Source organism: Mesorhizobium sp. WSM4816 (assembly GCF_055811535.1).
Genome location: NZ_JBVVQR010000001.1, coordinates 171,825 through 229,495, shown reverse-complemented (window position 1 = coordinate 229,495; position 57,671 = coordinate 171,825). Strand labels below are relative to the sequence as shown.

The window sequence follows — 57,671 nt, the reverse complement described above, 5'->3', positions numbered from 1 at the left end:
GGAATCGCCGCCCGACAAAATGACGCCAACCGCATATTCGCCCTGATCCTCGGCCAACGCGCTAAAAAAGATATCGATCGGCTTGCGCTCGCGGCTGAGCACGTTGGACGGCCGCAGGTGCAGCACTCCCCGCTCGATCGTGAGAACGACGTTTTGCGGCATCACATAGACGTGGTCGGACAGGACAGTGGTGCTGTCCTCGACGACGACAACCGGGAGTTGCGTGTAACGTCCGACGACCTCATGAAGCAGGCTTTCGCGCTCGGGGCTGAGATGGGTGACGATGACGAACGCCATGCCGGGCTGGCCGGTGATGCCTTTGAACAGGCCCTCCATTGCAGGAATGCCGCCGGCCGACGCGCCGACGCCCACAATTGGAAATCTCTTCACCTGAGATGTCACCGCAAGCCCTCGGTTGAACAGCCTAGACGACAAGGCCGCCAAATCGACCCAAAGCCCACGTCCGGGCTGAACGCAACGCCCAGCATATAACGTGCGCGAGGGCCGGAACAAGTCCGTGCAGACGGCGTTAAAGTCGGGATTATTGTGGAACTCCAATGTCAAAGCGCACACCTGAAATGAAGCTGACAAGACGAGCGTCGTTGCGCTTCGAGGATCTGCTGAGTTTGCCGGGAAACGAATCCATTCCGCCGCGCATGCTTGTTTTGGCGAAGCGATTGCAGGCAGCCTTGCAGGAACATTCCGAACAGGCCCGTGCGGACACTTGCAAATCCCGCTCGAAGAAAGGGCGATGAGGTGCGCGATCTCCGAGGAGTGCGCATCCTGATTGTCGAAGACGATTGGGTATTGGCCGGCGATCTTGCACGATATTTCGGCAAAATGGGCGCGGTCGTGCTTGGCCCTGCGGCGACGGTCGAACACGCCTCCATGCATACCGAGGTGGCTGAGGCCGCGATCCTCGACGTCAATCTCAACGGCCGGCGGGTGTTTCCGATCGCCGACGAACTGATGCGCCGCGGCGTTCCCTTCGTCTTTTTCAGCGGTGACGAGGACATCGTCATTCCCGAACGTCTCCGCCACGCCAGCAATCTTCGAAAATCGTCGGATAGCTACGCCGTCTTCGATGCCTTGTTCCCTCCGGAAAAATCCGCCCTTGCCGGTCGCCCTGCCGTGAACTTGTCGGACAACGTGTTTTCACTTCTGCCGAAGCTCAGGCTCGCGGCGCGGCTGCTTCTGGGCGACGTTGGTGCTTCCGATCGGCTGGTCGAGCGAACACTGGAGCGCGCCATCGGCGAGATCGACAGGCGGCGGCCCGGTGTATCGACCGAAGACTGGCTGAACGGCATCATGCGACACATTGCCGGATCGGGCGGAACCAGCCTGCTGCACTGAGCTTGGTTTCCCAACAGTCTGAAAAGTAGGCGAAAACAGCGATCTATAGTTAAGTCCTCTATCAGAACGCGAGGCGCGCCCTAAGGGGCTACCCGACAACGCTGAGTTAGCAGCTTCCTCAGCCGTTCTTGCGGTCGATGAATTTGTTGAACCGGCTGTTTTTTCCGGAGCCGGATTCGTCCTGGTAAAGAAAAGTCAGATCGTTCTCGTCGAAAATCCGGAAGAACTCATCCCATTCGATGGGTTCGAGCTTCTCCTCGGGCTCGCCAAAATCGATCCGCAAGATGCCGCCCTCGCCCCTGGTTCGTACAACCGCCGGTCGGCCACCACGATCTTCGGCCCATTGGCGGATCTCGTCATGATTGGTGGTTGTCTTCGATTCAGACATTGGAACCTCCTTTGATCCAGACCTTGCAGGCGTGTGGCTTCCTGGCTTGCGCCCACGGGCCGCCCACGGACCGGATGAGCGCCCCTAACACCAAAGAAGCTGCAATGTTCCAGCGCATCGCCCAAGGCTCGTTCGCCATGCGTTCACCGCAGGTTGCAGCCTCGCCAAAACCATCTTTGTTGAAGCAGAGGGAACAAACCTTTTGCCAAACAGTTCGGGGCGCCAAGGCCAACTGCGTAAGGAGTTGTCGTGAAACGCATACTGGTTACAGGAGGGTGCGGTTTCATCGGCCGCCACGTCGTCCAGGAACTCGTTGAACATGGTTATGCCGTCTGCATTCTCGATGCGCTGCTGGAACAGGTGCACGGCAGCGAGGCGATCAGCCTGCCGGCAGGAGCCGACCTGATCAAAGGCGACGTTCGCGATCGCGCCGCCGTCGCCGAGGCGCTGCAGGGCGTCGACGCCACCGTTCATCTCGCCGCCGAGGTCGGCGTCGGCCAGTCCATGTACGAGATCGCCCGCTATGTCGGCGCCAACGACCTCGGCACCGCCACCCTGCTCGAGGCACTGATCAAGCATCCGGTCGAGAGGATCGTCGTCGCCTCGTCGATGAGCGTCTACGGCGAGGGTCTCTATGCCACGCCAGGCGGTCGGCGCGTCGACAATGCACGGCGGCAGGCCAGCGACGTCAAGAGCGGCCAATGGAATCCGCTGTCGGCGGCGGATGAAAGCCTGTCGCCGCTGCCGACAGACGAGGAAAAGCCGGTCGACCTCGCCTCGATCTATGCGCTGACGAAATATGCCCAGGAGCGCGCCGTGCTGATCTTCGGCGATGCCTATGGGGTCGATGCGGTGGCGCTGCGCCTGTTCAACGTGTTCGGCGCCGGACAGGCGCTGTCAAATCCTTACACCGGCGTTCTGGCGAATTTCGCTTCCCGCCTCGCCAACGGCCAGCGGCCGATGATTTTCGAAGATGGCGAGCAGAAACGCGATTTCGTGCATGTGCGCGACGTCGCCCGCGCTTTCCGCCTGGCGCTGGAACAACGCCAGGCGCGCGGCCACGTCATCAACATCGGCAGCGGACGCGCCTATGCGATCAGCGAGGTCGCCCGGCTGCTCGCCGACGCCATGGGTGTGCCGGACCATCGGCCTGAAATTCTCGGCAAGGCGCGCGCCGGCGATATCCGCAATTGCTTCGCCGACATCTCGAAGGCGCGCGAACTGCTCGGTTTCGAGCCGCAGCACCGGCTGGAGGATTCACTCGACGAGTTCGTCGCATGGGTGCGCAACACGGTCGCCATCGACCGCGGCGCCGACATGAAACGGGAACTCGAAGAGCGGGGACTGGTATCATGAGGCCGGACGGTTTTCGTGAAGCGCCGGTTGCCATTGTCGGCGGGAGCGGCTTCATCGGCTCGAACCTCGCCGACAGCCTGTTGTCGGATGGGGTGCCGGTGCTGGTCATCGACAATCTCAGCCGCCCGGGCGTCGACCAGAACCTGGCTTGGCTGGCGCAGAAGCACGGCAATCAACTTGCCGTGGAAACCGCTGATGTCCGGGACGAAGACGTGCTGGCGCCGCTTTTGGCGCATGCCAGGGCGATATTCCATCTCGCCGCGCAAACCGCCGTCACCACGAGCCTGGCCCAGCCAAGCGAAGATTTCGACATCAATCTGCGCGGGACCTTCAACGTTTTGGAAGCGGCTCGCCGCAGCGGCAGACGCATTCCCGTGATCTTCGCCAGCACCAACAAGGTCTATGGCGGCCTGCCCGACGTCACAGTGCGCGAAGAGGACGATCGGTGCGTGCCCTGCGATGCCGGCATCCGCGCCAACGGCATAGACGAGGCCTGCGGCCTGGATTTCTGCACCCCCTATGGCTGCTCCAAAGGCGCGGCCGACCAATATGTGCTCGATTATGCCAAGTCGTACAATCTGCCGAGCGCGGTCCTGCGCATGAGCTGCATCTACGGGCCGCGCCAGTTCGGCACGGAGGACCAGGGCTGGGTCGCCCATTTTCTGCTCAGCGCCCTTTCCGGCCGGCCGATCACGATCTACGGCAACGGCAAGCAGGTGCGCGATATCCTTCATGTCAGCGACGCCGTTGCGGCCTATCGCGGGGTACTTGCCCGGATCGACGACATCAAGGGCCAGGCATTCAATCTCGGTGGCGGACCGGACAACGCCGTCAGCCTGCGCATGCTGATCGAGGAGATCGGCGAGCTGACCGGGCGGAACCTCGCGATCCGCTACGACCGGGAACGCACCGGCGACCAACCTTTCTTTGTCGCCGATACCCGCAAGTTAGAAGCGACGCTCGACTGGAAAGCGCATGTCTCCTGGCGCGACGGCGTCCGCGATCTCGCCGACTGGCTCCGGCGTCATCGCCTCCAGCCTGAACCAGCGAGGTACGTGGCATGAAAGTCGCCCTGGTCAATCCGTTCTGGACCTACGAGGACAGCATCTATTTCGGCTGCCGCCAGCCACATCTGCCGCTGGAATTGGGCTACTCGAAAGCTTCGCTGGAGGCCGACGGCCATCAGGTGCTGATGCTGGACGGGCAAATCCAGAAGCTCGACAACGCGGCACTTGCCGATCGCGTCGCCGCTTTCGTACCGGCCATGACCGTCGTCAGCACGGCGCCGACCTATTTGTTTTGGCGCTGCGCGCCGCCCGAGCTGCGTGTGCCAGCCGACTTCCTCAACCGCCTCGCCGGGCGCGGCGGCCGCACAGTGGCTGTCGGGCCGCACGGCTCGGCGACGCCGGCGCCGACGCTGCGCAAGCTGGGCGTCGATGTCGTCGTGCGCGGCGAATGCGAAGAGGTCGTCGCAGAACTCGCCCGCGGTGACGATTGGAGCGCCGTGCCCCACACCGCCTACCTCGACGAGGGAAAACTTGTCGGCAATGGCGGCGTCCACACCAGTTCGTTTGTCGATCATCCGCCGCTCAGCTGGCCGTCCGATTGGATAGCCGCGCATTCGCACCATCACCACCGATTCGATGACAATCAGCTGGGTTTCGGCGCGGAGGTCGAGGCATCTCGCGGCTGCCCCTACAATTGCAGCTTCTGCGCCAAGATGGATTTCCGCGACGCCTACCGCCGCAGGAGCCACGATGCGATCATCGCTGAAATCGATCGGCTGATCTGGCAAGGCGTCGGCTACATCTATTTTATCGACGAGATCTTCCTGCCGCAGAAGGCGCTGCTGGAGGCACTGGTCGATCGCGACGTCAAGTTCGGCGTGCAGACCCGCATCGATCTTTGGAAGCCGGAGCTCCTGGAATTGCTTGGTGCGGCCGGCTGCGTTTCGATCGAAGCCGGCCTTGAAAGCCTGACGGTGGAAGGCCGGGCCATGCTGGCAAAGCGTTGCCGGCTGGACACCGAGGAACTGGCCGCTTTGCTGGTCGATGCACGACGTCACGTTCCGTTCGTCCAAGCCAATCTGATCGGCGTCGTCGAGGACGATCCGGCTCTGGTCGACCACTGGCGCAAGCACCTCATCGACCGCGGCGTGTGGGCCAACGAGCCGGTGCCGCTCTATCCCTATCCCAGTTCGCCCAGCTATCGCGAGCTTTGGGGCGAGCCCGACGATCTCGCCTGGGAGCGCGCCCACGAGCATTATCTGGCCTCGTTCCGGACGTTCAGCGATATCCAGGAGAAGCGCCCCCGCGCGCTGGCCGAGTTGGAGGCGACATGTTGCAGTCACTGATCCGCCGCCCGCGGCGAATCCTGATGACCGTCGATGCCGTCGGCGGCGTCTGGCGCTACGCGCTTGATCTGGCGCGGGAGTTGGCTCATGGCGGCGACAGCATCGTGCTCGCCGGGCTGGGCCCGGAACCGTCGGAGGAGCAGGCGAAGGAGGCACAGGCTTTCGCCGGCCTGGCGTGGCTCAAGACACCGCCGGACTGGATGACCCGCAAGGAGGACGATCTGGAAATGTTGCCGCAGGAACTGCGCGCGCTCGTTGGCGATTACGCGATCGACCTCGTCCATCTCAACGCGCCGACGCAGGCCGTGGGACTTGATCTGCCCTGCCCGGTCGTGGCGGTCTCGCACTCATGCGTCGTGACCTGGCTCCACGCCGTCAGGGGACGGGCTGCGGACGGCGAATGGGCCTGGCAGAAGGACCGCAACAGACGCGGTTTCGATTGGGCCAATGCGGTAGTCGCACCCAGCCGCAGCCATGCCGACATGATCGAGGCCTGCTACGGGCCGATCGCCCGCCTGAGCGTTGTCAGCAACGGCACACGGCCGGGTCCAGAGGAAGAGCGACGCGAACCGGTGGTTCTCGCCGCCGCGCGCTGGTGGGACGAAGGAAAGAACGCAGCCACGCTGGACCAGGCAGCAGCGCTGACGAAATGGCCAGTCTTCGCTGCCGGGCCGATCGAGGGCGGCGATGGCCAACGCGTCAATTTCAGCAATGTCGTTGCTCTGGGCTCGGTCTGCCACGACGAGGTGCGTCGCTTGATGGCGCGGGCCGGCATCTTCGTATCGCCCTCCATTTATGAACCATTTGGCCTTGCCGCAATGGAGGCAGCCACATCAGCAACACCCCTGGTGCTTGCCGACATCCCGACCTATCGCGAATTGTGGAATGGCGCGGCCATGTTCTACGACGTCGGTGATCCACGCGATCTCGCCAGGTGTGTCGATTGTCTCTCTGACGACGCCCAACACAGGCACCGGCTCGGCGAAGCCGCCGCACGCCGAGCCCGCAGGTTTTCACCAGCAAGGCAAGCGGCGGCCATGCACGACATCTACGATCGGGCCGCCCTGGCCGTTGCGGAACGCTGACAATGCGGTTCCTGTTCTATACTCATTCGGCCGTTTCCGACTGGAACCACGGCAACGCACATTTCCTGCGCGGCATCATGCGGGAGCTTGTTGCACGCGGGCACCAGGCGGTCGCGCTGGAGCCAGCAGACGGCTGGAGCCGTTCGAACCTGCTGGCAGAGAAAGGGCCCTACGCGGTCGAGCGCTTCAGAAAAGATTTTCCGGAGCTGATGCCGGTGACCTACGACGCGTCCTTCGACCATGAAAGCTGGATTGCCGACGCCGATGTGGTGATCGTCCACGAATGGACCGACCCGGAACTTGTCGAGCGCATCGGCGGGGCCAAGGCGAATGGAGGCGGTTTCACGCTTCTGTTCCATGACACCCACCATCGCGCCGTGTCGGCGACGCAGGCGATCTCGGCCCTGCGGCTGGAGCATTATGACGGCGTGCTCGCCTTCGGCGAGGCGTTGCGGGAAAGCTATCTTCGCGCCGGCTGGGGCAAACGTGCCTTCACCTGGCACGAGGCGGCGGATGAGCGCCTGTTCAAGCCTCACCCGGAGATCGACCCGACTGCCGATCTGATCTGGATCGGCAACTGGGGCGATGACGAGCGCAGTGCCGAAATCAAGGAATTCCTGATCGATCCGGTGGAAGAACTTGGCCTGCGTGGCACTGTTCATGGCGTGCGCTATCCACGCGAAGCGCTCGCCGATCTTGCTGCCGCCGGCCTGGAATACGAAGGCTGGCTTGCCAATGCCGACGTGCCCAAGGCATTCGCGGCCCACCGCGTTACCGTCCACATCCCGCGGCGCCCGTATCGGGAGAGCCTGCCCGGCATCCCGACGATCCGCATGTTCGAGGCGCTCGCCTGTGGCATCCCGCTCGTGTCGGCGCCTTGGGCCGATGTCGAACAACTCTTCAGGCCAGGTATCGACTTTCTTTTCGCGCGCGACGGGTCCGAGATGTGCCGTCATCTTCGCGACGTGCTGGACGATGCTGACCTGGCCGCCTTCCTGGTGAGATCCGGCCTCGAAACCATCGGGAGGCGACACACTTGCCGGCACCGGGCGGACGAGCTGTTCGACGTGCTCGCCGAATGCGGGAACCGCCAAGCCATCGATCGCACCGCCAAAGAGGAGACAGTCGCATGAAGATTGCATTTTATGGATCGAGCCTGCTGTCGTCCTATTGGAACGGCGCGGCGACTTATTACCGTGGATTGCTGAAGGCTCTTTCTCAACTTGGCTACGAGATCACGTTCTATGAACCGGACGTCTACGACCGGCAGAAGAACCGCGATATCGAGGCACCGGACTGGTGCAACGTCGTCATCTACGAGGCGACCCCGCATGCGCTGATGCAGGTGGCAGCAAGCGCAGGCGAAGCTGATATCGTCGTCAAGGCCAGCGGAGTCGGCTTCGAGGACGAGGCGCTGCTGCGCGCCGTACTCGACCACGCCCGGACGGATGCGCTGACAGTGTTCTGGGATGTCGACGCACCGGCCACTCTGGGCCAATTGCGCGACGAGCCGGATCACCCCCTGCACCGCGCGTTGCGGGAGATCGACCTTGTCCTCACCTATGGCGGCGGCGATCCGGTCGTCTGGGCCTATCGTGCGCTGGGGGCTGCCGAATGCGTGCCGATCTATAACGCGCTCGATCCCGAAACGCACCATCCGGTCGCGAAGGACAAGCGTTTCGCCTGCGACCTCGCCTTTCTCGGCAACCGACTGCCGGACCGTGAAGCACGCGTCGAAGCCTTCTTCCTCGATCCGGCCAACCGTTCGGGCGATCAGCGTTTCCTGCTCGGCGGATCTGGTTGGGGTGACAAGCAGCTGCCGGCAAATGTCGCATGGCTCGGCCACGTCGGGACGCGGGACCACAATGCGTTCAACGTCACCCCCAAGGCGGTGCTGAACATCAGCCGCGACAGCATGGCCGCCAACGGCTTTTCGCCTGCCACGCGCGTCTTCGAGGCTGCCGGTGCCGGCGCATGCCTCATCACCGATGCCTGGCTCGGCGTCGAATTGTTCCTGGCCCCCGGGGAAGAGATCCTGGTGGCGCGCGATGGCAATGATGTCACTGAGATCTTGCGCACCCTCACCCCCCAGCGGGCAAGGGCGATCGGCGCATCTGCGCTTCGGCGTGTTCTCGCCGAGCATACCTATGCGTTAAGGGCCGCTGTCGCCGACGCTGTCTTCAGGCGTCATTTCGAGCGCCCCACCGTGGAGGCAGCGGAATGACCCAGCGGCTCGACATCGTCTTTCTTGGCCTGTCGTTGTCCTCTTCATGGGGAAACGGCCATGCCACGACCTTTAGGGGGTTGCTGAAGGGCCTGCACGAGCTCGGCCATCGCGTCACCTTCCTGGAGCGCGACGTGCCGTGGTATGCGAACCATCGTGATCTGCGCGACCCGGATTTCTGCACGTTGCGCTACTACGAAACGACGAACGATCTTCGTCGGACCTATGCCGGCTGTCTGCAACAGGCCGATGTCGTAGTGGTCGGGTCGTTCGTTCCGGAGGGGCGAGCCGTCATCGACATCGTCGCGTCCCTGTGCACGGGCCAGTTCTGCTTCTACGACATCGACACGCCGGTCACGCTGGCCAAGTTCGCCGCGGATGATTGCGACTATCTATGCCGGCGGCAGGTCCCGTATTTCGACGTCTATTTCTCGTTCACCGGCGGGCCAACACTCGCCCGATTGGCGGCGGACTTCGGTGCACGGTGCGCCGAGCCGCTCTACTGCTCCGTCGATCCGGAGCGGCATCGCCGAACGGCCGATCCGATCTGCTGGGACCTTGGCTATCTCGGCACTTACAGCTCGGACCGGCAGGCGGCGCTGGATGCTCTCCTGCTCGAACCGGCAAGACGCATGCCGGACCGTCGCTTCGTCGTGGCCGGCTCGCAATTCCCGTCCGAGACCGTCTGGCCAAGCAACGTCGATCGCATCGAGCACCTGCCGCCGGCGGACCACGCCTCGTTCTACAGCCGCCAGCGCTATACGTTGAACGTCACGCGCAGCTCCATGATAGCGGCTGGGTGGTCTCCCAGCGTACGCCTCTTCGAGGCGGCTGCCTGTGGCACAGCGATCATCAGCGATCGCTGGACCGGTCTGGACAGCTTCTTTCCGACAGCCACGATCAACACGGCGGGCCAAGCCGAAGACGTGATCGATATCCTGTCCAGCCAATCCGACCGCGTCAGGCTTGCTTTGGCCAAGCGAGCGCGTGCAACGATCCTGGCGGCACATACAAGCGCCGCGAGAGCCCGCGAATTCGTTTCGCTGCTGGCGCGGCCAAGATCGGCACGTCCAGCGCTCGATCTGAACATCGAAAGTGCAGCATGACTGGCAGACAGGAGAAAATAGAGATGCGGCAATCAAGAAGGACACAACGGACCAGAACGGCGCTTGTCGCCGGCGGCGCGGGTTTCCTCGGTTCGCATCTTTGCGAGACACTGCTTCAGGCCGGGTGCCGTGTGATCTGTGTCGACAATTTTCTTACCGGTCGGATGGAAAACATCGTCTCGATGCTGGACAGTCCTCGTTTCCGGCTGATCGAGCAGGATATTTGCCGACCATTGGACCTTGCTGAGCCGGTCGACCGCATTTTCAACCTGGCGTGCGCCGCATCGCCGCCGCGCTACCAGGCTGACCCGATTCACACCACGCGGACCTGCGTGATCGGAACCCTCAATCTGCTTGAGCTTGCCGCCCGAAACAATGCGCGCCTCCTGCAGGCATCGACAAGCGAAGTGTATGGCGATCCGGAACAGCACCCGCAAACGGAAGACTATGTGGGTCACGTGAACTGCACCGGTCCTCGTGCCTGCTATGACGAGGGCAAGCGAACCGCCGAAACCTTGTGCTTCGACTATTTGAGAACCGAAACGGCCGACATCCGGGTCGCGCGCATCTTCAACACCTATGGTCCGCGGATGGATCCTGCCGACGGCCGGATCGTCTCGAACCTGGTGATGCAGGCGCTCGAGAAGAGACCACTGACGATTTTCGGCGACGGGCTGCAGACCAGGTCGTTCTGCTACGTCTCCGATCTGGTCGAGGGTCTGGTCCGCCTCATGGATGTCGATCCCAATCCGAGCCAACCGGTCAATTTGGGCAATCCCGGGGAATTCACCGTTCTTCAACTGGCCGGATTGGTGAGGGATATGACCCACAGCAACTCGGCCTTCAAATTCCTGCCACTGCCGCAAGACGATCCTCGCCGGAGGCAACCGGACATTTCCCGTGCAAAAGCCCTTCTCGACTGGTCGCCAAAGGTGCCACTCAAGCAAGGCCTGATGCAGACGATCAGCTATTTCATGGAGCTCGAGGCCAGCCGTAACGAGGATCGAATCTCCCCAATTGCGACAAGCGTGAGGTCCGTTTCAGGCCGACTGCAAAACCTGCCGGCCTGAAGTCGGGGAGAGCTATGCCCTCGGGCATGGTGAGACCATCCCGACAGGCGTCTTCACTTTTTCTCGTTGTGGGAACATCCGGTCTAGCTCGCCGTTGGGCGAATATCGGCAGGGAGAACGGACCCGTGCATCGAAAACGATCCGCCAGGGACATCGAGCAAATGGCAGAACGGGAAGCGGCTGCCTTTCTGAGACGTGCCTCGATCACCTACCTCGAATGCTGTGTGAGCCTGATGATGACGCATCTTGAGCGCGAGGAAGTGGCCACCATCCTGGAAAAAGAAGCGGATATGCTGCGAACGCTCGATTGAGGCTCGCGTCGCTCAGGCTTCGATCGGCCCAGGCAACGCAAAATACAGGGCGCAGCTTTGATCCGAATAGAGGTTGGTGATTTTTCCAGGTCGCAAGGAACATTCCTGGCAGCTGACAGTTCGGCGCGAGGAACTTACCTTCAACAGCGATGGCGGCGGTTTCGTGGGATCGAAAAAGGTACGGATTGGAATAGCCGGCGTCGGCAATTGCGCGTCTTCCCTTGTCCAGGGCCTCTCATACTATCGGGACGCCAGCGGCAATGAGCCGATACCGGGCCTAATGCATGCTGATCTCGGCGGCTATCATGTCGGTGACATCGAGGTGGTTTGTGCTTTCGACGTCGCCAAGGGCAAAGTCGGGCGCGATGTGGCGGAAGCCATTTACAATGCGCCCAACAATACCTTCCGCTTTGCCGATGTTGCGGCAACCGGCGTTCGCGTCGAACGCGGACCGACACTTGACGGCATCGGCAAATATCTGCGCGATGCGATCGAGGAGGCAGAAGAGCCGGTCGCGAATGTCAGCGCGCTGCTTCGGGAAAGCGGCGCAGACGTACTGGTCTCATATCTGCCGGTCGGCTCGGAAGAAGCCACGCGTTTTTATGCCGAGTGCGCGCTCGAGGCCGGCTGCGCCTTCGTCAACTGCATACCGGTCTTTATCGCATCGCGGCCGGAATGGCGCCGGCGCTTTGAACAGCGCGGTCTGCCGCTGGTCGGCGACGATATCAAAAGCCAAGTCGGCGCGACGATCGTGCACCGCTTGCTCGCCAATCTGTTCCGCGAGCGCGGCGTCCGCATCGACCGCACCTATCAGCTGAATTTCGGCGGCAACACCGATTTCCTCAACATGCTGGAGCGCGAGCGGCTGGAATCGAAGAAAATCTCCAAGACGCAATCCGTAGCCAGCCAGTTCGACGTTCCCCTGGAGGCCGGCAACATCCATGTCGGCCCCAGCGACCATGTGCCTTGGCTTACCGATCGAAAATGGGCCTACATCCGCGTGGAAGGCACGACGTTCGGCGGCGTGCCGCTGAATGCAGAGCTCAAACTGGAAGTATGGGATTCGCCCAACTCGGCCGGGGTCGTTATCGACGCTGTCCGCTGCGCCAAACTGGCGCTTGACCGCGGCATCGCGGGGGCGCTGACCGGCCCTTGCAGCTATTTCATGAAGTCGCCGCCCGAGCAGTTCACCGATGCCAAGGCACGCCTGCGCACGCTGTCTTTCATCGCCGGGAGGGACGAGCCAATGCTTGATGCCGCGGAATGACGACGACGTTCTTCTTGATCCGCCATGCGGCGCACGACAATGTCGGCGACTATCTTGCCGGACGCATGGCTGGAGTTTGCCTCGGCGAAACCGGCAGGGCACAAGCCTCGCGCCTTGCCAGCCACATGGCGGCGCGGCCGCTGGCGGCGATCTGTTGCAGCCCGCGCGAACGAACACTGGAAACCGCAAAACCGATCGCAATCGCCTGCAATCGCGAGAAGATTACAATCCGCCAGGAACTCGATGAGATCGACTTCGGCGCGTGGTCGGGCAAGACCTTCGAAGAGTTGAGCCAGGACGCCGACTGGCTGACGTGGAACAGTCAACGCCAGCAGGCGAGGACGCCCGGCGGCGAGACAATGCTGGACGTCCAGCAACGTGTCGTCTCGCTGATGCAGCAGCTTCGCAAACTCTACCAGAACCAGTCCGTGGCACTGGTCAGCCATGCCGACGTGATCAAAGCCGCCGTCTGCAAGGTGCTCGGCTTGCCGCTGGGAGACTGTTTCCGCTTCGATATCGACCCCGCTTCGATCACCACGGTCGTGTCCGGTGACTGGGGCTCCAAGCTGATCCGACTGAACGAAGCCGCCTGACGAGGACTGCCGGATGCGTATGGTCATTTTCGGTCTCACCGTCACCTCCTCGTGGGGAAACGGACACGCGACGCTGTGGCGCGGGCTGATCCGTGCGCTCGGTCGCCTGGGCTGGTCGGTCAGCTTTTTCGAACGCAATACCCCGTACTATGCCGGCGCACGCGATCTTGACCATCTCGATGGCGGCAATGTCGTTCTCTATCCGGAGTGGGAGGACATTCTCCATGTCGCGGAACAGGCTATCGGGGAATCCGACGTCGTCATCGTCACGTCCTATTGCCCCGACGCCGTGGAGGCATCGCGCCTGGCGCAGCAGGCCTGTCGCGGGCTGAAGGTTTTCTACGATCTCGACACCCCCGTCACGCTCGCCCGGATAGAACAAGGTCTACGACCGGCCTATTACGGGCCCGAGGGCCTTCACGATTTCGACCTCACCCTCAGTTATACGGGGGGAACCGCAATCGATGCGCTGAAAACGCTGCTGGGCGCCCGCCGAGTCTTGCCTCTCTACGGCCATGTCGATCCCGACCGACACCGGCCGGCCCAGCCCCGGGCTGAATTCGCCGGGGATTTGTCCTATCTCGGAACGTATGCGGCCGATCGCCAGGCCGGCGTCGAAAAGCTGCTGGTCCGCACGGCAGCGCGCCTGCCGGACCGCCGTTTCGTCATCGGCGGCGCCCAATATCCGCATGAATTTCCGTGGGGCGAAAACATCTTCTTTGTCAGGCACCTTCCGCCTGCGGATCATCCGGCCTTCTTCTGCTCATCGCGCCTGACGCTGAACGTGACGCGCGAGGCGATGGCCAAGAGGGGCTGGTGTCCTTCGGGCAGGCTGTTCGAGGCGGCAGCCTGCGGCGCGGCGATCGTGAGCGACACCTGGCCCGGGCTGAGCAGTTTTTTCCAGCCCGGCAGCGAGATCATCCTGGCGGACAGCACCGACGACGTGGTCGCGGCAGTCGGCTTGCCCGACAGCGAAGTCGACGCCATCCGGCGCCGGGCGCGCGAGCGGGTGTTGGACGAACACACCTCTGCGCAGCGCGCCAGGGAACTGGACCGCCTCCTGTCCGATTCATTGCCGGGCTTGGGACAGGGCTTGGCGGCGGGCGAGCCGTTGAAGGAAGCAATCTGATGTTGGGCATCGTGCCCGCCGCCGGCCGCGGCAGCCGCATTCAACCGCTCGGCTTCTCAAAGGAGCTCCTGCCGGTCGGCAGCCGCATCGACGGCCAGACCGAGCGTCCTTGCGCGGTGAGCGAGTATCTGGTGCGTCGCATGGTGCGCAACGGTGTCGACAAGATCTGCTTCGTCATCGGATCGGGAAAATCAGACATTCTCGAATACTATGCCGCCGGCTACGGCGACGCCGCCGCATTGTTTGTCGTGCAGCCCAACCCCGTCGGTCTTTGCGACGCGATCTTCCGCGCCGCGCCGCTGGTCGCGGCGGACGAGACGGTTCTGGTCGGCCTGCCGGACACGATCTGGTTTCCGGAAGATGGCTTTTGCCGCCTGCCGGACGACCGGCTGTCGTTTTTGCTCTTCCCGGTGGATCACCCGGAACTCTTCGACGCCGTCGTTCTCGACGGGGATGACCGGGTGAAGGAGATCCAGGTCAAGCAACAAGGCGCTGCATCGAACTGGATCTGGGGGGCCTTCAAGATGCCGGGCCGCATACTTCACCAGCTTGCCGCGCTTTGGCGCGAGCGGGATCAAAGCGACGAATATGTCGGCACACTTATCAACGCCTATCTGGCGGCCGGCGGTGAGGCTTGCGGCGTCAAGGCAGGCACCGCCTATGTCGACGTCGGCACGTTCAACGGCTACCGCACCGCACTTCGGCTGCTCGAGAACAACGACACTCCGTTGGAGGACACGAAAAACCTCATGTTCGTGCTGCCGGGGCAAGCGCAGATACCAAGCCATCCAGGCGAAGGAGGCTAGCCATGCTGCATTCGAACGCCGAAATCCGCCGCCGCATCGATGCCCTTGGCCCGTGGTTCCACAACATGGAACTGGCGGGCGTCGAAACCGCCCCCGACCATTTCCTCGGCAATTATCCGCTGATCAAATGGCGTAAGTTCGCCGACGCCATTCCTGCCGATCTGTCCGGCAAGGCCGTGCTCGACATAGGCTGCAACGCCGGCTTCTACTCGATCGAAATGAAGCGACGCGGCGCTGGCCGCGTCCTCGGCATCGACTTCGATGAAGCCTATCTGGCGCAGGCGCGCTTCGCCGCCGAAATCGCTGACTGCGACATCGAATTCCAGCAGCTTTCGGTCTACGACGTTGGCGCCCTGCGGGAGAAATTCGACATCGTCCTGTTCATGGGCGTGCTTTATCACCTGCGCCACCCGCTGCTCGCTCTCGATCTGATCCGGGAGCACGTTGCCGGCGACCTGATGATCTTCCAGTCCATGCAGCGCGGCAGCATCGAACTGCCTGCACTCGATGAGAATTATCCTTTCTGGACCCACGATCTGTTCGACCGGCCGGAGTTTCCGAAGCTGCATTTCATCGAGCATCGCTATGCCGACGACCCGACCAACTGGTGGATTCCCAATCGCGCCTGCACAGAGGCGATGCTGCGCAGCGCCGGCTTCGAGATCGTGCTGCACCCGGAGCAAGAGGTTTATTTCTGCGGCGCCGCCGGTGAGCCGGCCTGCGGCGGCGCCGTCTACCCGTCGAAAGGACCACTTCATGATTGAAGCTGCGATGATCTGGAACGAGCCGAACAACAAATCCCATTGGGATCCCGAACTCGACCCCGACTGGAGTCGCTTCGCCAACATGGCAATACTGGCCGCCGATGCGATCGCATCGGCAAACCCGGCCGTGACCAGGATACTGGGCGGCATTTCGCCGATCGATGCCGATTTCATGGCGCTCATGAAACAATACGGGGTGCTCGATCATGTCGATGCCGTCGGTGTGCATGGTTTCCCACTCGACTGGAATCTCTGGCAGATTCAGGAATGGCCGCAGAAGATCGGCGAGATTTCGACCGTTACCGATCTTCCCGTATGGGTCAGCGAAGTTGGCGTGTCGAGCTTCGGGGCGGAGGAGGTGCAGCTCTGGGGTTTGCGTCGGAGCGCCGAACTGCTGCTCGGCAATGCCTCGCGCGTGCAATGGTACAGCCTCTACGATCTTCCGCGCGAATGGGGGGCAACGACGCGTCATCGCGAGGCCGAAGGCTCCTCCTACTATCGCCACTTCTACATGGGCCTGCTCCGCGAAGATGGCACGCCCAAACCCGCGCTCGAAGAATTCCTGCGTTACTTACCCGGGATGGGGCTGGTGCAATGGTTCCACTTTGAAGATCCCCGGCTGGACGACGCCGTCGCCTGGATGAAACGGCTGGGCGTCACCAATCTGCGCACCGGGCTTTCCTGGGCCGACAGTTTCAGGCCGAATGCGCTGGATTGGTACGACCGGCAGATGGAAGCACTTGCCGATTTCGACGTGACCATCACCTTCTGCTTCACGCCGGAGCACCGCGGAGTGATGCCGCATCACACCAGTCCGCCGCTGGTGCCGGAGGAATTTGCGGAGTTTTGCGCGACGATGACCCGCCGCTATGCTCCCGCCATGGCTGCCTCGCCGGTCAGAGCGGTGCGGGCTTCGGCAGCATGAGTGTGTCATGCAACACGCAGCTGGCAGATCCGGACCGCTTGCCGAATTCGCGGCCTTGTTGCTGGGTGCTGCTCCGCACCGCTCAGACGGTGCTGAGATCATGATCGTTGTCGCGCATCCGGACGACGAAACCATCGGCATCGGCGGGCATCTTGCCGGCTTGCGCGGATCTCGCATCGTTCATGTCACCGATGGCGCGCCGCGAGACCTTGAAGACGCGCGAGCATACGGCTTCGAGACGTGGCAGGACTATGCCGAGGCCCGCCATCGGGAGTTGGAGGCGGTGCTAGCGGCAGCGGGATTGCCGTCGACGGCCCTGATCAGCCTCGGTTATCCCGACAAGCAGGCCGCCGGAAATCTTGGCTCGCTCGCACGGGAACTGACCGGCCTTTTGGCCGAGCGCGATGTCAGCTTCGTTTGCACGCATCCTTATGAAGGTGGTCACCCCGATCATGACGCGACCGCCTTTGCCGTCCATGCGGCCTGCCATTTGCTGCGCCGCGGCGGACGCCAGGCACCGGCCATCGTCGAAATGGCGTTCTATTCGGCCGGGCCTGAGGGTGCGGTCCTTCAGGATTTCAACAGTCATTCCGGCAGCGAGCGCATCGAATTGCACCTTACGGAAGCGGCTTTCGAACGGAAGCAGTGCATGCTGGCCTGCCACCGGACACAGCAACGGACGCTGGCGCCGTTCACGGCGCGCATCGAACGTTTCCGGGTGGCGCCTGCCTATGATTTCCTGGCGCTGCCGAACAGCGGCAGGCTTTATTACGAGGCGCTGCCGCTCGGCTTCGAGCCGGCGGTTTGGCTTCACGCCGCGGCCGCTGCGCATGAGGAGCTTGGGCTCGACCGGCCATGACCCTCACCGTCCTGAACGTCGCCTACCCTCTCGCGCCAGTCGGCCCGGATGCGGTTGGCGGTGCCGAGCAGGTGCTGTCGATGCTCGACCAGGCACTCGTGCGCGCGGGACACGCTTCCATCGTGATCGGTTGCCAGGGCTCGAAAGCGGCGGGCGTGCTCATCGAGACGCCTGCTGAACCAGGTGTGCTCGACGATGCGGCGAAGAAACGGGCACAGCGCTCTCACCGCACCGCGATAGAAGTCGCACGCGCCCGTTGGCCGATCGACGTGGTTCATCTGCACGGCATCGATTTTGATGCCTATCTGCCTGATAATGGCCCGACCCTGGTAAGCCTGCACCTGCCGCTCGACTGGTATCCCGCCGATGCCTTGCGCACAGTCCGCGACGATCTATGGCTTCACGCCGTCTCGATGGCCCAACAGAGGACCGCGCCGCCGGGTGCCAGGCTGCTGGCACCCATTCCAAACGGCGTGGATATCGATGCGCTGAGCGGTCGGCAGTTCAAGCGCAACTTCGCGCTGGTGCTCAGCCGCATTTGCCCGGAAAAGGGCATCCACCTGGCACTGGACGCGGCAAAACAGGCTGGCGTGCGGCTGATCATCGGCGGCAAGGTCTACCCTTACGAAACGCACACGCTGTACTTTCGTGACGAAGTCCAGCCGCGCCTCGACCAGCGCCGCCGCTTCCTCGGTCCGCTCGGCTTCGTCGCGAAGCGGCACTTTCTCAACGCCGCCCGCTGCCTGGTCATTCCCAGCCTTGCCGCGGAAACCAGCTCGCTTGTCGCGATGGAGGCTCTCGCCTGCGGCACGCCGGTCGTCGCCTTTCCAAACGGTGCGCTGCCGGATGTGGTCGAACACGGCAAGACGGGCTTTCTGGTCAACGACATCCATGAGATGGCGGAGGCCATCGTCGCAGCCTCCGGCCTGAATGCCGAGACATGCCGGGCCGAGGCGCGGCGGCGCTTTTCGCTCGACCAAATGATTTCGTCTTACATGGACGCCTACCAGGCGCTGGCAGGGCTTGGTGCCGGCCGCAGGCGCCTGGCGGCGGTGCAGTGAGCGGCTTTCATGCTCCGCTCCGAGATCATCGACGATCCGGCCGCCTTTGAGGCGCTGGCGCCGCGCTGGCGGGAGCTGTGGGCGCATAGCCGGACAGCGACGCCGTTCCAAAGCCCCGCCTGGCTGGTGCCGTGGTGGCGCGCATTCGCGCCCGGAGAGCTGGCGACGATCGCCGTCTGGCGAGGCGACGATCTGGTGGGATTGGCACCGCTTTACCTGGAACACGCAACTTGCGGGTCGAGACTGCTCCCGGTTGGGATTTCGTTGAGCGACTACCTGGATGTCCTGTGTTGCCCCGGCATCGAAGCGGCTGTCGCCGCCGTCATCGCCGACCGGGTTCTGGCGATCAATTGGTCGCAATGGATCTTACCGGACCTGCCGGCCGGTGCTGCCGGTCTCACTATCGCGCACCCTGCGCTGGAGGCGGATCAACCCGTCGACCACGCCGCTTGTCCCGTGCTGCCGATCGCTGGCCACGATGCGCTCGCGGTCTGCATTCCGGCGCGGCGAAGACGCCAGTTGCGCCGCGCGCACAATGCCGCACGCCGGCGCGGCTGCGTCTCCATCATACCGGCGCAGGCCGATCTCAAAGTGTTTTTCGATCACCTGATCCGCCTTCACGGCGCGCGTTGGGCCGGGCGCGGCGACGGCGTCCTGGCCGATCCGGCTGCAGAAGAATTCCATCGGCAGGCGCTTCCCATGCTTGCCGCACAGGGTCTTGTCCGATGCTGGCTTGTTGCCATCGACGATGCGGTCGTCGGCGCCTATTACGGATTTCATCATCGCCACCGCGCCTACGCCTACCTTGGCGGTTTTGATCCGGCCTATGCCGAGGAAAGTCCCGGCGCAATCCTGATCGGTCACGCGATTGCCGAAGCGGCTCGTGAAGGGGCGCGGGAGTTCGATTTTCTGCGCGGCCAGGAGAGCTACAAGTATGGCTGGGGGGCCGTCGACCAATGGACAATGCGAAAGGTCTGGACGCGGAGCATGGCTCGATGAGCGCCACCGGACGAAAGCCATCGCCCCAGGCGGCATCGACCGCAAAAATGCTGATCGAGGAGTGCATGGCCGACGGCGCCTGCGTCGACGCCATCATTGCCAGACTGGCGCTGCGCTTCGAGACCGGGGTCGATGCCGCAGAATTGGCCGATGTGGCGCTGGAGATGCGTTCAGCCGACCTGCGAAAACGCGACAGACTGGAGCGGATCGCCGATCTGCTTCGTCACAGGCCTGACATCTTCACCACGTTGCGCCAAACAGGTGCCGCCGTCCGCCACGAACGCGATGAATGGGAAACTGACGCCGCGGTCGTCAGGCGGCTGGCCGCCGGCTTTGATGCCGCGGCGACGATTTCCCAGGCGGCGAGCGTTCAACTGTCTTCGCTGGGAGACGAGGAGAAACTCACCGCCGCCACCGACGAGATCGTCGCATGGTTGCAGCGGCAAGGCTTCACCGGCCCCGACCAGGACATACTGGATATTGGTTGTGGCATCGGCCGCTTCGAAAGCGCGCTCTCGGATGCCGCGCACCGGATCGTCGGCATCGACATATCCCCGGAGATGATTTCGGTCGCTCGTCGGCGATGTGCAGGGCTGCGCAATGTGGATCTGCGGCCGACCTTTGGTCTCGATCTCGCCGATTTTACCAACGCAAGCTTCGATTGCGTGCTGGCTGTCGACAGCTTCCCCTACCTGGTGCTGGCTGGCCTGGCGGAGCGGTATTTCGAGGAAATTGCGCGTGTTCTGAAACCGTCAGGCGCGGCAGCACTTCTGAATTACTCCTATCGCGGATCGACGGCGCTGGATCGTGCCGATGTTCACCGCCTCGCCGAAGCCCATGGCATGCAGGTCGTGGCTGACGGCGCGAAGCCGTTCCGGCTGTGGGACGGCAATGCCTTTCTTCTTGTGGCATCCGAGGGAACATTACGGCGCAATGATTGTTCGGGCGTCAAAGAGACGAGGGCGTCAAAGAGACAGGCGCACCAAACAGACAGGGCACCTGTGAGTGCCGACAATCCGAAGGAGGACTAGAAGGCATCCGGCGGCAAGATAGACATCACCTCTGCCGTCAAGATAAAGGCTCCGGCGGTCGGCGCGATGACCGATTTGGCCAAGGACAAGGTTAAGGAAACGCGGCTTTGCTTTGTCCAGCAGAGCCTGGGAAGCAGCACACCGAGCAACGCCGGCTCGATGGCAATCGGATCAACTCCGATCAGTATCACGCCGCAGATCGTCTCTCCCAAGACTGACTGCTGCAACCGCAAACGCCAATCATGACCAGTGGCCAGTCGAGGTCACGAGAGTCGAAATGTCGAGCGCACCCGGCAACAGCGCCGGGAGGACCCGAGGGGAAAGCATAGGCTTCCCCGACGAGACCAGCAGCTTCGATACACAATGCTGTGCAAGGGACGGGCTGTGCAAGGGACGGCGCTGACTGTGAGGACGCGCGAATCCTTGCAAACTCTGATTGCCGTCACCACACTGGTGAAGGGACTGATTCGTTAAGAGAACACTATGTCTCGCTCGAGCGACGATAGCATCAGCCCGAAACTCCGGCTGGCAATAGACCGGAAGATTGCATCTCTGCTGACTGCTATCGAGCAGGAAAAGGTCCCCGACCAGCTGACCGACCTTGCGGTTCAATTGCAGAATGCGCTTGTCGAGAAGCGTCGATGCAAAGCAAAGAAACAGGACTAGCTATCGGCGCCTGTCGACTGCGAAGTTTCCCTGTGCTGCTGACAGGTGATTGCGTCGTTCCACCAATGTCTGCAAGGAACTTTCGCCGAGGTATTCCAGCACGCTGGCACGCGCTCGGTTAAGGCGGCTTTTCACCGTTCCAACCGCGCAACCGCATATTTCGGCAGTTTCTTCATAGCTGACGCCAAGGACCCCGATCAGCATCAGGACCTCGCGCTGATGCTCCGGCAACCTCTGGACGGCGTTGGCGACTTCCTTGCTCTGAACGGACCACTCCTGCGTCGCTTCCGTAATCGGGATTGCGGAGGCGCAGTCAAGCAGGCCCGGCTTTTCCCTGTCGGCGGCCTTGATGCGCGTATAATAGTTATTGCGCATGATGGTGAAGAGCCATGACTTCATACGCGTTCCGGGCTCGAACTTGTCGATGTTGGCGAGCCCTTTGGTCAATGTCTCCTGGACCAGGTCGTCGGCATCGTCGGGAACCCGGCAGAAGGTGCGGGCGAAGGCACGCAAGGCAGGTATCAGGTCAACGATGGAAACGTCATCCGTTTCCTGGTTGGCCAAGGGGTAGCCCCTGGAGGACAATGGTCCATCTCCCAGCAAGAAAGAGTTGATGAACGCAGACCTAGCTAAATGCATGAAGGTTTGGATCGTTCCGGACATCGAAATAAGGTTCTGGAAAATCTCGGATTGGGCGGGCGGCCGTCTATGACCGGTCGTTGTTCTTGGCCGCCTCTTCCCGCTGCTTTTTCAGGACTTCGTCAGTCCCGACCAGCTTTTTCGCCCCGCCGGATATCGCTGTGGACACCACCGCCGGCGGGTCGCTCGCGGGAAAAGAATCCTCAAGCCCGGCCTGCAACTGGTCTTCCAGGGTCTTCGGCTCTTCCGACCGACCAGGCGTCCTTCGGGCTTCTGCTCCCTCCAGCGGCTGTTTCATGTCAGGCGAACTACTGACCTCGCGAACGCAGGCGTAAAGCTGTTCGATGGCAAATTCCTTCATTGTCTCGAAATCGGCCCTCTCATCGCGCATTGCCTCGATCTTATCGACCATGGTCTTCTCGAACCGGTCAAGGCTATCGCGTCCGCAAGCCTGGCAAAGACGCAACAATGCTTCTTGGAGCACTTTCGGACCAAAATAAGCAGACGCCTCGAGCTTGAGCCGCTGCAGATGCTCTGGAGTCACCGCCTGAAGTTTTGACATATGCAGCCCCTTTCGCCTGCCGAGCATATCAACGGCGTTGGTCGGCAGATGTTCCAATCACCCGCGACCGGGCTCGCTAAACGGGTCGCTCGGCCACTCAACGCTTGCCGAACGCCAACGCCAATGCCAACGATAGCGGGCTCTCTCACCTGACATCTGCGCAATCTTCTTGAAGATTCCGGTTCAAGCTAATTCAAATGGCCAGTCGGCCACGCCGGCTCAAGAATCCCGGACGGCAAGGCACTACCTGCATCTTGCGAGCGGAGCCTGGCGATCTTCGCCTGGGCTCCGCAAGCCTGTCACCACAGGAATCAGGCGGCGGCTTGGAGGGCACGTTGGTTGACACCACCCTCGCCTAACCCGGTCAGCGCTTCGTCTGTCGCCACCTCTTCCTTGAGCGTTGCCTTGAGAAGGGCGGCGACATCGGCCTTTCCCATCTGTTCCGCCCAGGCGACAAGAGTGCCGTACCGGGCGATCTCGTAATGTTCGACGGCTTGCGCCGCTGCGACCAGTCCGGCATCGAGCGCAGGAGCACCGTCATAGTCTTCGAGGATCTCGGAGCCTTCTTCAATGATGCCGTCGATCGCCGGGCAGGTCTTGCCGCGTGCCGCCTTGCCAAATTTCTCGAACACTTCCTCGAGCCGGTCGACGTGAACTTCCGTCTCCATGCGATGTTTTTCGAAGGCAGCAGTCACTTTTTCCGACTCCGCGCTTTTGGCCATTTTCGGCAGCGCCCTCAGTATTTTCTTTTCGGCGTAGTAAAGATCTTTCAGCCCGTCGAGGAACAGGTCCTCAAGGCCCTTGGTTGTCGCTTTCGCAGCTTTTTTCGCAGTTGCCATGGTCGTCTCCCGCTGAGGTTTGGAGCTAGCCTCCCTAACTGGGAAGGCGACCGATAACCCCGCCGGCCGGCAACAAGTTCCCTGATGATTCGAGCCGCTGGAAATTTTTCGCCTCAGGCCGCGCAGGTGCTGCAAGGCTTACGCTGGCGAGACGGCGGTGCGAGCAAATGGCTTCGCCAGCAATCGGCTCAATCGATCCGCTTGATACGGCCCTTGTCGAGACGGAACACTCCATCCTGGCCGCCCTGCCTCTCAAAATCGGTAAGCAGATCGTCCCAGGTCCCGAGAAATTCGCCACAGTCGTCGCAAAAGATCCGGTCGTCAGGACCGGCGTCGGCCGGAATCCTCAGCCTTATCGTCAAGCAATAAGGGCATTCCAACTGGTGGTTAAGATACTGTGTGGTCATCGACGACAGCAAGAATGCACTGGAAACCTCGCCCCTGCAACCTGCTCGCGCCGGGGCAGGACGCTTGCATTGATTATATGCCGTCTTTGGTCGGAGGCCAGCCAGACTGGGCAGTCGGCGGAATGTTGTCGGAAGTCACCTCACCCCGCTTGAGTTTTCGAATGGCCTCATTGGCTTCGAGTTCATCGAGGCCGGAAAGCGGCATGCTGTCAACCACGACGGCTTCCTCGCTCTCGTCGTCATAGACTTCCCACAGGCCGTCCGAATTCTGTCGTTTGTTGTAGATGGTTGGCATGGCCGCTCCCCTAGATGCCGCTATTGAACGCGTGCTACCCACTCCAGAGCCTGGGTCTTTTCGTCCGCCGGGAACACCCGCGCCTCGATCTGCGGGAACAGTGCGCCCGTCATTTCGGTAGCTGCCTTGATCCACTGTTTTTCGGACACCACTGCGGTACGCTGGAAGCGGTGGAGTTCGCCAAGTTTGCTCAAGCCGTATTGCAGATCGCGGCGCAATGCGTCGCCCGTCATGTCCTCCAGATCGGTAAGGTCGGCCAGGATGCCGATCTCTTCATGTTCGCTCAGTTTCTCTTCGATGGTCGGGATGATCTTGTCGTAGTCCTCCGCGGTCACGGTACCGGCAACGCGAAATGCGGCGACATTCTCAGGAGCAGAAATAACCTCGATCACTTTTTCCTCCTTCGGATTGGTTTTCGGGATCATGCCGAACAACTCAAGCCGCCGACGGATGTTCCCTGGTCCTAAGCGTTCTTGGACACTAACCCACCGCTTTCCTTGGCGGCTCCCGGGACGCATTCGTGACGACGGTATAGCGCGTGATCGGACCCTCATCGGGGTCTTCTCCCTGAAAGTGAACGTCAGCGTTGTCAGGCAACCGGCTGGTATTGCCGAACGTCTTGACCGCGGACGCACGCACCAGTTGGATGTCCGGGTCCTGCTTCATGATCTTTATTGCCGCAAGCTCGGCCGTGCTGCTGCCGCCAATGCGCCAGCTGGCCTCGAGCACACCGGATCGCCAGATACCCGACGAATCGACACCCTGGCCGATATCGTAGTTGCGCCGCGAGGCGAAAAATCCAGCACACTCAGCCATCGCCGCGTCATAGGCTCTCGCCTGCGCAATTGCCGAAGCCAGTGCGCGGGGAAGCTGAAGGTCTTCGAGAGCTTCCCATCCGCCGCGCACGACAATGAGGTCCGACCCGCCATAAACGGATTGTCCCGCATTATCGGTCGTCGTCGTTTGAGTGCCGTAGTAGGCGACCATGATTTCGTCGATCTCGGTTCTGCCAACACTCAAAGTGACGACGTCACGAAGGTCAGCTTCGAGCACCAGACCGTACTCGTCCAAGTCGGGGGAGCGGTATCGCTCGAGCAGTCTCTCGACGTCAGCGACCGTGCGAACGATGTGCTGGTCCTGGCCTCGCGAGGCAAGCGGTGGCTTGAGCCGGGCCAGCCCATGCCTCAGCAGGCGTTGCGCTGCTCGCAGCGCATCGTGCCGCGAAAACACGGTGTAGCCAGGCAATACTGCGGCGGCGACAGTTCTGCCGAAGCCGGTTGACCATTCCTTCGGTCGCTCGGCCAGGTCGTCGACCAGTTCGTGGGTTATCGCCTTGGTGGTCGCGAATCGCCAAGGCACCACGCCGCCGAAGAGGTCTTGCGGCCCGTTGATACCCAGCCGTGCCGCATCGCTGGCAAGCAAGCTGTCGTCCGGCACGAAGTACAAGCGCCCGCCACTGCCGCTGCTGTGGCCTAGACCCTGCCGGAAGGCAAACCCCTTGAGGGTGGCAATGGTGCGGGAGACGGCAGCTATGGCTTCCCGCTCGTGAGCGTAGAGAGGCTCGCAGCCCGGCGCGGAGAATGCGATCACGGTGCCTTTTGGCTGGCTCGGCTGAGTGCCTCTGTGCTCGGTCATATCGGTCGTTCCGGTGCTTCCTCGTTATGGCCATTGGGCGCCGATGTTGCGGTCCTACGCGCCCTGTCCCCGGGAGAACGCAGCAGATGGCAGAACGTTCAGCCCGGATTGGCAGGCTCGCCGCGCGGGCGCAGACGCTGGTATCCAGCCGTGACCTTGGAGCGCGCTGCGGTGCAGAACCTTTGATCGCCGAGGGACAGCGCCCCCCTCTGTCCTGCCCTCTTTGCCAAAACTTGGCATCTCCCCCACACGGGGGGAGATCGGCAGCTTCGCGGACAGCGTCCCTTTTTTGCACGGTTGGTGGTTGGCGAAATCAGTGATGAAGGCCAATCTCCCCCCTTGTGGGGGAGATGTCCGGCAGGACAAAGGGGGGCGCGAAGGATCGCTACGGAGCGCTTTTATTCTGACCCGCTGCATTCTTCGGCTGGCGTCACGGAATGGATCCTAGGGTCTGCGCGCGTCGCTTCGCTCCTTGCTCCGCCCTGGGATGACGAAGTGGAGGGGTGCCGCCGTCGGCTTGCAAGGATGGCGGAAAGGGTGACCGGGCGGAAATCCCAGCTGTCGACGCCGGCGTCGTACTGGCGTGTAACTGGGCTCAGCCTGCCGTGGGAATGGCCATGCAGATTGATCGATTTCTTGCCGATCTGATTCCAGGTGCGAAAAGGATAGTGGCAAAGGATCAGCAACCTGCCGTCTATCGTCAGTTCCTTGTAATGCTGTGTGCTGGCCCAACCCGCAGCCTCTATGGTCGCCGCGCCATCATTGTTGCCGATAATCAGATGCTTCTCGCCATGAAGAGACGACAGCAGCGATGCAACGAATTCGGCCGATCCCTTGGCAAAGTCGCCGAGATGCCAGATCTGGTCATCCGGGCTGACGGTTTCGTTCCAGAGCGAAATCAGCGCTCGATCGTGTTCGGCCAGCGAGCCGAACGGGCGGCGATCGATGCGCAGAATGCGGGGATCGCTGAAATGTGTGTCGGCCGTGAAATAGATCATGGTCGTTCACAGCCTTTGCGGACGTTGTCCGAACCTCGCCTTCCCGCAATTAACATTTGAGGTGGCCAACAAGATCAGACGCGGCTAACATACTCCTCGCTTTGGAGAGTGTCGTGCGCACGAGACGTTTCAGAAAGCCAATTGTCGTTCAACCCGGTCGGATTGACCGTGACAGGGTTGTCTTGTCTGTCTCCGATGCGGCTGAAGTGCTGCTGAAGGACTGGCCGACGCCAGCGTCCAAGACGCGACTGGCTGCAATCGCAGCCTGCCTTGCTGTTATCCGCGGCGAAAAGCCGCCAAGGGTCGCACGCCAGGCGTTCATCGTCGCGGCCAAGGACGCGAGGATCCTGCTCCGCGAACAAATCTAACCCCGTCAGGCAGAGCCTTGTCAGGCCATTCGATCTCTTCCTTGACCTGCTCCTGCAGATCGTCACGCGCGCTTCGCCTTGCCAGGCGCTGAGGTCAAGTTGCTCAGACAATCGCTCGATCCCAACCGCCATAGTGCTGGTCACTGCGCGTGCCGCGCGGCAGGCTGAGCACGATCAGCGCCAGACCGATCGCAACGTCCGCCACGATCGCCGGGGTTTCACCGCCGGCAAGCACGAAGGGGGACACCGCGACCCATGCGCCAAGCACGACATTGAGGAAGCGCAGCGGCCGGACCACTTCGGCCATGGCCGTGACTGCGACCATGATAATGAGACAGCCGACGACGTGATCGCTGAAGTAAAGCGGTGGCTGCGTGCCGAAGAGCAATGGCGTGGTCATCAGCAAGGCGCCGAGCAGCGTGCTTGCTGCCAGCGTCCACGGCAAGTTGACGCCGCCGGTGACAAATTCTTTCAGCACCTCGAAAACCGGACGGTCGAGGTCGGCGCCGGGCGTCTGGTTCTCCGACAGCGCCGGTCCGCCCATCCAGAAGGTACGCCAGAACGGCTCGCCTGCCCTCGTCGCCCCCCAGAGATACTGGATGGTCGCCAGCACCTCGTCGACGGAGTAAGGGATCAGCACCACCGTGACGGCGGCCTGGAGAATGCAGAGCGTGCACAGCGCGCCAATCAGCGGTGGCTGGATGATGATGAAGGACACACTGACCGCGCCAAGCGGAACGATCAGTAGGCCGAACAGGAGCACCATCCACGGCATGGTGCGCCAGCGCCGTCGGTCGCCGATCGCGCCGGCGAGGATATCGAGGCAATAGGCGAAGGCGCCGAGCCCGGCATCGGCGATTGGAAAACCCTTCGAGACCCATGACGTCACCACCGCCTCGCTGCCGTTGCGCACCGGCGCGCTACCGGGGCCGAAGAACGGATCCCACAGCCCATCCGCGTGGCCCATCTGGAAGGCGGCGAGATAGCGCGAGACGAACAGGCCGACGAAGGCCAGCGCCACGATCGGTATCCGCTGCGTGAAGGTCGATGGCGAATAGGTCCAGCCCAGCGGAATGTCGTCGTCGGCCGCCAGCGCGCGGCGGCTGATGCCAGGGGTCGGCGGGATCATCACCGCAAAGGCGACGATCAGCATGCCGACAAGCGTGTCGATGGCATAGGCGGCGGCGCTGGTCGTCCAGAACAGCAACGGCGCCAGCATCACCCAAACGCCGAGCGACGCCGTGATCCACTGCACCCAGCGCCAGCGTCGGGACATGCCCATCAACGCAAAGACCGTCACCAGCAGGCCGGAAACGATCTCGCTGACGCCGAGGCCTGCGTTGCGCAATTGCGGCTCCGCAATAGCGTGCCCCAGAGCGGGTGGCATTGCGGCTGTGACGGGATCGAACAGGCCAATTGTCATTGGCGAGGTGATCAGCCACAGCCCGAGCGCAGCGTTGGTCATCGGCGCCCAGAGCGTCCTTGACCGATGCCGCTTTATTGCCGCTTCGACGTCTTCCTTGCTTCGCTCGAGCGGTCCCTTGAGGCGCCTTTCGGCCTGCTCGATCTCGGGGTCCGAAGCCGCGACAACCGGCGGATCGAGCTTGTTGGTCCCATACCAGTCCGTGGGGTCCTGTTTCAGCCGGCGGATCATCTCCGGCAGTGTCTCCAGCAGATTGTGTCTGGGCGACCAGCCCAGCAGGGTTTTGGCCCGCGAGATGTCGATCTCGTAATGATCGTCCGAGTTCTCGATCATCCACGGTTTGATGTCGGTGTCCTGGTCGAGCACCTCCGTCTGCACCCAGGCGCCCAGCTTCGTCAGCTGCTTCGACAGCGCCAGGGTGCGCCAGTCCTCGCCATGGATGAGCCGGCCGATGCGCTTCTGCATCTCCTCGTATGACGGTGTGTCTTCTTCGCCGATCAGAAGCACGGTCTCGGCCGGAAGTTCGGCGCGTCGGTCGACGGTGCGCACCACCGCATCGACGAGATCGTCCTTGTGCAGATAGGGCTGGCCGGCGGTGATATCGCCGGCGAACAGATACGCGGTCGGCAAGCGCTCGAAGATGCGGGCGATCTGCTGGGCAATAAAGGCCGCCCGGCAGTCTTCGTCATAGACGCCGGCGAGCCGCAGGATCACCGTCTTGATCTGGCCGCGCTCCCGCGAAATCAGCGCCTCGGTTTCGGCTTTCGATCTTGGGTAGGCCCAGGCCGGGTCAAGCGGCGAGTCCTCATTGATTTTCGCGCCCTTTTCCGGGCTTGGCGCATGGACGAGAAGCGTGCTGGAGAACACGAACTGTTCGCTCTCGACCGCCGTCAGCGCCTTCAGCAGCCGGCGCGTGCCCTGCACCGTGACGGCGTCATATTTGGGGTTGTCCTCGCCGGTCGTGTCATAATAGGCGGCAAGATGGACGACCGAAGCGATGCGGCCGCCGCTGCGCTCCCGTGCCGCCTGCACAGCCCTGCTCACGCCCTCATCGGAGGTGAGATCGATCTCGATCGTCTCCATGCCGGCGGGGGCATGCTTCGGTTTTGCGACGTCGAGGCCGATGACGCGATAGCGGTCGATCAAGCCTCGCGCGATCGCCTGCCCCAGGAAGCCGCTGCTGCCGGTGACAAGAACCGTCGGAAGGGTCGTGCCGTTGCTCGCCACAGCTCAGGCCTGTTCGCCAGGCCGTCTGGACCTCAGCCGGGTAACCTGCCGGTTCGGATCACAGTTAGCCGCAGTTCCATTCAGCCGGATGTGGCGCAATGTCTTGTCGAAGCTCATCATTGCCTCAAAGAGAAGGAAGCGCCTCGCGCCCCACTCGGTGAGTAACACCGGCATGGCGGAAATGTTTCCGCGTCAGGTCGGGAAAATTGTTGCTATCCATCCGGAGAGACGGATCTGTTCCGACCGCCTATTCGGCGTTCCATTCCGCCTTGCGTGCCCGCGCTTCCTCGAAGATCAGCTTGAACTCCCGCATCATCGCGCTCTCAATGGCGAAAGCACGGCTTGGCACGGCGCCCGGGTCTTCCTGATTGTTCTGGAATTGAAAACGGGCCTCCAGTTCGGCCCATATTCGCTCGGAAGTCGCGTCGAGGCCGGCGAGCAGCGCGACGACCAGCGCCAGAGTCTCTCGCTGGGCATTGAGCCGCCCCTCGATCTCTTCATTCGTCAATACGGACATGTGGATCGCTTCCAGTTTCAGGCGAAACGGCAAAATCGCATCCTTGTTCCGGAATTCAGCTCGTCGGCTCGCAGAGAGAGCCTACTGCTCCCTGAAAGCTCGCTGGATCTGATCCGCCAAAGGTTTCACGAGATAGGACAGCATGGTGCGGTTGCCGGTCGAAAAGAACACCTCGACAGGCATGCCTGGCGCCAGGGCCACGCCCTTGAGCCGACCAAGCTCTGTGCGCGGTAAAGCAACATGCACGGTGTAAAAGCCGGTGCCTGTTTTCTCATCGACATTGAGGTCGGCGGAAATCTTGCTGACCGCACCATTCAGTTCCGGCGTCGTTTGCTGATTGAATGCCGACAGCCGCAGGGTCGCGCCTTGCCCTGGCGTCAACTGATCGATATCTTGCGGAGCCACGCGCGCCTCGACGGTCAGGTCGTCCGTCACCGGGACAATCAGCATGATGAGCTCGCCCGGAGATATGACGCCACCGACCGTGTGCACGCCGAGCTGGTGAACGACACCGTTCTGCGGGCTGCGTATATCGATGCGTTTGAGCTGATCTTCGGCCGAAACCTTGCGCTCGACGGACTCGGAGATCTTTGCCTGAACGTCACGCAGTTCGCTTGCCACTTCGCTGCGCAAATCCTGGTCGATCTGGATGATCTGCAAACGGATTTCGGAGGTACGACCCTTCGATTGCGCTATGGCCGCAGTCAGTTGCCCGTGCTCGCCTTTAAGCCGCACGGCATCGCGTTCAAGCGCAGTAATACGATCGATCGAAACCAGCTTGCGTTGCCAAAGTCTGCGCATGCCTTCGAGCTCAAAGCCGATCAACTTGATTTCCTGGCTCTTGGCATCTCTTTGCTCGGTCAAGCCGGAAACCTCTTCGGCAAGCTGCGCAATGCGCTCCTGCAACTGAGCCTTCTGACCGGCGCGTGCCTGTCGGCGAAATTCGAACAGCGATTGCTCGCCGGCCATCGCCCGACCAATCTCGGGGGCATCCTGGCGTGACACAAGCGAAGCTGGAAAGACGATGCTTGCCTTGCCGTCGCGCTCGGCCTCAAGGCGAGCCAGCCGCGCCTCGAATTCGTCCAGGCTCTTCGAGACGATCGCCAAATTGGCCCGGGTGATGGTCTCATCGAGGCGGATCAAGACCTTGCCCGATTGCACGGCATCGCCTTCCCGGACGAAGATTTGACCGACAACGCCACCCGTCGGATGCTGCACCTTCTTGACGCTGGAATCGACAACCAGCTTTCCCGAAGCGATGACGGCTCCGGAAATCTCGGTGACGGCAGCCAAGCTCCCCGCCCCGCCAACCAGCAGCATGCAGGTTGCGACACCGCCAAGCAGATAGCGTCGAATGGTGCGATCGGCCGCGAATATCATGCGTTGCGCCATCAGGATGCCGTCTCTTCTAGTCCGGAAACGACTTTCAAGGGAACGCCCGCCGGGCGGGTTATCTTGTTCAAGATCTCATTTTTTGGGCCAAAGGCCTGAATACGGCCGTTCGCCATCACAAGAACCTGATCCAGGCTGGCAAGCGCGCTCGGACGATGTGCGACCACGACGGCTATACCGCCTCGCGCGCGCACGCCTTGGATCGCCACCGTCAACGCCGCCTCGCCTTCCGCATCGAGGTTGGAGTTGGGCTCGTCGAGAATAACCAGAAACGGGTCACCGTAGAGAGCCCGGGCAAGCGCCACCCGCTGCCTCTGGCCAGCCGAAAGCGCCGAACCGGCCTCGCCGATGCGCGTCTCGTAGCCTTCCGGCAGGTGGATGACGAGATCATGAACGCCGGCCGCGCGCGCAGCCGCCAGTATCTTGTCCGAGGGCGCTTGCGGTTCGAAGCGCGCGATGTTCTCGGCAATGGTGCCGTCGAACAGTTGCACATCCTGAGGCAGGTAGCCGACATGCTTGCCCAGTTCTTCCGGCGACCACTGGTCGAGCGTTGCGCCGTCCAGCCTGACGGTGCCGCGGATTGGCAGCCATATCCCGGCAATTGCCCGAACGAGCGATGACTTGCCCGAAGCGCTTGGCCCGACGATGCCGAGGCCGACGCCCTGTTCCAATGCAAAGGTGGCGTCCTGCACGACCATCCGGCGCTCACCCGGCGGTGTGACACTGATATTTTCGACCGAAAGAGCAGATCTCGGAGCAGGCAGCGAAACACTTGTCGCAGTTTCGGGAAGCAAGACCAAAAGCTGGGTCAAGCGGGCCCAGGCCTGGCGGGCGGTGACGAAGCCCTTCCAGTGGGCGATAGCCAGTTCGATCGGTGCGAGCGCCCGGCTCATCATGATCGAACTGGCGATCATGATGCCGCCGGTCGCTTCCTGATGGATGACCAGATAGGCGCCGATCGCCAGGATGCCCGATTGCAGCATCATGCGCAGGATCTTCGCGATCGTTGCGAGCGTCCCGGCAAGGTCGCTGGCTGTTGCATTGGTGTCGAGGTAGCCGGCATTGATCCCTGACCAGCGCTCGGCGATGCGCGAGCCAAAGCCCATGGCCTGCAGAACCTCGGCATTGCGACGTGTCGCTTCGGCAAGTGTATTGCGCGCTGCCGCTTGACTGTTTGCCTTTCTGGCGGGCTCTCGCGTGCGTATTTCGGCAAGCAATGCCAGGCTGAACAGAATAACCACGCCGGCCAGCGCCGTCATGCCGATCCAGAAGTGGAACAGGAAGCAGATAGAGAGGTAGAGCGGCATCCACGGCAGGTCGAAAAGCGCGGTCGGACCGGCACTCGACATGAACGATCGCACCTGGTCAAGATCCCGCAAGGATTGAAGGCCGTCGCCTGCGAGCTTGGTGCGCAGCGGCAAACGCATGAGGGCGGCATAGACCTGTCCGCTCAAGCGCGCGTCCAGCGCCATTCCGATGCGCACCAGCAAACGCGACCGGATGAGTTCGAGAACGCCCTGAAAAACGAAAAGTGTGCCGGCAAATATTGCAAGCCCGACGAGCGTCGGCACGCTGCGGCCAGGTATGACACGATCATAGACCTGCAGCATGAAGAACGAGCCGGTCAGCGCCAGGACATTGACGACGCCGCTCATCAACGCAATTCCGCCCAATGCACGACGGAAAGAAGCCAAAACCGCCGCGAGTGTTGTGCGCGGCGGCTCGGGTGGAATGGGATGCGACGTCGCCTTCACATCAGTTCCAGTTCGGTTTCAGGCGGCAATGGCTGCGCCCGAAATGATGACGAACGTGTCGGTGCCGAGCCCAGTCAAATGTTAGATAACCCAGTCTTGCAACGCATAGGCATGGATGTAGTCGATCTGCATTTCCGCAGGCGTCGCAAGCTCGTCGGCGGGCTCTCCCGCCTGGCCACCGATCCCCATATTCACCAGCATATACATCGGGTCATGCATGTCGGCAGGCGTTGCGGCACGAGCGACTTCGACGTCGTCGAAATACCAGACGAGTTCGTCTTCTGTCCAAAGCACGCCATATGTGTGGAACCCTTCGGTATCCGCGGCATAGGCCGTCGTGCCTACTGTTGTATGCGTTCCCGTCGCGTTCGAGTGGCCTGTCAGGATGAGCTTGTTTGGATCTTTACCGAACATCTCGATGACGTCCAGTTCCGGTGGCCAGGAGCCGTCCGCCGGGAGAAGCCAGAAGGCCGGCCACGCCCCTTGTGTTTCGGGCATGTCGGCGCGAATTTCAAAATAGCCGTAGGTCTGCGCGAAGGATTCGTAGGTCGTCAGCAACCCTGACGTGTATTCGTAGTTATTTATATAGGGACGGATCGCCTCAGGAGCCCGGGCGGCGGTAATGGTGAGAACGCCGTCCTCGATGCTGAATGGATTGACGGAGCGTGTCGGGGCGTAGTCGGTATCGATGTACCATTGAAGATCATTGTTGCTCGTGAGCGTGCTGCCGTTCTCGGCCCCCCACCAGTAATTCGAATCCCAGGTGCCGCTCGAGCCGTTCCACAGGTCCAACGTATCGAACTCGTCCGAAAAGGTCAGTTCCAGGGCCGACCTGTCCACGGCCAGCTTGAACTGGCTTGCGGTGAAATCGCCGATGGTCTTGTTGGCGAAGACGAGAAACTCGCCGTCGGACAGATTTAGGCGGACGTTGGCTCCCGACTGGACCATGTTGGCGCGCACCTCTTCGAAAGAGGTGAAGCCGTAGCTCCCGACGCGAACCGTATCCGTCGCGCCAAGGTCCAGGATCAGGTCACTGCCGTTGCCGGGGTTGACGACGAAAATGTCCGCCCCGGATCCGCCCTTGAGCACGTCATCGCCCTGCAAGCCGTCGAGCGTCTGTTGGCCGGAGCCGCCGGTAACGATGTTGTTCAGCTCGTTGCCGAAAGCATAGCGTTTGTCGCCGGTGACCGTCAGGTTCTCGAAATTGGCCGGGAGCTTGTAACTCATCCAGGTCGAGATGGTGTCCACCCCTTCGCCGGACAGCTCGACCGCCTTGTTTTTCGCGGCATACAGATAATAGATGTCGTCGCCCTTGCCGCCACGCATTGTGACGGTGACGTTACCGTCGCCATACATCGAGTCGTTGTATGTGCTGCCATAAAGTGTTGAGCTGGAACTCGTCGCCGAATACCACCTTACGGAGGATCCGCTGTAGGGAAGTGGAACGCCTTTGGCGTTCAGTACCGTGGCCATCCCGGTCCTTTCTCCTTTGTCTCGCTCGATAGCAGCCCTAACATCTATCGATGGAAAAAGGAGCCAGCACTTTCTCACTTTCGAGTTCGGAAGGTTACCAAATGGTTATCACGTAGTGGGAGCACTTGCCGGGGAGCTTTACTGCCTCGAGTGCATAAGGTTGGCCAACTGCAACATGATCGAAGATGTGGTGAGGCAGATCGAGACCGACCTCACCGCATTTCGCATCTCGAATAGCATTACCGCTGACCGGTGATGAAGAACTGCTAAAAGACCTTGAAAGCGCCCGCGTCGGCTCGTGCATCGACATCGGTGATCAGCATGTGCCCCGGCGATACCGTGATCGAGGTCGCCAGCTCGGCACGAGCAAGTGCATCCTGTACGGTGATGCTGCTGGCCCAGAATACAGGGACCTCCCCGTCGATGATTTTGACCGCATCGCCCCAGTCGGGAGCCATCAAATCGGCTATTCCGATGAGCGTGGGATCTCCGACATGGATGGGAGAGCCGTGGGCATGCGGGAAGCGTGCGGTGAGAGCGCGAACCCTGTCGACATCGCAACGGCTTATCGGACGCATCGAGACGACCATTTCGCCACCAAACGGTCCGACGCGGCACGTCTGAATCCTGGTTCGAAACTTGGGCGAGGCCTTGCCGCAGCCGATGCGGCTCAGTTTCTTTTCGGCAAGTGCAGCTTCGACGGTCAGCGAACTGCCGAGCGCGAAAGCGGCAAAATCATCCTGCCACAGGTCGATGATGTCCGTCCTGCGACGGGTCAGCTCGCCGAAATGATAGATGTTGTACTGGGGGGCATCGGTGCGGATGTCGATGTCGCCCAGCGCCGGGATCAATGGGCTGCCGGCGCGATTAACGCCGACCAATGGACAGGGTTTCGGGTTGCGGATGCAGTACTGGTGGAAATCGCAGGCAAAGCTGCGCGGCACGATCACAACATTGGCCTGGAGCTTACCGTGCGCCAGCCCCCCTGTATGCCCCTCATAGGCGCCCATTCTGACAAGCCTGCGCAGCCTGTCCGCATCGACCAGTCGCAGGTCCTCGAAGATCGGTGAAGTGGTCAGGCGAGCCATGGCTTCCGGTTCAGAGACAGGTCGGGAGGGCGTAAGATCGTTGGCGGCTCGGCTGCTTGTCAAATTGTCAGAATCTTTCCTCAACGATAAATTGTATTTATTGGCCGGCCAACGATTGCTTCATCTTGCGACCGACGCCTGCGCAAACCTTCCTGGTGTCATTAACAGCTGCGGCAGCCGATCGCTTCTATCTGTCGGCCTGCCTCGTGAAGGAAGCCAAGGTCGCGCTCCATGTAGAAGAGCAGGAAAGCAGAATAGAGGACAAAGACGAGGCTAAACACCAGCGTCTTCACGATCAGCGAAAGCGCAAAAACGTTGAGGTGCGGTGAGGCGCGCGCCAAAAAGGCCAGCACAAGGTCGGACAACAGCATGCTGATGATGAGCGGGAAAACCAGGGTCAATGCCATCATCAGAATGCGGTTCAAGAGATCGAGGAAGATGACGGCTGCATCCTTGCTGAACACCGGCAGAAGTTGGTCGATCGGCCACAGGCCATAGCTGTCGTAGAGGCTGGTCAAAGAAAGCTCGAGGCCGCCGGCGGCCAGGTAGACCGTGACCATGATGACGGCGAGCAAGGTGCCGGTGGCGCTCGTCTCATGGGTCATCATCGGGTCGATCAGCGTCCCCATCGTCGAGCCGCGCTGCAGGTCCAGGATATCGCCGGCGGCCTCGGCCGCCCAGAACGGAATGCCCATCGCCAGCCCGAGCGTTACCCCAACGACGACCTCCTTGAGCATGTAGGCGACGATCATCGTCGTCGCGATGTCGGTGTTTGTCAGTCTGTCGACGATCATCGGAAAGATCGGAACCGCCAGCGCCAGGGCAACGCCGTTGCGCAGAAGGCTCGACAGCGGCACGCGCGAAAAGAGCGGCATCAGCAGCATGAACCCGGTCATGCGGGCGAGCGCGAAAGCTCCCGCCAAAAGAAACAACTGTAGCTCCTTGACCGACGCGAAGAAGGGTTCGACCGGCATCCGCGCGCCTCAACGCGTGACGACGGGGAATTCGTCCAGCGCCGTCGAGGCCTGCTCGGCGATCTGCTGGCCAAGCAGCGGGCCGAAGACGATGATGACCAGCAGGATCACGACAAGCTTGATCGTCTGCGGCAGCGACTGGTCCTGAATTTGCGTCAGCGCCTGGGCCAGCCCGACCAGGATGCCAACGGCCAGCGCCGCGATGATCGCCGGGCCTGACGCGAACAGCACCGTCAGCAGCGCGCCCTGGACCTTCGCCAGGATGAAGTCATTGCTCATGCAAACCTCCCAGCGGCGTCAGACGTAACTCAGGATCAGGCCGTGCATCAGCCGCGACCAGCCATCTATCGCCACGAAAAGGAACAGTTTCAGCGGGACCGAAATGAGGACCGGCGAGACCATGATCATGCCGAGCGTCATCAGGATGTTGGCAACGACGATGTCGATGATGAGGAACGGAAGATAAAGCAGAAAGCCGATTTCAAACGCCCGCGTAAGCTCGGACGCGACAAAGGCAGGAACAAGTATCGAAAGATCGTCGTCCTTCAGATCTTGTCGTGCCTGTTCCGGCCACAGGCGGTTCGTCCCATCGAGAAAGAACTGCCGCTCTTCCGGCTGGGTGAACTTGATCAGGTGCTGCTGCAATGGTTCCCTCACCAGTTGCGCCGCCCTGGCGAGGTCGTCGGTCGTCTGGAACTGAACCTGCCCTTCCTGAAGCCGTCCCGACATCTCGCTCAGCAACGGCGTCGTGACATAGACCGTGAGCACAAGCGCTATGCCGTAGAGGACCAGATTGGGCGGCATCTGCTGGACGCCGAGCGCGTTGCGGATGAGGAACAGCACGACCGAGATCTTCAGGAATCCGGTCATGGTGACGACTGCCAGCGGCAGCAGACCGACGAAGCCGACGGCAATCAGGATCCCAAGCAGGTTGGGCGAATTGTCAAGCATTGTCGAACATGCGGGCGATCCGCACGCCCAGGCTCTCCCCAATCCGCACGATCTCGCCACGGCCGACGCGTTTGCCATTGGCGATGATGTCGACCGTCTCCTTCGTCACATTGGCGAGCGGAACGATGGCGCCGGGCGCAAGCTGCCTTACCTCGCCGAGAGGCATCGCCGTGCGGCCGAGTTCGAAGGCAAGCGCAACCGGCAGCTCGTCCAGAGTTGCCTCCTCCAATACCTGATCGGCGTGCGGCGGCGTGTCTTGGTTCATGGTCCACTCCCATTTCGATCCAGCGATTGCAGTCGGCGCGGCAAGCAGTTGCGGCCCGCTGGCAGTCAGCACCGCCGGGGCATAAAGCCGCTCGGCAATGACCAATGCCGCGTCTTCCTCTTCGTCATCGAAAAGCACCACATCGCCAGGTTGCAGGCTTTGAAGATCACCGTGGCTGATTGTAAGCGCGTTGCGCCAGAGGCAGACGGGCAACGGGAATTCGGCAGGAACCGGAGGTCTTGCTTGGCCGATCGCGTCGAGAAAGCCCCCGACCCGCACCGCCAGATCGACGCTGTCGGTGTGCAAGGCGCAATCGATGGTTTCGTCCTTGCCGGTCAGGACGAAAGCCAACGCGGTTTGGTCCAGAACGCTGTCTTCTTGTTCGATCGACGTAATAGCGATCGTCTCGCCCAGCTTGCTCTCGATCCATTCGAGATCCTTTTCGAATTCGGACTCCAGCAGCAGTGCGGCGTGAGCGGGCGCCAGTCGTTTCAGGTCGATCAGCTCGTCAGCCTTGGCAAGACCTCGTTCGACAACAGAGAACGGCAGGCGCAACTTGCCCGCCATGTCTCCGAGAGTGAACGCAATCGTGCATATTGGCTGGTCCACAGGGTTGGGCGCCGGCCAGACGGCGGCGAGCGCCATGGTTTTCCCGGCAATCGTGATCTGCGCGGGAGCACGGCGACGGTAGAAGGCGTTCAATGCCTCAACCTCTCCAGCCGCAACAGATTCCAATGCCAGCGGCTCGCCAACGCTCGAGCGTGTGCGTCTCACCGGTTCTGCGCGCGCTTTCTTTTTTGCCGACGCCAAGGCCTGAGGCATCACACTTCCATATTCACGATCACGGATTGGACTATCGTTCTGTGGGCAAGCGCAGTGGACTGCACTCGTCTTCCTCGGAAAGCTCGGCAAGCGCCAGGCTGCGGCGCGCAGTGCGTTTGGCCAGATACTCCAAAAGCCCGTCCAGCTTCGTCACCGCCTTCATGCTGGCGTGATGATCGTTGCGGGCGGCCGATAGCTCTGTTTTGCGTCGCTGCTCGGTGACGCCGGCCATTTTCTCGTTTTCCCGAAGTTTTTCGGTTTGCCTGGCGGCGTTCTCGAACTGTCCCTGAAGCCGGTAAAGGCTGGCGGCCTTCACCGGTTGCCCGACAAGCGAAGCGAATGCTGCATCCTCAGCGTCGGCTGTCTGCTGCAGGTGTTCGCTGACCGCGGCGGCCGCCTCCTGAACCGCCCCGGCGGCCCGCTGCGCAGCGGCGTATCGCCTTGTGACCAATTCGTTTGCGCGCTGTTCACCGTGGCGCCTAAGGTCGCGCAATCGTGCGATCGTGTCACGATCTTTCATTGACGATCCCCCGCATGCGTTCGCGTGTCTGCTCGATTGTCTCGTGGGTGGCGGACGGCTGTCGCAGGAAGGCGTTGATGGCGTCGATCTTCGCCACCGCCTCGTCCGCCACCGCATCGCTGCCCTTTTCGTATTCGCCGACGCGCAGCAGCAATTCGACGTCGGCGTAGCGGGCGAGCAGCTCCCGCAAGCGGCCGGCGTCCGACCGATGCTCGGCCGGCACCACCGTGTCCATGAGGCGACTGCGGCTGCGCAGCACGTCGATGGCCGGGAAATGGTTGCGCTGCGCAAGCTCGTTCGACAGAAAGACGTGGCCGTCGAGAAGCGCCTGGATTTCTTCGGCAACCGGGTCCAGCGTGCCATCGCCCTCGAGAAGAACGCTGTAGAGGCTTGTAATGGAGCCGACGCGGCCAGGCCCTGAGCGCTCAAGCAATCGGGGCAGAACAGCAAAAAGCGAAGACGGAAAACCGCGACGCGTCGGCGGCTCGCCTGAAGCGAGGCCAATCTCGCGCTGCGCACGGGCAAACCGCGTGATGTTGTCCATTGCCAGCAGCACATGCTTGCCCTGGTCGCGAAAATATTCGGCAATGCTGGTTGCCACATAGGCGGCCTTGACGCGCTCGATCGCCGGCCGGTCGGAGGTCGCGACGACGATGACCGCGCGCGCCAGCCCTTCCGGCCCGAGCTGATGCTCGATGAATTCGCGCACTTCACGTCCGCGTTCGCCGACAAGCGCAACCACGGCAACATCTGCGTCGGTGCCGCTGACGATATCCGAAAGCAGGATCGACTTGCCGACGCCAGGCTCGCCGAAGATGCCGACGCGCTGCCCACGCGCGCAGGTGAGAAGCCCATCGAGGGCGCGGATTCCGAGCTGGATAGGCTCGGAAATCAAACTGCGCTCCAGCGGCGACGGCGGATAGGCGTTGACCGGATAGCTGCCGGTAATGCCATCCGGCGCAAGCGGCTTGCCATCCAATGGCTCGCCGAACGCGCTGATCACCCGACCAAGCAGGCCAGGCCCGACAGGCACCGTCTGGGTCTTTCCGGTCGCAATGACCTCGGTGAGGCTTGAAAGGCCGGTGAGATCGCCAAGCGGCACAAGGATCGCCATCTCGTCCATGAGCCCAACGACTTCCGCCTTGGTCGCCGTGCCGGTCCTGGGATCGACGAGTTCGCAGATCTCGCCGATCCGAACCTCCTCCACCGTCGCGTGAATGACCGTGCCGGTGACCCGCCGTACTCGCCCTTTCCTGGGCCGGCTGGCATCTTCACGCAGGCCAGAACGCAGGTTCGGAACGATCGATGCGAGGCGGCTCTCGAGCCTAGTGGCGGGACTTGTCATGCCGCCGCCTCGGCCTTTGATGAAATCGCAGCGGCAATGGCGTTGAGCTGTGCCTCGATGCTGGCGTCGATGACGGCAATGTCGGTCGAGAGGATGCAGGCGTCCGTCGCCACCGTATCGTCGGCGTCGATCTCGATCGTCATGCCCAACTCACTCTCGCGCAGGACCGCGTTCAGTTCGTCGCGAACTCTGTTAACGGAAGCAGGATGAAGTCGGACTTTTAGATATTTGGCGCGGCGAATTTCAGTGACTGCCTGCGCGGCCGCCTTGGCGACCAGCATGCTCGCGTCGAATTCTCCCAGCACGCGCCTGACCACATCGAGAGCCAGAGTGATGATTTCGGCTTCCAGCCCACCGAGATAGCGATCGACCTTGACCGCGGTCTCGCTCACCAAACGCGCGGCATCCGCGTCGCCTCGCGCCTTGCCATCTTCATAACCCTGCGCATATTCGGCCGCATAGGCTCGCCGAGCGGCGTCACGCAACTGCTGCGCATCACGCCTGGCCTCGTCGAGAAAGGCGTGCCCATCCTGCCAGGCGCGTGCCTCGGCAGCGCGCAGGATGCGGGCGACGGGGCGCCTCGGCACGGCAGTGGTCACTTTGCCCGGTTCGACCATCTCGCCTAACCCATCGCCCGTCGAACAATCGCCGGACCAGTTTTGGCAAATGGTTCGGCTGTCGGCTGGTCGACAAGTTCATGCGGCATCAGCTTGAGGCGGACCCGCATGTTCGTTTCGCCCGGCATCGCCTGACACCAGGCGCCAAGGCAACGCAGGCCGTCGGCATGGACACGACGATGAATGTCTTCAAGCGGCTCCAACGGCTGCATTGGGCCGGCCAGATCGCGGTTGGCGACTGCGAAAGCGCAGATTTCCGCGCCGAGCGCTGCCTGCAACGCGGCGGCTTGTCGTCCATCAATGACGGCGGCCAGACTGCCGGCCCAGTAGATCGCGCCGGCGCGAAGCGCAAGTTCCTCCAACTCCTCAGCCGACGACAAGGCAATCGCCAGGTCTGTCTCATCGGCTGGTTCGTTGGCGACGGCGCCGCTGAGGCCGTAACGGTCGAGCAGAAGCACTGACAATCGCTGATGCAGGCGCTGCGAGCGCAACATGCGCTCGCAGGCGGCCTCGCCGACCGTGCCATCAAAGCACTGCGCCAGCCGGGCCGCATCCGCATAGAATGCGGGATTGGACATGAATGTTTGCCATTCCGGGCTGCTGGCAGTTCGCTTCGAGCCGGTCTGGATCATGTCTTCTTCACCGGCATTGCCGAAGCGTCGAGCGCATAAACACCGGGTCGTCGATACCACTGGACGTAAGCCAGGCGGGCAGCCAGCGCCGCTATAGCCACCATCATGCCGTAAAACAGCCACATCGCGGCGGCGACGCTGTCGCGATGCAGCCAGAGGCCGAGGAACGTCGTGAAACCTGGCTCGCCGGTTGCGTGCTCGGGAACCGCCGCAGTCACCGGAATGAGCGTGATGGACACATTGTCATAAGTCAGCCCGGCGATGCCTTTGGCCACCAACATCTTGACCTGAGGGATCAGCTCATTCATCGGAACGGATGCGCGATGCCGGATGAAAACGGAGGCGGACGATGGCACCAGCCGCTGTCTCAGCGGATCGTTTTCGGGCAGGACGAGATGAACGCGCGCGGAAAGCACGCCGTCGATGTCCGAAATCGTCTGCGACAGTTCCTGGCTCAGGCCATAAATCATCGTCGCGCGCTCTTCGACCGGCGAGGATACCAGCCCGTCGCGCTTGAACACGTCGCCGAGCGTCTGGAATTCCTGTTTGGGCAACCCGCTTTCGTCGAGAATCGCCATGGCTTCGGCGAAACGGTCCTTCTGTACGGAAACCGTCATTTTGCCGTCCTTGCCCGCCTCGCGTTGGGCCGGGATGCCATGACGCATCAGCGTGGCCACGATCTCGTTGGCCTGCCGCTGGTTGAGGTCGGAATACAGCTCAACCGAGCACGCCTGGAGCACAAGCATGCTTACCACGACGAGCGCGACGCGGCACCGGACGCCGCATCGTTTCAATAGTGTCGACCGCCGCGGCAAGGTTATCGTGTGCACGAACACTCCGTAGGCTTACTGTTGCTTAATCAGCGTGCTGGTGGACGACGTAACGGCCGTTACGCTGCTTGTGACCACTTCGAGATTGGCGGCTGCCCACATCACCGAAATGGATCGTTCGAGCAATTGCTCGGCATTTTTTGCGGTGGCGTTTTCGTCTTCCTTGCCTGACGGGGCATTGCCTGACGGGGCGGTCTTGCCGGCGCCATCCTGCATGGCGGCCGTTTCAGCACTCACAAGGGCATTTGCCTGGGGGGCATTTGCCTGGGGGGCATTTGCCTGGCCAAGGGCCCTCTGGACCTGCTGCATGGTCCCTTCCAGCGACTGAACCGCAGAACCGAACAATGCAGACGGATCCGTGAGCGCCCCGCCCCCAGCCTTCTCCACCTCGGCCAGATAGTCGAACAGCTTGTGTTCGGCGATCGGCTCGGTCTTTTCCAGTTTGGACGATTGTCCGGCCATCGTCGGATTGGCTCCCGAAGACGACTGCGCCACCTGCTGGCCTGCCCGCGCGGCGACATCACCGCGTTCAGGCATACTAACCTTCGCGGCATCCTGTTTTTCCTGATTGGCACCCACCATCCGGTTACCCGGCTGCGCTGTCGCGCCGGCGGTGATCGGCTGCTGCGAAGCCATGCTGGTGGTCAAGTTCGCCAGCGTGGCTTCCAGGGCTCCAATCGGCGCGATTTGCATGAACTTGCCCTCCTGCTTGCTTAGTTCGGTTTGCCGGAGGGAACATTCTGCGCCTCCGCCTGCCTGCCGCGGAAAACGCGGACCGGCACAACTTTGCCAACATCCTGCTTCGCGCTCGGCGCCGCAGGAACTCCCAGTGTTTTCCTGACAAGTTCGACATAGGACGGCGGCCCCGATACCGAGACAACATCGTCCTGCCTGGACACCTTGATCGGAAACTTCGGGTCGACGACGCCCAGCCGCGAAAGCCGATCTTCCGCACCGGCAGCCGTGTTGGCATCAAGCGCGATCATTTCCGTCCGGACCTCAGCTTCGGTCGCGACGTTCATGACGATGCCATCGAAATGCCAGACCAGCCCGTATCGATCGCAAATCTCCTGCAGGAACTCGCGGGCCGTTCCAACCGGCATGCCGGCGCTTAAACGTCCCTTTACGAGTTTGCTGACACGCATGGGCACCCGCATGTTGCGGCCCAGCTCGACCAGCGCATCGGCCACCGACTGATCGACGGTGATGTATTTGTACGGGCCGGCAGGCCAGCGCGGTTCGGCGGCGTTGGCCTGCGACGAGGCAAGGCTGAACGCCAGGATCATCGCAAGACCGCAAGCGACAAAAGCAGCCCTGGCTCCCGAGAACCGATCCGCATGGCAGGTGTCGCGTCCCGTCAAAATTGGTCCTATCGCAAAGAGACGCACGAGCGATGCTCGCGTCGCTGATTGCATGGTTTACCCGCCGATTCACTCTATCGTGCACATTGCTGAATTGGAAGTCCAATTGGAATGCGAACGAGCATTTGGTGCCAAACGTTGCGAACCGCTTGCAAAGCGATATGGTGCGCGCTGGAATCAGGTGATCGCCAGCTGAACGCCTGGATGCAGAAGAGAGATCGGTCTTGGCGGCAATCATGATTCTGCTTGCGAACTTGCCTGTTCCCGTCAAGGTTGCGGGACGCAAAGCCCGGGTTGTCCCGCGCCTTAACCAGAGGTTGCGTGCATTTCTGATCGCTGCCCTATCGATTGCCGCGATGGCGCCGGCGCAGGCCCAATCGAATAGCGGTTATGACCCACGCAGCTGGACTTACGATCCGGCAAGAAATGTGCTGGTCTCCCCTTCCGCTCCCGACCAGCCTTCCGATGCCGAAACCCGGCGCGATTGGTCGGCAATCCCCAGGGAGATCGTGCATTTCAGCGAGGCTCAACCGAAGGGATCGATCGTTATCGACACCACGCAGCGGCGGCTTTACTACATTTTGGGCAACGGCAGGGCGCTGCGATACGCGGTGGGCGTTGGAAAGGAGGGATTGGGATGGTCCGGCCGCGATACGATTTCGGCCAAGAAGACCTGGCCAGATTGGCGGCCGCCGGCCGAAATGCGATCCAGGGAAGCGTCAAATGGCCGCTTCCTGCCCGTGCATGTCGAGGGAGGGCCGAACAATCCACTGGGCGCGCGCGCATTGTATATCGGCAACACGCTTTATCGCGTCCACGGCACCAACCAGCCATGGACCGTCGGACTGGCCAACTCCTCCGGTTGCATTCGCATGACCAATGATGACGTCATCGATCTTTATGACCGCGTGAAGATCGGCAGCCAGATCATTGTGCGGCATTGATGGCCGTTCCCGAAAGCCGCAAATGAGTGATTCCCAGTCGTGATACCTTTCAACATCAAGCAGCTCGAAACCTTTCTCCTGGTGGCGACCTTCGGAAGCTTTCGCAGGGCGGCTGAACGCCTGAATACCACACAGCCGGCGGTGTCCACCCGAATTGCCGGGCTGGAGGAAGCGCTTGGCGCCAAGCTGTTCGAGCGGCAGAGCAGCACGGTCAGGCTGACCGCCGAGGGACAACGGCTGCTGCCGCCTGCCCAACGGGTCCTGCGCGTCGCCGAGCGGCTGCAACTGATGGCCAGTTCTCTGTCAGAGACTTCAGAGACGACCAGGGTGCTGAGGCTTGGGGTCGCCGAAACGATCGTGCACACCTGGCTGCCGGATTTCCTCACGGCACTGAAGGCAAACTTTCCGCTTGTCGATACCGACATCGTCGTCGATGCGACGACGACCCTTCGCAACGAACTCATGTCACACCGGCTCGATCTTGCGGTGCTGATGGGCCCTGTCCTGGAGTACAGCATCGAGAATATCGAGATGCCGTCCTTCCCGCTTGTCTGGGTCTGCTCGCCGCAATTGGAATTGCCCAACCGGCGCAATGTGACGCTGAACGACCTGATGCAGTTTCCGATCATCAGCTACGCCCGCACCACGCGACCCTACAGCGAACTCTACCGCAAGCTCACCGGCGAATTCGAAGAGACGCCGCGCATCTTTCCGGCCAATTCGCTGGCCGCTTCGATCACGATGACACTCAACGGGATCGGCATAGCCTCGCTGCCCGAGGGAGTCGTCCAGGACTATCTCGCAAGCGGAAAACTGCGCATCGTCGAATGCGAATGGCACCCGTCCGACCTGCAGTTCACCGCCTCCTACTCTTCCGAACCCTCCAATCCGATAGCGGAGCGGGCGGCAAAGCTGGCCGGCTGCGTTGCGCATGCCTATGCTGCGAGAACCGACAAGCTCAGGCCCGCGGTTTCTCAGCCGACCAAGGTGGCCGGCAGGTAGATGCGGTCGCCTGAGAAGATCACATCCGGGCTCATTATATGGTCCATGTTGAGCACCACCGTCTCGGCCACGTCAGCAGAATGGGTCCTGGCGATCAGGCGAATGCTGTCGCCGTTCTTGACCTCGACCCACTGGTAGCCGTCTTGCTCCAGCGTTGGATTGGTGCGGCCCGCAGGGTTGCTGCTGCCGTGGGCGTGCGCCTCGACATGATCGCCGGAAACCCAGCCACTATGCATTTCGCCGTCCGGCCCGAAACCTTCGACCGGTATCCAGGCCTCCCCTGACTCGTCTGCCGAAGGCGCGGCGGTCTGCTCGACGAAGCTCCCGGGTTGCAGAACCGTCACCACGGTCGAATCCCCGTCAGGCTGGGTCCGCAAGTTCAGGCCGTAATCGGCCAGCACGGCGAGTTGCGGGAAGTCCTGCGGCGGGGTTTGCGTCCCGGGATCAGGCTGCTCGGTTTGTTCGTCCGGCGGCGCGCCCTCGACACCGGAAGGATCGTTACCCGGCGCGGTCTGTTTGTCCGATAGCGCGCCATCGACGCCGGAAGGTGCGTCGCCCGGCGCGGTCGGGTCGGTCGGCGGCGTCTTGCCGGTGTTCCATGGCTGGTCGTCCAGCGTATCCCAGGCAAACAGCAGCATGCCGACGCCGAAGGTCACGCCAAGCGCGATGCGATCGGCGATCCCCCAGCGCGCGTCGGACTTTGCCCGGGCGTCGATCTGCTCTGGCGTCCTCGGCACGGCCCGGCGGTTGAGCAGATCGGTGCGCGCGGCCGACACCCAGAACTCGGCGCTGCCGACGGTGAACAAGGCGCCCGCCGTCGCGGCCAGCGGCGAGTGCAGGTTCTGTGCCGTGTAGAGAAGGGAGCCGAAGACATAACCAGGACCGGCCAGATGCTCGGCCACGTTCCGCAACACCGGCCGTCCGGCGATCGACTGCAGCGCGGATTTCGTGCCGTAGATCACATTGCCCAGCGAGAAGGAGCCGTTCAACCAGACATTGTCGCCGCGCAGCAGCCCGGCGGCCGAGCCTGGAGACGAGAAGATGAACGACGCCCCGCTCGCGGCATTGAGGGCGCGTCCCAGCGGCTTGTGATTTGCCGTGGCGTTCGGAAAGACCGATTGCGCGCTGAAGACGATGCCGCGCACGCCGAACGCAACGCCCGCAGCCGTCGCGGCCCAATGCGGTGGCAGTATCTGCCATACCGTGTAGGAGGAGCCGGCCATTGGACCAAAGGTCGCGACCAACTGCACGTTCTCCTTGATGCGGGCGAGGGTCAGTGCCTGATCGACGGCCGCAGTTTGATCCGGCGTCATGATCTTCTTGTGGGTCGCCCGATAAGTGGTCATCTGCAGCACCGAAAGCGCGTTCGTTTGCTCCGTCGACATCCAGGTAAATTGCCTGGGCGTGAACTTGCGCAACTGGCCGGGGCTCAACTCGCCAAGCTGCTTCGGCGTCAGCGCCGCTATCTGCTGTTTCGTCAGCGCCTCGATCTGATGAATGGTCAGAGCGTCAAGCTGCTCCCGCGTCAGTGCCGAGACGTGGCGTGGAGACAGCTTTGCCATTGTCGCAGGATTGCGTGCCGCGACGAGAGCTGGGTCCAGCGCCGCAAACTGGGTGGCATTGAGATGGCTGAATTGGGCAGGCCGCATGGCGGTGACCTGTTCCGGCGTAAGGGCGTTGCGCTGCTCGTCACTGAGCTTGGCGATCTGGTCGGGCGTCAGCTTGCGCACCTGCTCGATGGTCAATCCGGCGAGTTGCTCTTGCGAGAAGGCCGCGACCTGATCCGGCCGCAAGCCGGTGATCCGGCCAGAGGCAACAGCCTGCAATTTGCTTGGCCTGATCGCCTGGAGCTGTTCGCCACCCAGCGCCCGCAACTGCTTCGGTGGAAGCGCGGCAAGCTGATCGAACGTCAACTGCCGGATCTGCTCGGGGCTCAGCGCAGCCACCTGCTCAGGCGCCAGCTTGGCGATGTTCTCCGGCTTGATGGCGTGCAATTGCGGACCGGTCAGCCCGGCAATCTTATCGGCCGCAAGCGCTCTGACCTCCGGCCCGGTCGGTGCCCGCACAGGTTCGGCAAATCCCGGCTCCGCGGCGAAACTCGCCGGAAGCTCAAGGCTGATGATGTTTCCGCTGACGGGGTCAAAAACCGCCCTGCCCCGGTCAGGCGCCGGCGGCCATGTCGCGGCTGTCGGCGTTTCGGCAGCACTATTCTCTGTCGGCGGCGTTTCGCCGGCCACGGCCGGGGCTTCGTGGCCGACCACCGCGGCCACTGGCGGCGGCGGCGCTTCGGCCTGTTCTGGCGCATCCCAGAACTCGTCGGCCGGCCGCAAGATCACCTGCGGGCGTTTTTGTGTCGATCCGCCAGGCGCGACGGCATCCTCATTGCGCGTGAACTCACCGACGAAATTGCCGTCCGGATCCATCATCCGCCAGCCATGGACCTCGTTCCATGGTATGCTGCCGTCGATTGCAGTCTCGTCGACGCGGGCCATGCTGTCGCTGACCGGCCGGCCCATCGCCTCGAACTCGGTCGGGACGTGGAGGCGCGGTCTACTCGGATTGAGCGTGTAGAGATAGGTATGGCCCTGCTGCCGCGCGGCCCGTGACTCTTCCGAAACGAAAGCCTTGGCGCCCGAGATCGACTGGCTGGTGCCAACGAAACGGCCATGGGTATTGCCCAGCACATAGTTGCTCAGGACGATGCCTTGCGGATTGTCCACCCAGATTCCGGTCGGCGGCGGCGGCGAGAAGCCGCCGGCGTCCCTGATCTCGCTCGGCGCGCGTGTATCGGCGCGGAAAACATAGGGGCCGACATTGCCGCGCAAGGGTCTTGCGGGGTCGCCGGCGCCGTCGACGGGCAGATTGCCTTCCTCGGGAAGGCTCCCCGGCACATGGTCATCGGAAGCCCCACGTATCCAGGGCAGCACCACCGGCTCCCCGGTTTCCGGATCGCGATGCAGAATATGCGACTTGTGAGCCAAGGTCGGGTCGTCGCCGCGGAGTTGCGGACCATCCGCAGGCGGCACGTATACGTTCTCCGCGCTCTTGGGCGGCGTCCCGAGATACCTCACGGTGGCCGTTTCGCCATTCTCGTCCACGATCCGAACCGTTTTTTCCGACGACCCCGGGCCCAGTGCCGGAGGGGTGTCATCCGACGGCCCTAGGCCCAGTGGCGGCGGGGTTCCATCCGGTCGTCCCGAGCCCAGTGCCGGCGGGGTCGGCGGCGAATTGTGCAGCACATCCTGTTCGAGCAGCCGGTTGAGGTAATGCGCCTGCGTGGGCGTCAGTTCGCTGCGGGCCTGCTGGTCCAGCTGTTGCCGCAACGCTTTCCATGCTGGCCGGCTCATGCCGTCTGGCCGTCCGCCGGCGAGTTGGTCCGGATATGGCGCCGCGCCCAGTTCCGGGAACACATCCAGCACGCGCTGACCAGCGAACCTCAAATCGCCGTGCGGCGATGCCGCAACCTCGGCGAGATAGGCGTCGAGATGCTGCAGAACGTCCGGCGTCAGTCGCCCCCCCGAAGTGTCCAGCGCGGAGAAGACCTTTTGCGCGCCTTCGGAGGATCCGGGATGCGCGCGGGCGGTGCGGGCATGCGGGACGACATCCTTCCTCACCGAGCCGAGTTCCACCGTCGTTAGCGGCAATGGCCCATAGTTCACGGCGAGACCGGCGCCGTGGTCCGTGCGGTCCAGGCGGTTGAGCGGCCCGGCGCCCGTCTCGCGCGGAACGCCCTCGAAGGCGGGGCTGCCGCGCCAGGGTTCCTTGCCGCCTCCCAAGGGCGCAATGACGTTGTAGTTGCGGAAGAGGAGACGATCCTCGAAACCAGGCACCTTGCCTTCGGAGCTATAGTGGCTGGCGCCACCTCTCGCCGCCTCCTCCCAGAAAGAGGCTGCTCGTTGGCTGAGCGGGCCAGGCTCCCGGTGCGTATATCCCGGCCGGCCGCCTTCGCCGCCGAGATAGCGCAGCGTGCGATTGACGTAGGTCCCACTCACAGAGAAGCCAGCGATGGACAGTGAAACGCCAGTGGCTTTTTCGCTCTGGAACGTGTTCTTCGACAGCATCGGCGCCGATGCGACCCACTGGGCGGAGGGAGCCGCCGCCTCGTCATAAGCGAAATTCGGCCGGTATCCATTGACGAAAAGTTTCTGGCCGTTCGCGTCGTTGGGGTGGACCGGGAGCAGGAAACCGGTGCCGTCCGGGCCATTGTTCTTCAGGCTGAGCTCGCCATAGACCTGCCGGCTGGGCAGCGGCACTTTGAGGCCGATGCCGAGTATCGATCCGCCGAGAGTGATCGTGCGGCCGTCGGGGCCGAGGATAGCCCCGGCAGCCAGCAAGGCGCCGTTGGTCGCCGCGTCGTTCAGTAAGGGGCCACCCACGACATTGGCTTCGTGTTCCTGCAGGAACCAGGAAACAGTGGCGCGGTCGGACCGCCAGACCCCCTGTGCATCGGTGAAGAATGTCGGGGCGCGCCAAGAACTCGCCTTGTCGGCATCCAGCAACCGTTCCAGCACGACGGGCACCTCGCTGTTGATCTCGGTCCCGGCCTTGGGCTTGCTTGGGGGCAGCGCGTTCTCCAGCGCGTGTGCGAGCGACCGGACAGCAGGGTCCGCGGATTTCTGCTGGTTGGCGGCGTAACCGCGCATCTCTCGCCAAAGATATGGCGTCCAGGTGTCGTGGCCGGACAGAACCTTCTCATTATAGCGGCCCTCCGGCGAAAGGTCGCCGGCGGGTTTGAACGAAGAGCCCGGCTGAAGCTTCGGACCGTAGACCCACGTGCTGCCACTGTCGGCCTGCAGGACCTGCATGAGCGCATCCTGCTGCGCGGCGGTCACCGCCTTGCCGGGCTTGGTGGCGCGCCCCTTGAAAAACGGCGAGGCGGCATTTGCCGCGGCGGCAAGGTTCGGATCGGTGGAGCGTGACGCCGCCTTGAGGTAATCGCCGACGATGCCACGGCCGGCATCAGTCCAGCCGGCTTCTCCCGGCAGCGCCCCGGCGGTAAGGAACTGCTCGCCGCCGGGCAGCCTGGCGTCGGACGACAGGCCGAGTTGGTCGATCACTTCTCCCGGCGACAGATGCGGCAGCTTGCCCTGCGCGCTGAACACCTGGAGGGTCGTCAGGCCGTTCTTCGAAAGCTGGCCGGCCGGCTTGGAGCCGGTGAACAGGCTGTTGCGGTCGGCGTTGAGCATTTCGCCAAGCGCATGATGCTGAGCCGGCGTCATCTCCGTGCCGGACTGAGGCAGGCTCCTGCCGCCGAGCTGCACCCTGGTCATGGTCACCGCATCGCGGACGACAGGATCGCTGGAACGTTCGAGGGAATTGAGGTAGTCGCCGACGAGCTCCAGCTGCTCGGGCGTCCATGTCGGCGCGGGCGTCGCCGCATCGTCGGGAAGCGCCGGCAAGGTCGTGGCCAGGGTTTCGCCGAGCGCCGAGCGACGGCTGACTTCCGGATTGTCGGCAGGTTTGAACGTACGGACTTCCCGTGCCGGGGTGTTGACCCTGAGCTGGCCGTTCGGCGTGGTTATCGAACCGCGCTTGGCGCGCTCGACGGTCTTGCCGGAACCCAAATAGCCGGCCTCCGTGGCATGCTCGCCCAATGGGACGATTTCGGGGACGATGTCGCGGGTCATGCTCGCCTGCGGGCCGGCGACGACGACCTTGGCCGGCCGGTATTTGCCGTCGGCCTCGACATAGATGTCCTGTCCGGCGGTGACGCCGTCCTGCGCAACCGGCCGGTGATAGATGCTGTCGACCAGTTCGCCGAGCTTCGGATAGTCATAGCGGGGTTCGGTATTCGCGTAACGCGTGCCGATGCGCCGCAGGCCGGCTTTGACTGCAGCGATCGTCTGGCCGAAGCTGTAGGGGTTTGACGAGCGATTGTTGATGACCGGCGTGCCGTCGGGGCGAACCGGGCTGGGGTGATCGGTGTCCGTCACGGCCGGTGGCTCGGTGCGGGCGTTCGGATCGGCTGTCCAGCGGCCATCGGCGCCGAGATAAAGCACCGGCAAGGAAGGGTCGAGCTCGACAGCAGCCGGCACCGACTCCGGCGCGGCCGTGATCGCCTTGGGTTCGGGTATGGCGACAACACGCTGCCCTTCCGGCAGGTTGAAATCGACGAGCATCTCGCCGGTATGGCGGTTGCCAACAGTGTAGCGCATCAACGGGCGGGTGCCTTCGGCGCCACCTTCCGACGGCTTCGCTCCGGACGGGTCCAGCGTGCCGGTGAACGTCTTGGTCGCCGGGTCCCAGATGAGCCGCGAACGGGCGCTCGGCCCCTCGTCGTGGGCGCTGACAACCCTCCCCTCGATAACGGGGTGGCTGGGATCATGGAAGACCAGCTCACCAGTAGCACGATAGACGCCGTCAGTGCCTTGCTCATGCACGACCATCGGCCTCGACGATTGTCCGTCGCCTGATGGATCACCCTTGCCGCCCGTGGGTGGCGGTGGATTCGGACCATCGGACACGCCCGCCGGCAGCGCCCGTGGACCGGTTGGCCGGTTAGCCGCACCCGCGTTGTCAAAACCGTCCCGGGCGCTGAAACCGGCTCTCTGCTGGTCGGATGTTTCGCCGGCCACATCGCCGTCGATGATGATCTCATCCGGGTCCGGCATGACCTGCTCGCCGGTCGGCCTGTAGACACCGTCAGCGCCCATCTCGTAGACGGCCCGCGGTTGCGGCCCCGAATCCGGAAAAGTTCCGCTCCGAGTACCGCCCGTTCCAGGCATGTTGGACAACAGCGAACGGCCGCCCAGCCCCGTGCCGACAGTGCCGACACCTATGCCCACGATTGCGTTGGCGAGCTCGAGCAGGGACATCTCGCCGCCATGCGCCGCCAGATCTTCCACCGATTTGCCGAGCAGCGGAACACCGGTAACCACGGCGCCGGCATCGAGGCCCCACGCAGCGTTGGTCAGCTTGTTGCCGCTTTGCATGAACGCCGAGACGTCATCGGCGTAAGAGGCCTTCTCTACCTTCACCTGGAATCTGCCGATGCCCCAGTTGGCCTTCTCCATGTGGGTCATCCCGAAGCCGCCCGCGAAAGCCTGGCGCCCTGACAGGCCGGTCTTTGCCAGGCCGTACGTGCGCAGGGCGCCGGCGCCCACGGGCAGGAATGCGGTTACGCCGGTCGCGACATTCCAGGCCGACTGGCTGTCGAAGTCGCCGCCCTGCAGGAGGTGATCACCCTCTTTGATCAGAGCCTTGCCGCCAAGGATTGAACCGGCGCCGACGGCGATGGGAATGGCCCATTGGCCGCCCGGCACGAACGAGACGATGGTTGCGGCGCCCGCCAGAAGGCCTAAGCCTATGTCGCTGGCCTTGTCCCAGAAATCCACTTTGCGTGCGTCGGCCACTTCGAGTTCGTCGAGCGAAAAGCCATCCTTGCCGAGCGACATGTCGCCGCCCTTGGCCATGACCAGGTTGCCTTTGTCGCTGAACAGGCGATTCTCGTGCTGGAATTCGTCGAAGCTGCTGTAATATTTGCCCGAGCTGTCGACATAGCCGATTTCGTCGCCGCCGCTCTTGATCGCGAACAAAGCCGTCGTCGATTCCTTGCCGCCGTCGAGGGAGAAGATCGGTACGATCTTGACCTCGGCGTCGTCGCCGCCGCGGTCGGTGATTTCTTCGGCGACTTTTTGGACGTCTTCACTCGACGCCTCGGGCCCGAGGGTCTGACCAACGGCAGTGCTGAGTTGGTCCGGCGTATATGTCTCGTATTCGCCGGTGAAGCCGGCCTCGTAGAGGTTCTCCAACTGGACCTGATATCCAGCCAGCGCCTGGTCCTTGTGTTCTTCAAAATACTCGTACTTGACTTTCGCCTCATGATCGGCGGAACCGTATTCGAGAAGTTTGGGGTGGCTTGCGGAAAAAGCGTACCAGTCGCGCCCCGCCACCATCGCCGGCCGCACGTTTTCTTCCCAGTCCTCCAATTGGTTCTTTTCGGTCTCCGCTTGGCCTCGATCGATTTCCGCGGCCGCAAGTTCGGGGTGCACCCACAGCTTCTGGCCGTCCATCTCGATCTGGACCCACTTGCCGCTGTCGCCGATCGCGCCCGGCCCCTGCTCTTCATAGGCCGCGGCAACCTCCGGCGCGACCCACAGGTCGCGGCCGTTCACCGTGATCTTCACCGCCGTCTCGCCCGGCTTGAGCGTGCCGGCGGGCGCCTCTACGGTTCCCGGCCCGTAGTCGGTGATCGCCTGGTCGCGTGCCGTCGTCGCATCGGCGAGCGCCGTCTTCGCATCTCTCAGCCCGGCATCAAGCTGGTCGACCTGCACGCCGACAATCTTCGACCTGGCAGCGTCCAGCGCCGATTGCGATCCGTTTGCATTGGCTGTGCATACCGGCGCCGATAGGTCCTGCGTCGAGGCCAGCATCTCCTGCCACTGCTTGTTGAGCGGATTGTTGCGGAAATCTTCCCTGATACCCTCGTCGTTGAGGTCATATGTCAGGGCAGATTTATGTATGTTGGTGTCATCACCGTTCTCGTCGGTGAAAGTGGCGTTCTCATATTCGGTAACGACATAGAGCTGACCGTTCTCCTCAATGATGTGCTGCGATTTTATCTTGCCGGTAAAGTCACCATGTCCATTGGTATAGCCTTCCCAATCGAAATGGTGCGGGTTTCTTTCCTGCGCCTGCGCAAGCAGTTGCTGCTTGAGAGGCTCCATGGTTACGGCAAGATCCGCCGCCTCTGCCTGTCCAACCCCATACTCCTGATATGCCTCGGCCAGGGTCACCTGATTGGCCGCTGCCCCCTGGAGCGTTTGCAGACCTTCAAGCCGCTCTTCGATGGCCGTGTATTCTGGGCTTCCAGGCTTGGCATTGGTAAGCTTCAGCTCCAGCTCGGTCGAGCTGATCATTTGATCGATCGTGGCCTTGTTGCCGTTTGCGGTGTGTAGCGAAACGTTTGTAAAGAGCTCGGCGACCTCCGCGTGCGCGGCCTTTCCATGTTGGTTGGTTTCCTCGGCACTGGGGCCATCCGGGTTGCTGACAGCCGTCTGGTTGGGATCGCTGAGCGTCGGCAGGTCTACCTGTTTGTCGATCGCTTCGAGAAGTGACTTCTGGCCCTGCTCGTATTTGACCCGGGCGGTGCTGGCGCTTTCAAGGGCGTTGTTGGCGAGGGTCAACCGGCTTTGCGCATCTGCCAGCGTGCCCTTCGGCTCGGGCGGCTTCCAATCCAGTCCATAAGGCGCCAACGCTGCGTCGAGCGTTGACTCGGCACCGTCCATGGCGTTCTTGAATTCAGGGTCCAGCGCATAGACGTCGAGCTGTGCCGCGCTCTGCGCAGCCTTTGCTTCTGCCTCACCGAAGTTCGCAATCGCCACGTTCTCGGCTGCGATCGCCTTGGCCACCTCCGGGTCGAACCATTTCCAGCTCCCGTCGACCAGCAATGGCACCCACTTCCCGCCCGAAGGAGCCGTGGGTGACGGTGGGTTGCCGTAGGGACCAACCGACGTGGGGCCACCGTCGAGAGTCGCGCCGGTTGCGTCTTGTCCCGGACCATACAATTCCATTGCAGCGACCACGGCCTGCTGCTTTTCAAGCGCCTCCGTGGTCAGCTCTGGCGTCGCTCCGCCGAATATGCCGTCCAGCATCGTCTTGAGTATCTGGTCTTCCTTGGCCTGTTGCGGGTCACTGCTGTTCGGGTTGATGTCCAGCAGCAGCTCGGCGAGCGCCTGTTGCGCGGTGCCGGCCGCGATATCGGTGACGGCGCCGGTCGTTGCGTTGGTCAGCGTGATCTTGCCGTCCGGCGACGTGGTCATTGTATAGCCGTTGAACGTCACCTCGACGGTGGTGTTGGTACCGCCCTCGATCACCACGGTTTCCCCGGGATGAATAAGGTCGGGATCGCGCGGAGAGGTGAACAGCTCCGGATTGCTTTCGGCGAGATCCTCCAGCGTCACACCATGCGCCTCGGCGATGTCGCTCAGATTGTCACCGGGTTGGACCTCGTAATCGATCGGCTCGCCATCCCCCAGCGTCTCGACAATGGTCTCGGTGCGACGGCCGTCCTTGTCGACGACGATCGTCGTTTCGGTTCTGTTCTTAGGGTCGACGATGGTGGTGGTCTGCTCGCCGGTCTCGGTGTTGCGCTCGGTGTGGCTGGTCCTGCCATTGCCGTCGACCGTATCGGTCGTCTCGGTATTCCCCTCGATGGTCGTCGCCGAAGTCGAACCGTGTTGGTAGTCGTTGTTGTAGGTGACCGTCCTGCCGGTCTCCGGATCCGTGACGACGATCTGCAGGGTTTCGCCCGGGTCGCCGCCCTGCGTCACCTCGAGGCCGGCGGCGTTCAGCTCGGCGATCACCTGCTCGGGCGTGAGATCGCTCGCCTCGGCGATCTCCTCGATGCTCATGCCCTCGGCAAGCTGCTCCTGGATCGACGCCGCGCCCGAGCCGTCGGCGGTCTGGGTCTGCGCCAGGATTACTTCGTCGCCATCCGGCCCCGTGACCGTGGTTACCGGCAAGGCGACGCTGTTGTTGGGCGTTACCGTCTCAACCTTTGCGCCGTTCGGCAGGGCCTTCTCCACCGTGACGGTGCCGTCGGCAGCCGTGTGGGTGGTGGTGGTGATGCCGGTCTGCGGGTTCGACGTGCGTTCGGTGACCGCGCCGTCGCCGAGATCATCGACGAGCGTCGTCGTGATCGCGCCGGTCTGTGCGTCGACACTGGTGGTTTCCTTGCGGCCGAGATCGTCACGGATCGGCGATGAGGTCGCCTGCATGTCGGGGCCGGTCTCCTGGGTATAGTAGCCGCCGTGTTGATAATCCTGGTTTTCGGTGATCGTGCGGTTTCCGGCGGTGATCACCACCGTGCGGGTGTCGCCGTTGGCGTGCTCGGTCGCTACCGCCGTCATGCCGCCGGCATTCAGAGCCGCCACCACATCCTCGGGAGCCAGGCCCTGCTCGGCGGCGATGTTGTCGATGCTTTTGCCACCATCGATCGCCTTGAGGATGTCGTTTGCCTTGACTTCCGGCGAAACATTATCCGGCCCACCGCTGGCCAGCAGGAGGTTTGGCGCGCCGCCGGAATCCTGCATCGCGAAAAGCGCCGGCGCGGCTGTGACGCCGCCATTGCCGTTTGCCGTGGTGACCGCGGCAGGCAGCTCCGGTCCTGGCTGTGCCGGAGCAGTCGGCTGTGGCGACTGGGTAGTCTGTTGCGGCGCCGGGGCAGTCGGCTGCGCCGTCGTCAGCTCCGCATTGACCTGCGTCAACCGCTGGCGGGCGCCCGCGGCCGCGTCGACCTCGCCCATCCTGTTGGCGAGCCGGATTTCGTTTTGCAATTTCGTGGCTTCCGCCCGCAGCCGCGTGGTCTGCTCGGCTTGGGCCTTTGGATCGACCCTGGGCGGCGGCGGCAGCTTGACGGTGTTAATCGGGCGGATCATCAAACAACCTCCGGAGCCGGTCCAGTCCTGGTTCGGGCAGTCTGCGTGCCGTCAACGCCCCCGCGCC

Annotated in this window: 54 protein-coding genes (1 of these 54 only partly in view); 25 read left to right on the top strand and 29 right to left on the bottom strand. The window is 62.5% G+C overall.

Annotated features, from left to right (window positions below):
- On the bottom strand, window positions 1-390 hold the 5' end (the start) of the coding sequence (locus AC0L3H_RS01030; RefSeq protein ID WP_473584173.1) for a CheR family methyltransferase. Its footprint begins 2,709 nt before the window's first position; 390 of the gene's 3,099 nt are visible here — the first part of the coding sequence; its start codon is at window positions 388-390; the stop codon falls past the left edge of the window.
- A gap of 167 nt (window positions 391-557) precedes the next feature.
- On the opposite strand from AC0L3H_RS01030, the gene AC0L3H_RS01025 reads away from it, so the two are divergent.
- Together AC0L3H_RS01025 and AC0L3H_RS01020 are read left to right on the top strand one after the other, a co-directional pair.
- Window positions 558-755, top strand: coding sequence for a hypothetical protein (locus AC0L3H_RS01025; RefSeq protein ID WP_473584172.1), 198 nt, complete (start codon window positions 558-560; stop codon window positions 753-755).
- A gap of 1 nt (window position 756) precedes the next feature.
- Window positions 757-1,353: a response regulator gene (locus AC0L3H_RS01020; protein ID WP_473584171.1), complete on the top strand. Its 597-nt coding sequence runs from the start codon at window positions 757-759 to the stop codon at window positions 1,351-1,353.
- Between the two features lie 118 nt (window positions 1,354-1,471).
- On the opposite strand, the gene AC0L3H_RS01015 is transcribed toward AC0L3H_RS01020, so the two are convergent.
- Window positions 1,472-1,741, bottom strand: a complete 270-nt coding sequence (locus AC0L3H_RS01015) for a hypothetical protein (RefSeq protein WP_473584170.1) — start codon at window positions 1,739-1,741, stop codon at window positions 1,472-1,474.
- Between the two features lie 249 nt (window positions 1,742-1,990).
- Here AC0L3H_RS01015 and AC0L3H_RS01010 point away from each other — a divergent pair, with 249 nt between their 5' ends.
- The 19 genes from AC0L3H_RS01010 to AC0L3H_RS00920 all read left to right on the top strand — a co-directional run bounded on the left by AC0L3H_RS01010 (window position 1,991) and on the right by AC0L3H_RS00920 (window position 20,680).
- The gene (locus AC0L3H_RS01010; protein WP_473584169.1) at window positions 1,991-3,097 is read left to right on the top strand and encodes an NAD-dependent epimerase/dehydratase family protein; all 1,107 of its coding nucleotides are present in this window, start codon (window positions 1,991-1,993) and stop codon (window positions 3,095-3,097) included.
- Window positions 3,094-4,161, top strand: a complete 1,068-nt coding sequence (locus AC0L3H_RS01005; RefSeq protein WP_473584168.1) for an NAD-dependent epimerase/dehydratase family protein — start codon at window positions 3,094-3,096, stop codon at window positions 4,159-4,161. The genes AC0L3H_RS01010 and AC0L3H_RS01005 overlap by 4 nt, the downstream gene beginning before the upstream one ends.
- Window positions 4,158-5,450, top strand: a complete 1,293-nt coding sequence (locus AC0L3H_RS01000) for a TIGR04295 family B12-binding domain-containing radical SAM protein (RefSeq protein WP_473584167.1) — start codon at window positions 4,158-4,160, stop codon at window positions 5,448-5,450. The genes AC0L3H_RS01005 and AC0L3H_RS01000 overlap by 4 nt, the downstream gene beginning before the upstream one ends.
- The gene (locus AC0L3H_RS00995) at window positions 5,435-6,535 is read left to right on the top strand and encodes a glycosyltransferase family 4 protein (RefSeq protein ID WP_473584166.1); all 1,101 of its coding nucleotides are present in this window, start codon (window positions 5,435-5,437) and stop codon (window positions 6,533-6,535) included. Before AC0L3H_RS01000 ends, AC0L3H_RS00995 begins: the two co-directional genes overlap by 16 nt.
- 2 nt (window positions 6,536-6,537) lie before the next feature.
- Window positions 6,538-7,668, top strand: coding sequence for a CgeB family protein (locus AC0L3H_RS00990; protein WP_473584165.1), 1,131 nt, complete (start codon window positions 6,538-6,540; stop codon window positions 7,666-7,668).
- A complete protein-coding gene (locus tag AC0L3H_RS00985) occupies window positions 7,665-8,759 on the top strand; it encodes a CgeB family protein (RefSeq protein ID WP_236378475.1) in 1,095 nt (364 codons plus the stop codon). The genes AC0L3H_RS00990 and AC0L3H_RS00985 overlap by 4 nt, the downstream gene beginning before the upstream one ends.
- Window positions 8,756-9,865: a CgeB family protein gene (locus AC0L3H_RS00980; RefSeq protein WP_473584164.1), complete on the top strand. Its 1,110-nt coding sequence runs from the start codon at window positions 8,756-8,758 to the stop codon at window positions 9,863-9,865. Before AC0L3H_RS00985 ends, AC0L3H_RS00980 begins: the two co-directional genes overlap by 4 nt.
- Before the next feature lie 23 nt (window positions 9,866-9,888).
- Window positions 9,889-10,935, top strand: coding sequence for a UDP-glucuronic acid decarboxylase family protein (locus AC0L3H_RS00975; RefSeq protein ID WP_287050402.1), 1,047 nt, complete (start codon window positions 9,889-9,891; stop codon window positions 10,933-10,935).
- 161 nt (window positions 10,936-11,096) lie between these two features.
- Window positions 11,097-11,246 (top strand): hypothetical protein, encoded by a 150-nt coding sequence (locus AC0L3H_RS00970; RefSeq protein WP_084646751.1) that lies wholly within the window; start codon window positions 11,097-11,099, stop codon window positions 11,244-11,246.
- 163 nt (window positions 11,247-11,409) lie between these two features.
- Window positions 11,410-12,513 (top strand): inositol-3-phosphate synthase, encoded by a 1,104-nt coding sequence (locus AC0L3H_RS00965; RefSeq protein WP_473584316.1) that lies wholly within the window; start codon window positions 11,410-11,412, stop codon window positions 12,511-12,513.
- Complete coding sequence (locus AC0L3H_RS00960) at window positions 12,510-13,106, top strand: histidine phosphatase family protein (RefSeq protein ID WP_473584163.1); 597 nt, start codon at window positions 12,510-12,512, stop codon at window positions 13,104-13,106. Before AC0L3H_RS00965 ends, AC0L3H_RS00960 begins: the two co-directional genes overlap by 4 nt.
- A 13-nt stretch (window positions 13,107-13,119) precedes the next feature.
- Entirely contained in the window at window positions 13,120-14,235 is a 1,116-nt protein-coding gene (locus AC0L3H_RS00955; protein ID WP_473584162.1) for a CgeB family protein, read from the top strand.
- The gene (locus AC0L3H_RS00950; protein ID WP_473584161.1) at window positions 14,235-15,041 is read left to right on the top strand and encodes a sugar phosphate nucleotidyltransferase; all 807 of its coding nucleotides are present in this window, start codon (window positions 14,235-14,237) and stop codon (window positions 15,039-15,041) included. Before AC0L3H_RS00955 ends, AC0L3H_RS00950 begins: the two co-directional genes overlap by 1 nt.
- 2 nt (window positions 15,042-15,043) lie before the next feature.
- Entirely contained in the window at window positions 15,044-15,805 is a 762-nt protein-coding gene (locus tag AC0L3H_RS00945) for a TIGR04290 family methyltransferase (RefSeq protein WP_473491460.1), read from the top strand.
- Window positions 15,798-16,730, top strand: coding sequence for a glycoside hydrolase 5 family protein (locus tag AC0L3H_RS00940; protein WP_023801253.1), 933 nt, complete (start codon window positions 15,798-15,800; stop codon window positions 16,728-16,730). Before AC0L3H_RS00945 ends, AC0L3H_RS00940 begins: the two co-directional genes overlap by 8 nt.
- Before the next feature lie 7 nt (window positions 16,731-16,737).
- Window positions 16,738-17,589 carry a PIG-L deacetylase family protein gene (locus AC0L3H_RS00935; protein ID WP_473584160.1) on the top strand — a complete coding sequence of 284 codons (852 nt, stop codon included), beginning with the start codon at window positions 16,738-16,740 and terminating at the stop codon, window positions 17,587-17,589.
- Entirely contained in the window at window positions 17,586-18,650 is a 1,065-nt protein-coding gene (locus AC0L3H_RS00930; RefSeq protein WP_473584159.1) for a glycosyltransferase, read from the top strand. The genes AC0L3H_RS00935 and AC0L3H_RS00930 overlap by 4 nt, the downstream gene beginning before the upstream one ends.
- A 9-nt stretch (window positions 18,651-18,659) precedes the next feature.
- Entirely contained in the window at window positions 18,660-19,649 is a 990-nt protein-coding gene (locus AC0L3H_RS00925) for a GNAT family N-acetyltransferase (RefSeq protein WP_473584158.1), read from the top strand.
- Window positions 19,646-20,680, top strand: coding sequence for a class I SAM-dependent methyltransferase (locus AC0L3H_RS00920; protein WP_473584157.1), 1,035 nt, complete (start codon window positions 19,646-19,648; stop codon window positions 20,678-20,680). Before AC0L3H_RS00925 ends, AC0L3H_RS00920 begins: the two co-directional genes overlap by 4 nt.
- On the opposite strand, the gene AC0L3H_RS00915 is transcribed toward AC0L3H_RS00920, so the two are convergent.
- Entirely contained in the window at window positions 20,677-20,892 is a 216-nt protein-coding gene (locus tag AC0L3H_RS00915; RefSeq protein ID WP_473584156.1) for a hypothetical protein, read from the bottom strand. The two genes, AC0L3H_RS00920 and AC0L3H_RS00915, sit on opposite strands and share 4 nt — an antisense overlap.
- A 271-nt stretch (window positions 20,893-21,163) precedes the next feature.
- On the opposite strand from AC0L3H_RS00915, the gene AC0L3H_RS00910 reads away from it, so the two are divergent.
- On the top strand, window positions 21,164-21,346 hold the full coding sequence (locus AC0L3H_RS00910) for a hypothetical protein (protein WP_023801247.1): 183 nt from the start codon (window positions 21,164-21,166) through the stop codon (window positions 21,344-21,346).
- On the opposite strand, the gene AC0L3H_RS00905 is transcribed toward AC0L3H_RS00910, so the two are convergent.
- From AC0L3H_RS00905 to AC0L3H_RS00870, 8 genes are all read right to left on the bottom strand, one after another.
- Window positions 21,347-21,910: a sigma-70 family RNA polymerase sigma factor gene (locus AC0L3H_RS00905; RefSeq protein WP_473584315.1), complete on the bottom strand. Its 564-nt coding sequence runs from the start codon at window positions 21,908-21,910 to the stop codon at window positions 21,347-21,349.
- Between the two features lie 142 nt (window positions 21,911-22,052).
- Complete coding sequence (locus AC0L3H_RS00900) at window positions 22,053-22,604, bottom strand: hypothetical protein (protein WP_287141316.1); 552 nt, start codon at window positions 22,602-22,604, stop codon at window positions 22,053-22,055.
- Window positions 22,605-22,858: 254 nt separating this feature from the next.
- Window positions 22,859-23,386 carry a YciE/YciF ferroxidase family protein gene (locus AC0L3H_RS00895; RefSeq protein ID WP_023799488.1) on the bottom strand — a complete coding sequence of 176 codons (528 nt, stop codon included), beginning with the start codon at window positions 23,384-23,386 and terminating at the stop codon, window positions 22,859-22,861.
- Window positions 23,387-23,574: 188 nt separating this feature from the next.
- Complete coding sequence (locus AC0L3H_RS00890) at window positions 23,575-23,748, bottom strand: hypothetical protein (protein ID WP_245268652.1); 174 nt, start codon at window positions 23,746-23,748, stop codon at window positions 23,575-23,577.
- 118 nt (window positions 23,749-23,866) lie between these two features.
- On the bottom strand, window positions 23,867-24,088 hold the full coding sequence (locus tag AC0L3H_RS00885; RefSeq protein WP_473584155.1) for a hypothetical protein: 222 nt from the start codon (window positions 24,086-24,088) through the stop codon (window positions 23,867-23,869).
- Between the two features lie 20 nt (window positions 24,089-24,108).
- Window positions 24,109-24,513 carry a SpoIIAA family protein gene (locus AC0L3H_RS00880; protein ID WP_473584314.1) on the bottom strand — a complete coding sequence of 135 codons (405 nt, stop codon included), beginning with the start codon at window positions 24,511-24,513 and terminating at the stop codon, window positions 24,109-24,111.
- 55 nt (window positions 24,514-24,568) lie between these two features.
- Window positions 24,569-25,723, bottom strand: coding sequence for a DUF3182 family protein (locus tag AC0L3H_RS00875; protein ID WP_473584154.1), 1,155 nt, complete (start codon window positions 25,721-25,723; stop codon window positions 24,569-24,571).
- A 398-nt stretch (window positions 25,724-26,121) separates the two neighbouring features.
- Entirely contained in the window at window positions 26,122-26,721 is a 600-nt protein-coding gene (locus AC0L3H_RS00870) for a metallophosphoesterase family protein (RefSeq protein WP_473584153.1), read from the bottom strand.
- 113 nt (window positions 26,722-26,834) lie between these two features.
- Between AC0L3H_RS00870 and AC0L3H_RS00865 the strand changes: the two genes are divergently transcribed.
- Complete coding sequence (locus AC0L3H_RS00865) at window positions 26,835-27,089, top strand: DUF982 domain-containing protein (RefSeq protein ID WP_473584152.1); 255 nt, start codon at window positions 26,835-26,837, stop codon at window positions 27,087-27,089.
- 103 nt (window positions 27,090-27,192) lie between these two features.
- Here the strand turns inward: AC0L3H_RS00865 and AC0L3H_RS00860 are convergent, their stop codons facing one another.
- The 17 genes from AC0L3H_RS00860 to AC0L3H_RS00780 form a co-directional block, all read right to left on the bottom strand.
- A complete protein-coding gene (locus AC0L3H_RS00860; RefSeq protein WP_473584151.1) occupies window positions 27,193-29,739 on the bottom strand; it encodes an NAD-dependent epimerase/dehydratase family protein in 2,547 nt (848 codons plus the stop codon).
- Between the two features lie 247 nt (window positions 29,740-29,986).
- Entirely contained in the window at window positions 29,987-30,289 is a 303-nt protein-coding gene (locus tag AC0L3H_RS00855) for a hypothetical protein (protein WP_473491447.1), read from the bottom strand.
- A 48-nt stretch (window positions 30,290-30,337) separates the two neighbouring features.
- The gene (locus AC0L3H_RS00850; RefSeq protein WP_473584150.1) at window positions 30,338-31,648 is read right to left on the bottom strand and encodes an HlyD family type I secretion periplasmic adaptor subunit; all 1,311 of its coding nucleotides are present in this window, start codon (window positions 31,646-31,648) and stop codon (window positions 30,338-30,340) included.
- On the bottom strand, window positions 31,648-33,402 hold the full coding sequence (locus tag AC0L3H_RS00845; RefSeq protein WP_473584149.1) for a type I secretion system permease/ATPase: 1,755 nt from the start codon (window positions 33,400-33,402) through the stop codon (window positions 31,648-31,650). Before AC0L3H_RS00845 ends, AC0L3H_RS00850 begins: the two co-directional genes overlap by 1 nt.
- An 81-nt stretch (window positions 33,403-33,483) precedes the next feature.
- A complete protein-coding gene (gene eglC / locus AC0L3H_RS00840) occupies window positions 33,484-34,875 on the bottom strand; it encodes an endo-1,3-1,4-beta-glycanase EglC (RefSeq protein ID WP_287244557.1) in 1,392 nt (463 codons plus the stop codon).
- Window positions 34,876-35,141: 266 nt separating this feature from the next.
- Window positions 35,142-35,963: a D-glutamate cyclase family protein gene (locus AC0L3H_RS00835; RefSeq protein ID WP_473584148.1), complete on the bottom strand. Its 822-nt coding sequence runs from the start codon at window positions 35,961-35,963 to the stop codon at window positions 35,142-35,144.
- 161 nt (window positions 35,964-36,124) lie between these two features.
- Window positions 36,125-36,937 (bottom strand): type III secretion system export apparatus subunit SctT, encoded by an 813-nt coding sequence (gene sctT / locus AC0L3H_RS00830; protein WP_473584147.1) that lies wholly within the window; start codon window positions 36,935-36,937, stop codon window positions 36,125-36,127.
- Between the two features lie 9 nt (window positions 36,938-36,946).
- Window positions 36,947-37,216 (bottom strand): EscS/YscS/HrcS family type III secretion system export apparatus protein, encoded by a 270-nt coding sequence (locus tag AC0L3H_RS00825; RefSeq protein ID WP_287205261.1) that lies wholly within the window; start codon window positions 37,214-37,216, stop codon window positions 36,947-36,949.
- 18 nt (window positions 37,217-37,234) lie between these two features.
- The gene (sctR, locus tag AC0L3H_RS00820; protein WP_202363682.1) at window positions 37,235-37,888 is read right to left on the bottom strand and encodes a type III secretion system export apparatus subunit SctR; all 654 of its coding nucleotides are present in this window, start codon (window positions 37,886-37,888) and stop codon (window positions 37,235-37,237) included.
- Complete coding sequence (gene sctQ, locus AC0L3H_RS00815) at window positions 37,881-39,065, bottom strand: type III secretion system cytoplasmic ring protein SctQ (RefSeq protein ID WP_473584146.1); 1,185 nt, start codon at window positions 39,063-39,065, stop codon at window positions 37,881-37,883. Before sctQ ends, sctR begins: the two co-directional genes overlap by 8 nt.
- Window positions 39,007-39,495: a hypothetical protein gene (locus AC0L3H_RS00810; protein WP_473584145.1), complete on the bottom strand. Its 489-nt coding sequence runs from the start codon at window positions 39,493-39,495 to the stop codon at window positions 39,007-39,009. The genes sctQ and AC0L3H_RS00810 overlap by 59 nt, the downstream gene beginning before the upstream one ends.
- Window positions 39,482-40,840, bottom strand: a complete 1,359-nt coding sequence (locus tag AC0L3H_RS00805) for a FliI/YscN family ATPase (protein WP_473584144.1) — start codon at window positions 40,838-40,840, stop codon at window positions 39,482-39,484. Before AC0L3H_RS00805 ends, AC0L3H_RS00810 begins: the two co-directional genes overlap by 14 nt.
- Window positions 40,837-41,457: a type III secretion system stator protein SctL gene (sctL, locus tag AC0L3H_RS00800; protein WP_473584143.1), complete on the bottom strand. Its 621-nt coding sequence runs from the start codon at window positions 41,455-41,457 to the stop codon at window positions 40,837-40,839. Before sctL ends, AC0L3H_RS00805 begins: the two co-directional genes overlap by 4 nt.
- A 5-nt stretch (window positions 41,458-41,462) precedes the next feature.
- A complete protein-coding gene (locus AC0L3H_RS00795) occupies window positions 41,463-42,035 on the bottom strand; it encodes a SctK family type III secretion system sorting platform protein (RefSeq protein ID WP_473584142.1) in 573 nt (190 codons plus the stop codon).
- Between the two features lie 50 nt (window positions 42,036-42,085).
- Window positions 42,086-42,919, bottom strand: a complete 834-nt coding sequence (gene sctJ / locus AC0L3H_RS00790; RefSeq protein WP_473584141.1) for a type III secretion system inner membrane ring lipoprotein SctJ — start codon at window positions 42,917-42,919, stop codon at window positions 42,086-42,088.
- A gap of 15 nt (window positions 42,920-42,934) precedes the next feature.
- On the bottom strand, window positions 42,935-43,612 hold the full coding sequence (locus tag AC0L3H_RS00785) for a hypothetical protein (RefSeq protein WP_473584140.1): 678 nt from the start codon (window positions 43,610-43,612) through the stop codon (window positions 42,935-42,937).
- Window positions 43,613-43,632: 20 nt separating this feature from the next.
- Window positions 43,633-44,280: a type III secretion protein gene (locus tag AC0L3H_RS00780; protein ID WP_473584139.1), complete on the bottom strand. Its 648-nt coding sequence runs from the start codon at window positions 44,278-44,280 to the stop codon at window positions 43,633-43,635.
- A gap of 356 nt (window positions 44,281-44,636) precedes the next feature.
- Here AC0L3H_RS00780 and AC0L3H_RS00775 point away from each other — a divergent pair, with 356 nt between their 5' ends.
- Window positions 44,637-45,224: a L,D-transpeptidase gene (locus AC0L3H_RS00775; RefSeq protein WP_473584138.1), complete on the top strand. Its 588-nt coding sequence runs from the start codon at window positions 44,637-44,639 to the stop codon at window positions 45,222-45,224.
- Between the two features lie 39 nt (window positions 45,225-45,263).
- Window positions 45,264-46,226, top strand: coding sequence for a LysR family transcriptional regulator (locus AC0L3H_RS00770; protein WP_473584137.1), 963 nt, complete (start codon window positions 45,264-45,266; stop codon window positions 46,224-46,226).
- Here AC0L3H_RS00770 and AC0L3H_RS00765 read toward each other — a convergent pair.
- Window positions 46,199-57,604 (bottom strand): LysM peptidoglycan-binding domain-containing protein, encoded by an 11,406-nt coding sequence (locus tag AC0L3H_RS00765; protein WP_473584136.1) that lies wholly within the window; start codon window positions 57,602-57,604, stop codon window positions 46,199-46,201. The genes AC0L3H_RS00770 and AC0L3H_RS00765 overlap by 28 nt on opposite strands.
- Window positions 57,605-57,671 lie beyond the last annotated feature (67 nt).

Bases quoted from the DNA above. Each gene is read 5' to 3' on its own strand.
- AC0L3H_RS01025 (WP_473584172.1), top strand. From the start codon at position 558: ATGTCAAAGCGCACACCTGAAATGAAGCTGACAAGACGAGCGTCGTTG.
- AC0L3H_RS01015 (WP_473584170.1), bottom strand. From the start codon at position 1,741: ATGTCTGAATCGAAGACAACCACCAATCATGACGAGATCCGCCAATGG.
- AC0L3H_RS01005 (WP_473584168.1), top strand. From the start codon at position 3,094: ATGAGGCCGGACGGTTTTCGTGAAGCGCCGGTTGCCATTGTCGGCGGG.
- AC0L3H_RS01000 (WP_473584167.1), top strand. From the start codon at position 4,158: ATGAAAGTCGCCCTGGTCAATCCGTTCTGGACCTACGAGGACAGCATC.
- AC0L3H_RS00995 (WP_473584166.1), top strand. From the start codon at position 5,435: ATGTTGCAGTCACTGATCCGCCGCCCGCGGCGAATCCTGATGACCGTC.
- AC0L3H_RS00990 (WP_473584165.1), top strand. From the start codon at position 6,538: ATGCGGTTCCTGTTCTATACTCATTCGGCCGTTTCCGACTGGAACCAC.
- AC0L3H_RS00985 (WP_236378475.1), top strand. From the start codon at position 7,665: ATGAAGATTGCATTTTATGGATCGAGCCTGCTGTCGTCCTATTGGAAC.
- AC0L3H_RS00980 (WP_473584164.1), top strand. From the start codon at position 8,756: ATGACCCAGCGGCTCGACATCGTCTTTCTTGGCCTGTCGTTGTCCTCT.
- AC0L3H_RS00975 (WP_287050402.1), top strand. From the start codon at position 9,889: ATGCGGCAATCAAGAAGGACACAACGGACCAGAACGGCGCTTGTCGCC.
- AC0L3H_RS00970 (WP_084646751.1), top strand. From the start codon at position 11,097: ATGGCAGAACGGGAAGCGGCTGCCTTTCTGAGACGTGCCTCGATCACC.
- AC0L3H_RS00960 (WP_473584163.1), top strand. From the start codon at position 12,510: ATGACGACGACGTTCTTCTTGATCCGCCATGCGGCGCACGACAATGTC.
- AC0L3H_RS00955 (WP_473584162.1), top strand. From the start codon at position 13,120: ATGCGTATGGTCATTTTCGGTCTCACCGTCACCTCCTCGTGGGGAAAC.
- AC0L3H_RS00950 (WP_473584161.1), top strand. From the start codon at position 14,235: ATGTTGGGCATCGTGCCCGCCGCCGGCCGCGGCAGCCGCATTCAACCG.
- AC0L3H_RS00945 (WP_473491460.1), top strand. From the start codon at position 15,044: ATGCTGCATTCGAACGCCGAAATCCGCCGCCGCATCGATGCCCTTGGC.
- AC0L3H_RS00940 (WP_023801253.1), top strand. From the start codon at position 15,798: ATGATTGAAGCTGCGATGATCTGGAACGAGCCGAACAACAAATCCCAT.
- AC0L3H_RS00935 (WP_473584160.1), top strand. From the start codon at position 16,738: ATGCAACACGCAGCTGGCAGATCCGGACCGCTTGCCGAATTCGCGGCC.
- AC0L3H_RS00930 (WP_473584159.1), top strand. From the start codon at position 17,586: ATGACCCTCACCGTCCTGAACGTCGCCTACCCTCTCGCGCCAGTCGGC.
- AC0L3H_RS00925 (WP_473584158.1), top strand. From the start codon at position 18,660: ATGCTCCGCTCCGAGATCATCGACGATCCGGCCGCCTTTGAGGCGCTG.
- AC0L3H_RS00920 (WP_473584157.1), top strand. From the start codon at position 19,646: ATGAGCGCCACCGGACGAAAGCCATCGCCCCAGGCGGCATCGACCGCA.
- AC0L3H_RS00910 (WP_023801247.1), top strand. From the start codon at position 21,164: ATGTCTCGCTCGAGCGACGATAGCATCAGCCCGAAACTCCGGCTGGCA.
- AC0L3H_RS00895 (WP_023799488.1), bottom strand. From the start codon at position 23,386: ATGGCAACTGCGAAAAAAGCTGCGAAAGCGACAACCAAGGGCCTTGAG.
- AC0L3H_RS00885 (WP_473584155.1), bottom strand. From the start codon at position 24,088: ATGCCAACCATCTACAACAAACGACAGAATTCGGACGGCCTGTGGGAA.
- AC0L3H_RS00880 (WP_473584314.1), bottom strand. From the start codon at position 24,513: ATGATCCCGAAAACCAATCCGAAGGAGGAAAAAGTGATCGAGGTTATT.
- AC0L3H_RS00875 (WP_473584154.1), bottom strand. From the start codon at position 25,723: ATGACCGAGCACAGAGGCACTCAGCCGAGCCAGCCAAAAGGCACCGTG.
- AC0L3H_RS00870 (WP_473584153.1), bottom strand. From the start codon at position 26,721: ATGATCTATTTCACGGCCGACACACATTTCAGCGATCCCCGCATTCTG.
- AC0L3H_RS00850 (WP_473584150.1), bottom strand. From the start codon at position 31,648: ATGGCGCAACGCATGATATTCGCGGCCGATCGCACCATTCGACGCTAT.
- eglC (WP_287244557.1), bottom strand. From the start codon at position 34,875: ATGGCCACGGTACTGAACGCCAAAGGCGTTCCACTTCCCTACAGCGGA.
- AC0L3H_RS00835 (WP_473584148.1), bottom strand. From the start codon at position 35,963: ATGGCTCGCCTGACCACTTCACCGATCTTCGAGGACCTGCGACTGGTC.
- sctT (WP_473584147.1), bottom strand. From the start codon at position 36,937: ATGCCGGTCGAACCCTTCTTCGCGTCGGTCAAGGAGCTACAGTTGTTT.
- AC0L3H_RS00825 (WP_287205261.1), bottom strand. From the start codon at position 37,216: ATGAGCAATGACTTCATCCTGGCGAAGGTCCAGGGCGCGCTGCTGACG.
- sctR (WP_202363682.1), bottom strand. From the start codon at position 37,888: ATGCTTGACAATTCGCCCAACCTGCTTGGGATCCTGATTGCCGTCGGC.
- AC0L3H_RS00810 (WP_473584145.1), bottom strand. From the start codon at position 39,495: ATGAAAGATCGTGACACGATCGCACGATTGCGCGACCTTAGGCGCCAC.
- AC0L3H_RS00805 (WP_473584144.1), bottom strand. From the start codon at position 40,840: ATGACAAGTCCCGCCACTAGGCTCGAGAGCCGCCTCGCATCGATCGTT.
- sctL (WP_473584143.1), bottom strand. From the start codon at position 41,457: ATGGTCGAACCGGGCAAAGTGACCACTGCCGTGCCGAGGCGCCCCGTC.
- AC0L3H_RS00795 (WP_473584142.1), bottom strand. From the start codon at position 42,035: ATGTCCAATCCCGCATTCTATGCGGATGCGGCCCGGCTGGCGCAGTGC.
- AC0L3H_RS00785 (WP_473584140.1), bottom strand. From the start codon at position 43,612: ATGCAAATCGCGCCGATTGGAGCCCTGGAAGCCACGCTGGCGAACTTG.
- AC0L3H_RS00775 (WP_473584138.1), top strand. From the start codon at position 44,637: ATGGCGCCGGCGCAGGCCCAATCGAATAGCGGTTATGACCCACGCAGC.
- AC0L3H_RS00765 (WP_473584136.1), bottom strand. From the start codon at position 57,604: ATGATCCGCCCGATTAACACCGTCAAGCTGCCGCCGCCGCCCAGGGTC.